Origin of the sequence: Flavobacterium sp. PL12, assembly GCF_039123485.1 — a bacterium.
Classification (GTDB): domain Bacteria; phylum Bacteroidota; class Bacteroidia; order Flavobacteriales; family Flavobacteriaceae; genus Flavobacterium; species Flavobacterium weaverense.
Genome location: NZ_JBANDI010000005.1, coordinates 115,343 through 168,097, shown reverse-complemented (window position 1 = coordinate 168,097; position 52,755 = coordinate 115,343). Strand labels below are relative to the sequence as shown.

The window sequence follows — 52,755 nt, the reverse complement described above, 5'->3', positions numbered from 1 at the left end:
TTGAATAATCTTTTTGGGTTCGCTTTAAATAGCGACTTACTTCTAGGTTTTCCATAAGGATACTTTTTTGTGTATCGCTATTTCAGGACGGGACAGTTATATATTATTAAGTCCTGTTTGCTTCGGTAAACAGGATTTTTTTTGCCATCTCGGTAAATAAGTAAAAAAGTTTCAATCATAATATAAAGTTATCGTAAAAAAGGAGTTATCTCTTTTGTAACGAATATCTTTGTATGCTACTCGAATTAAATATTTCGTGTTCACAAATATTTTAAGCAATGAAACTACATATTCAAAATAATTTCACTTCCCAACTGCCTGCTGATGCATTAGAAACTAATGTTCCTCGACAAGTTTATCAGGCATGTTTTTCGTTTGTTAATCCTATAAAACCTTCAAAGCCCTCACTAGTTCACGCTTCAACTGAAGTAGCTGAAGAAATAGGTCTTTCAAAAGAAGATTTACTATCTGATGATTTTCTAAATGTCTTTTCAGGCAATACAATTTATGCAGGTACTAAATCCTTTGCTATGTGCTACGCTGGACATCAGTTTGGAAATTGGGCTGGGCAATTAGGAGATGGTCGTGCCATAAATCTAACTGAAGTAATTAATGGAGATAAATCGTTCACGTTGCAGCTAAAGGGAGCAGGTCCAACGCCCTATTCAAGAACAGCAGATGGTTTTGCTGTCTTGCGATCCTCCATTAGAGAATATTTATGTGCAGAGGCGATGTTTCACTTAGGTGTTCCTACAACGCGTTCCCTATCACTAATGCTTTCTGGTGATCAAGTTTTGCGTGATGTGTTATATAATGGAAATCCAGCTTATGAGAAAGGAGCTATCGTTAGTAGAGTAGCGCCTACATTTATACGTTTTGGTAGTTTTGAGATTTTTGCTTCTCGAAAAGATGTAGTGAATCTTAAATTATTAACTGATTTCACAATCAAAAACCATTTTCCCAATATTAAAGAAGATGGTGTTCCTAAATATTTAAGATTTTTTGAAGAGGTTACTCAAGCTACTTTAAAAATGATTGTAGAGTGGCAACGTGTTGGCTTCGTTCATGGAGTTATGAATACTGATAACATGTCAATTCATGGTATAACTATCGATTATGGACCTTACGGGTGGTTAGAAGATTATGATTCTGGCTGGACGCCAAATACGACGGACAACCAACATAAAAGATACCGTTTTGGAAACCAACCTGAAATTGCGCTTTGGAATTTATACCAATTGGCAAATGCTCTTTATCCCTTGATTGATGATGCTAAGGCATTAGAAGCTATTTTAGAAGCATACACTTCTAATTATGAAAAGGAATATTTGAGTATGATGCAAGATAAATTAGGTTTACAAAACAAACTAGATGATGATTTGTTTCTAGTAAATCGATTGACTGAATTGCTTGAAAAAGCGGAGACAGACATGACTATTTTCTTTAGAAATTTAAGTAACATTGCAAAGCAAGATTCAGCAGTATTCGCTTTTGATAAAATCAAAGATGCTTTTTATAATGAAAAGGATTTAAATGAAGTGACATTGAAAGAGTGGCATGATTGGTTTGAAATTTATAGTTTCAGAATTAACGAACAAAACTCAACTGATCTTGAACGTCAAGAAAAAATGAATCTTGTAAATCCTAAATATGTATTGCGAAACTATATCTCGCAGTTATGCATTGACGATGCAGAGAAAGGTGATTATTCTTTGTTAAATGAATTATTCGAAATACTTAAAAATCCGTATGATGAGCAACCTGATTTTCAAAAGTGGTTTGCCAAAAGGCCTGACTGGGCACGCAACAAGGTGGGATCATCAATGTTAAGTTGCAGTTCTTAACGTCTATTTTATTTGATACCAATCGACTCGTGGCCTTTCAATATAATTTTGTTTTTGTTGTCTAAGTTTTCTTTGGTTCTACCCAAAATATTAATGATTTCATGTTTAGTGCTAGTTTCTCTTAATTTATAAAAATCTTGCGAATTTATAACTTCAACCTTTAAAATGTAATTGCGATCTAGTAGGACGGAATTTAGATTATCTTTTATTATTTCCCCATTAATCATAAAGACAACATCACTTTTTTTAATAGTTGTAAATTCAGATTTGATTTGTTCTAAATTTAAAAAATCAAATTTATGTGGATTTTTAGAAGTGATGCTAACTACGCCTGAAAAATGTTTATCATTAATTATCGTGTCATTCTTTTTGATATTTACGGATTCTATTTCGTCAGAGACGAGATGCTTTAATGTTATTTGTGATACTAAATTTGAATCAAGTAAATAAGCCGCTTCGTTGCTTTTAATATCTTGTGCATAAAATAATGATGTTGTAAACAAAAGATGGATCGTTAAGAATATTTTCATCTCTGAAGTATTTTCATTTTAGGTAAATATAACAAAAAAAATCCCGCTCGTTAGGAGCAGGATTTTGATATTCAATTATTTTCCGATTTCTTGAATCATATCTGATTCATATATTTTAAAACCTACATTACTTCTCTGTGCAATTGTAAAAAGTGCTTTTGCGACGGTTTTACCCTCAATAGGTTTGTATTTTTTTAAATTTCCAAAAAATACAAATGAAAGTACTTTCATGAAAAAACCACCTACTTTTTCTGCTAATCGAAATTCAGTTCGATCACCAAGTAGCAGCGATGGTTGCAAAACAGCTACGGTTTCGAAATCAGTTGCTTTGAGATATTCTTGAATTTCACCTTTCGTTTTTAGATAAAAATTAGAAGAACTTGCATTTGCACTTAAAGATGAAATTATTAAAAACTGAGTAACATTATTTTGCAATGCAAATGAAGCAAACTGTTTTGGATACTCAAAATCTACTTTTCGAAACTCTTTTTGACTTCCTGCTTTTTTGATGGTTGTGCCAATGGTGCAAAAGAAATCATCGCCAACTATTAATTGAGAATAGGTTTCAGGTTGATCAAAATCAATAATGTGCTGTACTAATTTCGAATTCTTAATTCCTAAATCTCTTTTAGTAAAAGCAATTACTTTACTATACTCATTACGTTCTAAAAGTATATTTAGGAGGTGTGAACCTATTAAACCTGTACTTCCTATAACTAATGCCGTCTTCAAACTTATGATTTTTTATTTTTACCAAAGTTGAATTTAACTTTCTCAACGACTTGAGGCTTAGAATTTCCCTTAGGATATTCCTTTTTTTTCGTACTTTTTGTCGCTGGTCGCGATTTAGAAGGTGCTTCATCACCTCTTGACTTTTCTTCGTCGCGTGGTTTTGCTTTAAATTCAGGTCTCTCTTTCGATCCTTCTTTCGAAGGGATTTGAGCTTTATGTTTTGCTAAAACATCATTTGGATTTTTCGGATTTTCTTTCGTTCCACGTAAATGAATTACTAAAGCATTTAGGAAATTGCGCAACACTTGGTCACCGCATTCCATATAATTTTCATGTTTCTCATCTCGGAAAAAAGCACCTAATTCTGATTTAGTGATTCTAAAATCTACCAGTTCTAATATTTCAATTATTTGATCGTCACGCAACATTAAAGCAACGCGAAGTTTTTTAAAGATATCGTTGTTAGTCATCATTTTTATTTTTTACAAATGTACGTTTAAAATGTAATTACACCACTTTATTTGAATCACAATTGGTGTGCGTTTAAAACGCTAATAATAGCATCTAGGTCCGCCTCTCTGTGGTTAGCTGTGATTACAATTCTGTTTAAATCGGAAATACCAGTTGCGTATTTAAAATTAGTTGTGATTATTTTATGACGTAATAATAGTTCTTTTAATCCTTCTATTTCAGGATAGAGTAGGGGATAATTTTTATCAAAGTCAACAGCTTTATTTTTCACTAAATGAGATTGAATGTAATCTAGATTTGCTTTCATTTTTTTGTGCTGATCTACATAAATATTTTCAGCGTCAGCTACTGTTTGTGCAAAAGCTGCATTCATTCCTGCACTAGAAATAAATGTACTTAAATTTTTAATATTATTTATAAATGCAGCATCACTTGCAATTACACCTCCAGTTAATCCCCATGCTTTTCCTAAGGATGCAATCATTATTTTTCTCTTACATTTTGGCAGTAGAGTTGTAGCATATATTCCGCAACCGTTTGTGCCTAAAATTCCCAAGGAGTTTGACTCATCTATAACTAAAGTAATTTCTTTATTTGATGGAATAGAATTAAGAATTGTAAAGTCAGTGGCAGTAGTACAAAAAGAAGGCACCGAATCTGCTAAAATCGTGATGCGTTCAATTTTTCCATCAAGTAATCGTGGATTTATTTCGAGTCCAACAAAGAATGGAAGGCTAAACGAATGCTTTAAAGCAGTGTGGGTGTTTGGAAAGTGAAAAAAACAATCCGTTTGCTCTTCTAAAGCCTCCACAACTAACTTTCCTGCAAGCATTCCTGACGAAACTGTTACTGCTGATTCTGAATGAATAAAATTCGCTAAAAATTTTTCGGCATTATCATAAGCTGATAATTTAATATTTGCATTTCTGGAACTGCCGTAAGCTGTACCCCATTTTAAAATATTCTTTATAAGCAGCTGCTGAAATTCATGATTTGTAGGTAAACCTAAGTAGGCTGTTCCTCCAAAATAGAGGTATTCTTCACCATTAATTTCTATTGTTCGATCGGGAAATTGGTCGACTTTCATTCTTCAATTAAATTAGTGTCACACCTGTTCCATTGAGTTCAGAATACGTAATTTTTCCAAAATCTATTGTTACTCCTGTGGCAATGTCTTTCGCAAGTAGTAAAGCTCCATCCATATCAACGTAATCTAATTGGGGTAACAGTTGCGCAATTGCTGATATTCCTACTGTAGATTCTGTCATGCAACCTACCATTGTTTTAAGACCTAATTTCTTAGCTTCTTGAATCATTCGTCTTCCGGGCGTAAGTCCACCACATTTTACCAATTTGACATTTACACCGTGAAAGTGATTGTGACATTTTGCTACATCTTCTTCAATAATGCAGCTCTCATCTGCAATTATTGGTAAAACTGAATGTTTAAAAACTTCTTTATGTCCATCCCAATTATCTGCTTTTAAAGGTTGTTCTAGGAACTCAACTCCTAATTTTTTTAAAGCTACAGCATTATTAATAGTCTCTTCAACACCCCAACCACAATTAGCATCTATTCTAAAAATTGCATTGGTACGCTTTCTTAGTTCCGTGACAATTGCAATATCTTCTTTTGTCCCTAATTTAATTTTATAAATAGGCCATGGAAGTTCTTCCATTTTTTCAACCATTTTTTCAATTGAAGCAATTCCAATAGTGTAATCTGTCAATGGATTTGTTTCAGTTGTATAATTCCATAGTTCATACAATTTTTTTCCTTTTTGACGAGCATATAAATCGTTATAAGCCATATCTAGTGCGCAGAGCGCAAACATATCATGTTTTAAATGTGGATGAATTTTTGACCAAAAGTCTTTTGGTGTTTCATTTATTGTACTTTCTATTGTAGTGCGAATTTTTTCTAAATCCTGCATCATTACTGGTACAGTAGTTTTATAATATGGGTTTGAAGTGGCTTCACCAAAACCTGAAAACCCGTCTTCTTGAAGTTCGACAATCAAAGAGGGCTGGAAGTCAATTGATTCTCTTGAAATTGTAAACGTATGTTTTAATTTGAGGTTGTATTCTCTAAGGATTAGTTTCATTTGATTCTAAATTTAGAGATTAAAATTAATGATTTATTGTTAATAAAGTGTTTAATTGTGTTCTTTTTGTTAAGAATTTAAATTATTAGTAGGCGGTACTTAACTTTCAGAATTAGGATTTCAATTCTAACGTTTTCTATTATGATATTAAAATGATATTTTAGCTAAAAATACAATGCAATGAATTCATTCGAAGAAAAAAGAAGTTTACTTTTAGAAATGATAGCCTTTTCTACCGTTGATGGACATTTACACAAAAGGGAATTTGAATTTCTTGAAATTGTGGCAAAGGAACTTAATTTTGATAGCGAAATTTTTAAAGATTTCTTTCATCAGGAATTACCTTCACTACCTATTAAATCAGAATTTCAGAGAATACAACAGTTTTACCGTCTTGCTTTACTAATGTATTGCGACGGAGTTCTGCATAAGAACGAAGCTATTGCAATCCAACAAATTGCGCTTGAAATGGGTCTTAGTCCACTAGCGACAAAACGTGTTTTGAAATTGATGTACGAGTCTCCTAATGCTATTATAGATCCGAAGATTTTATTAAGTATATTTCAGGAACAGCACAATTAACTTAATTGGCCTTGTAATTTTTTAATGTCATCGCGTAGTTTTGCAGCTTGTAAAAAGTCTAATTCTTTTGCAGCTTTCTCCATTGATTTCCGTTTTTCTCTAATTAGCTTTTCGAGTTCAGGTCTTGGCATATAAGCCGTATCCGGTTCTGCAGCGCTGTCTAGCGTTAAACCTAATTCATAATCAACTAATGGATTTTTAGTAAAAGCACTTTCTATTTTCTTATTAAGCGCCATCGGAACTAAATTATGTTCCGTATTGTAGTTAATTTGTTTTGTTCTCCTGTAGTCGGTTTCATCAATCGTTTTTTGCATGCTTTTAGTAATTTTATCTGCATACATGATTGCTTTTCCGTTTAAATTTCTCGCTGCACGACCAATTGTTTGCGTAAGCGATCGATGGCTTCGTAAAAACCCTTCTTTATCTGCATCTAAAATTGCAACAAGTGAAACCTCGGGTAAATCCAGCCCTTCACGAAGTAAATTGACTCCAATCAACACATCAAAAATTCCTTTTCGTAAATCTTGCATAATTTCTATTCTCTCTAGTGTATCCACTTCAGAGTGAATGTAGCGGCAGCGAATGTTAACTTTCGTCAAATATTTAGCCAACTCTTCTGCCATTCTTTTTGTCAAAGTGGTTACTAAAACGCGCTCGTCTATTTCAGCTCGAACTTGTATTTCTTCAATTAAGTCGTCAATTTGATTTAAGCTTGGGCGAATTTCGATGATTGGATCTAATAATCCCGTTGGACGAATTACTTGTTCCACAACAACACCTTCCGTTTTTTCTAATTCATAATCAGCAGGAGTTGCTGAAACATAAATCACTTGATTTTGCATTGCTTCAAATTCTTCAAACTTCAACGGACGGTTGTCCATCGCTGCAGGAAGTCGGAAGCCATATTCAACTAAATTTTCTTTTCTGCTTCTATCTCCACCATACATTGCGCTCACTTGTGAAAGTGTAACGTGGCTTTCATCGACTACCATTAAATAGTCTTTAGGAAAATAATCTAGCAAACAGAAAGGTCTAGTTCCGGGTAAACGGCCGTCTAGATAACGAGAATAGTTCTCAATCCCTGAACAGTAACCTAATTCCCGAATCATTTCTAAATCAAAATTAGTCCGCTCCTCTAGTCTCTTTGCTTCTAAATGTTTTCCTATTTCTTTAAAATAATCCACTTGTTTCACTAAATCTTGCTGAATTTCCCAAATAGCGCCTTGCAGTACATCTGGTGATGTCACAAACATATTAGCGGGATAAATCGTTAATCTTTCAAATTTCTCAAACACTTTAGAATCTTTCGTATCAAAACTTTCTATTTCTTCTATTTCATCTCCAAAAAAGTGAATGCGATATGCTTCATCAGCATAACTTGGATACACATCTACCGTGTCCCCTTTTATTCTAAAACTTCCCGGATTAAAGTCGGCTTCTGTTCTCGAATATAAACTTTGAACTAATTGATGTAGTAATTTTGTTCTAGAAATTATTTGCCCTTTTTCAATAGGAATTAAATTTTTCTGAAATTCTATAGGATTCCCAATACCGTATAAACATGACACAGAAGCCACCACTAAAATATCTCTCCGTCCAGAAAGCAAGGAAGCCGTAGTAGACATTCTCATTTTTTCTAGTTCTTCATTAATAGATAAATCCTTTTCAATAAAAACTCCTGTTACAGGCATGAAGGCTTCTGGTTGATAATAATCGTAGTAGGACACAAAATATTCTACTGCATTATTAGGGAAGAACTGCTTGAATTCTGAATACAATTGTGCAGCCAAAGTTTTGTTGTGTGCTAAAACTAAAGTTGGTCGTTGTACTTCTTGAATAACGTTAGCAACCGTAAAGGTTTTTCCAGAACCGGTAACGCCTAAGAGGGTCTGAAATTTATCACCATCAATAATTCCTTGAGCTAATTTTTCAATTGCTTGCGGTTGGTCGCCTTTTGGCTGATAATCGGATACTACTTGGAAATTCATTTAATTAAGGGGCAAAGATTTAGAGATGCAAAGGTACAAAGTTTGAATTATTTTTATACTTAAGTTTAAGCCAAAAAAAAACCATCATGCTATGCATGATGGTTTTAATAATCTATAAAATTAGTTTAGAAACTAAAGCTTAATCTAGCAAAAAGGAATCTTCCGTTCATACCAAATTGTGAAGTGTTTCTTGAATATACAAACTGATTTGCATTCGATAAATCAATTGCAGATGGAGCAGCAGTATAGTCAACAGCTCCACCAACTAATCTTGGCTTAATAGCATTTTGTGGTCCAAGATTTTCATCTGGGTAAATATCAAAAAGGTTATTAGCTCCAATAACAATTTTAGCAGCTTCAGTAAGTTTAAAACCTACAGATAAATCAGTAATTATTTTCGCTCCCCATATTGGATGTTCTACTTCAACTACTTGACCGTTTACAAGTGCTCCTTCAACTCTTCCATCTCCGTTAGCATCAGCTGTATTTGGATCTGTTACTTTTCCAAAATAAACGTTTCTTAAAAAGAAATCGAATTTTTTGTACGAAAGTGAGTTAGACAAATTAGCTTTAACTCTTGGAATTGCCTCTTGCAAATACACTCTACTAGCTTCAGAGTAATATCTGTTTACTTGACCATTCGCAACTAATGTTGGAGAACCTTTGATAGCTCCAACTCTATATGTTTCTGAAAAAGTACCTGATAAATCTGATTTTAAAGAAATATTATTTCCAAAACTTGTTTTATGACTAATCACGATATCAATTCCTTTTGACTCTGTATTAATTGCATTTGCAAAAAATGTAGCAGCGGTTGCTCCAGCAGCATCAAACTGAAGTTGAAGATCTCTTTGCGGTGTTCCTGCAGCAAATGTTCCTGCTGGACGAGCAAATTGATCAGTTAAAACAACTCTGTCATCAATTTGTACAACATAAGCATCAGCTGTTAAAGTAAGATTTGCTGTTGGAATTTTAGCGGTAAAACCAATGCTAGCACTTTTAGATTCTTCTTGCTTCAATTTAGGAATTCCTAATGCTTGTGCAGGTTGAGAGTCGTTACTAAAAGTTCCTACTTCAAACGGTACACCACCTACAAATTGCGTAGCTGTCGAGTTAAAATAGATTTGGTGTAACGATGGTGCTCTAAATCCAGTTGAAACAGCTCCACGTAAATTAACGTTTTCAGTCAACTTGTAACGAGTTGCTACTTTGAAATTTGTTGTGTTTCCAAAATCAGAATAGTTTTCAAAACGTAGTGCTCCATTAACTAACCATTTTTCGGTAACGTCATACTCTAAGTCTATATATATTGCAAAACTATTACGGCCTTTATCAATAGCATTTGAAGGTCTAAATCCTGGAAAAACTTGCGCTCCTCCTGGTCTCGCTGCATTGAAAAAATCAGTAACCTTAATGTTGTTAGGAGTTGTACCTGTCACTATTCCGCCATTGATGTCATATAAATTATACGAATCTGGCACGCCTTCATTAATCTTAAAATTTTCGTTGCGATACTCTGCTCCAAAAGCAATATTTAGCTTATCAATCTTTCTGTTAATATCAAAATTTAATGTATTTTGGGCGAAAGCCAATCCACCTGCGTCAAATACCGTTGGAGAACTTTCTCTCATCGAAGAATTGACTGTGTTTTCAATTGAATAATCTAGAGCATTTCTACCGTAAGTGTTACTCAAATCAAAATTCCAGTTTTCAAATAGCATTCCTCTAAGACCTGCGGCAATTGATACATCGTTAATTTCAGTATGGATTTCTGGTAAAAAACCGTTTGGATACAATCCAGAATAACCCCTAGATTGATTCGGTCTTCTATAAAATCCTGCAGCTTCACCGTCTCTATAACTCGTTCCACCAAAAGCGTATGCTTCTAATTTATCGTTAATAGGGTAGGCAGCATTTAAAAAGAATTGAGCGCTTTTCACCGCTGATTGTCCCACTTTCATGTTAAAATCTTTTCTTTCTAAATTTCTATACGCTAATTCTCCAGCTGTTGCATCAAAGTTTAACGCTGTTTGCATTTGCGCGATAGTCGTAGCGCCAAGAATCGCCGTTTGTTGTCCTGGTGTAAAGTAGCCTACTGCCGGAGCATAGGTTTTAATTGCAGAAAGAATTTGTAATGTATTTGGAGTGTTAGTAATGTTTCCAAAAAGTGCGTTAATATTTGTTCCTGCAGCTGCTGCTCTATCTTCTACTGCGTTGTAAGCGTTAAATAATGTACCAGTTACATCTTTTGCTCTACTTGTTGCATCTCTCAATTGAAAGCTTGCAGTAGCATTAATGAAACTTTTTTCTTTTCCAAGACCAGTTCCGTAGTTTAAGTCTAATTGGTAATTTCCTCCATCAACTCCACCTGAATGATCGTTAGCATTTTTCGAAAAATTTCCTCCTCCAAAAAGATTAACGTCTAACTTGTTTGTGTTTTTCTTTACATTAATATTGATAACACCTGCAATAGCATCAGAACCATATTGTGCAGAAGCACCATCTCTTAATACTTCGATTTTATCAATAGCAAAAGCTGGAATAGCATTTAAATCTGTACCAACAGATCCTCTACCTGGAGATCCATTAATATTTACAAGTGCAGAAGTATGTCTTCTTTTACCGTTAACTAATACTAATACTTGATCTGGACCTAATCCTCTTAATTGAGCAGGATCGATGTGGTCTGTTCCATCAGCTACCGTTGTAGTATTAGATGTAAACGACGGTGCAACCATGTTTAAGATCTGGTTTAAGTTAACTTGTGGACCTTGTGATGCAATTTCTTTCATAGAAATTACGTCAATAGGAACTGCAGATTCTGTTACTGTTCGAGTAGGATTACGCGAACCTATTACAACGACATCTTGAAGTGATTCGCCAGCGCCCATTAAGGTTACGTTTAAAGTAGATCCAGTAACTGTTACTGATTTAGTCTCTAATCCCACGTATGAAAATTGTATAACATCTCCTGTTTTTGCAGTAATTGTATACTTTCCATCACTATCTGAAGTGGTGCCTTTTTTGGTTCCTTTCACAACTATTGTTGTTCCGGGCAAGGTTGATTTGGACTCATCGGTAACAACTCCCGAAATTTTAATTTCCTGAGCGGTCAATCCCACTGAGAAAATTAAGGTTAGAATAAATAAAAGTTTTTTCATTGTTAGTTATTTAAGGTTTTGAGTGCTAAAATACTACTTAAATAACGTTAAATTATCCTTTTATTAGCAGAACATTTGTTAAATATTAAATTATTCCTTTTCTGTCGGCGTTTTCACATAATCGCAATTAATCGTTTTTTAATCAATAATATGATAATTACATTATTCATTATTAGTGAAAAAATGACTGCAAAAGGAATATTGGGAGTTTTCTAAACGAATTTCCATTGTTTTTGTTGATTGGCGCTCATGAATGTCCAAGCGACAATTCTACTAGTTTTTTGGCCTTGAGCCATGTCGATAGTTTTAATTTCTGCAGCACTAATTTTATTAAGTGTTTTATAAATACTAGAAAGATTATCTTTTTTAGAAACTAAAGTCGTGAACCATAAACATTGCAAAGGATATTTAGCACTTTCATAGGCCATTTGAGTTATAAAGGCTAGCTCACCACCATCGCACCAAAGTTCAGAATTGTGCCCACCAAAATTTAGAATTGGTTTTGTGCTCTTTTCTGCAGCATCTTTAGATTGTAAATTATTTACTTTGCGTAATGAACTTTTTGTAGCTTCCTCTTGAGAAGAATGAAATGGTGGATTACATATTGTAAATGCAAAGCGATCTTCTGGAGTAATTATATTTTTGAATATAAAACGCGCTTCTGTTTGGAGTTGGAGACTTATCGTGTCCATTAGTTTTGGGTTTGATGCTATGATTTTTTTACAATTCTGTATTGCATTTTCATCAATATCAGTTCCTACAAAACTCCAGCCATACGCTGAATTTCCAATAATGGGATAAATACAGTTTGCGCCAACACCAACATCTAGTCCTTGTACGATATCGCCTTCAGGAATTATTCCATTGTTAGAAGTTGCTAGTAAGTCAGCGATGTAATGAATATAATCAGCTCTTCCTGGAATTGGTGGACATAGATAATTTTTAGGAATATCCCAATCTTGAATATCATAATGATCGATTAGTAAAGCTTTGTTAAGCGCTTTTACAGCGTCAGGATTACTAAAGTCAATCGTTTCTATTTCATGCTCGTTGATGGAAACAAATTCTTTTAATTCTGGAGATTTTTGGACTAATTGTTCGAAATTATATCCAAATCTATCTTGATTTCTTGGATGCAAATTTGTCTTTTCGGTATTTATTTTCGCTTTCATTTTCTGTATTTCGATGTAAAGATAGGTATTCTCTTTTTATCAAAATACAAGAATTCACTAATTGAGTACGAGCATTAATCGATACACTCCATCATCAACAAATCGCCTTTATCATGTCTGATTTTCACAATACCATCTTCAAGAACACGGTTGCTACTTCCCGTTCTATATCCTATTTTCAAGCTATCATCTTGTAAAGGATAAAACAAATTATCAGAATGAATTCCAGTTACGTCACCTATTGGTATTAATGATATGGGAGTATTTGCTGTATACCATTTTTCAAATTTTTTAGGCAATAAAAAAACTTTTGAATGGTCGTCTAAAATGACAATTTTTAATGTGTCTCTGTATCTCGCAATATTAGTGATATTAGTAATGGTATGATCTGTTCTTTTCCCTGTTGCCCAAACAACGTTTACAGCTGGAATTTTTCTACCAATTAAATAATCAAATGCTTTTTCTAAATCAGTTTTATCTTGATCTGGAGTATGAATTATTTCGATAGGAAATTGAGAAGTTTTATATTGGTGAGGATCGAAACCTCTATCAAAATCACCTAACAATACATCCACTTTAATACCTAGTTCCATTACTCTTTCCATTGCTGAATCCAAGACGATAACTAGAGGCGACCATTCTAATAATTGTCCTAAAAGTTCAGGATCGCAGGATGCACCATTTGCGATAATTAAAGCGGGCTCTTGGTCGTCGCGTACAATATGATGTGAAGACATGCAGGTTTTAGATTTTAAGTTGTAATTTGATGTTGTAAAGTTACTTAAAAATATCTCAATTCCTGAACGTTTTCGCGTTGTAGCCCAGATTGAAATGGAAAGCTTCTCGCAGTGAAAAATTATTTTTCTTGTTGTTTCAAAGCAACTGTAAGGAGCTCTTGAGACAGCAATAGAAAAGTTTTTTTCAATAGAGAACTTGTAGTGTAAAGCTGGAATTAGCTCCTGAAAAAGCAACTATTATTCCACGATATAATTTTTAGTATCTACTTCGCTTAACGAAAAATAGCCTAAGGGATATTCTAAAGCGTTTGTAGTATTAATTATGTTTCCTCGCACCGTAGCTGGAGGTGATTGAAAAGGGCTACCGCCGCTATTGCTGGAGATTGTTACTAGAATATTCATGTAATTAAAATACGACTTTGAAATTCCGTAATGTGTAACTTCGATCTTATCTCCTTTTTTAAGCTCGTCATTTTGTGAAATACTGAAGAATTTATTGCCATTGAAAAATTCATCATAGTCTACATAAAAATTGGACTTAACCTGATTAGAGTAAGCATATTTATAGAGATAATAATTTGTTTCGTTAGCGGGATCAAGATAAAAAGTTTTGATTTCTACTTGATCACCGGTAAAACCTCCCTTGTCGTTTTGAATTACTTCTGTTATTGATGCGACGGTTTTTAAAGTTTCGGTAGCTGTGTATGTGTTACCGCCACTAATCACAGTTAAGGTATATGTCTCGTTTGCAACGGGAATAAAATTATTACAAAGATATTCTCCCTTAACAGACGACTCTACAAAGTTAAAAGTTATGTTGCTACTGTTTTTTATGTAAACTGTTGCTAGTGATACTTTTGGAATGTCTTTGTTGTAAAAGTCTGCTGTGGTTGACAAAGTAATTTTTTGTTGCTTTCCAGTAGTTCCTTTTTTCCAATTTATAGCTGCCGTAATGACTAACTTTGGTGGAGTGTTATTCAGGTCGACTGCTATTACATCTTCGCAGCTTGTCGCTAAAATGCTTATAAATATTACTAAAAGTAGTATGATTTTTTTCATGATAATTAAAATTTGAAATTATAACTAACGGCTGGAACGATACCGAAAATAGAGGTCTTAACAGCTTCATTATTTCCAGAGTCTACATTTTGTCTAAAATTTATAGAAGCAGCATTTTTGCGGTTGTATAAATTATAAATGCTGAAAACCCATTCTCCTTTCCAGTTTCTATCTTTGTTTTTTTCTGGTGTCAAAGTTGCCGAAATATCTAAATGATGATACGTGGGAAGTCTGTTTTCATTCCTTAAACCATAGCTAGGAACAACAATACCTAAATATTCATAACGACCGTTAGGAAATGTTGCAGGTTGCCCTGTTTGTAAAGCAAAATTAGCTCCAAAGGACCATTTGTCATTTAAGTTATAAGCGCTAGTTACTGCAACGTTGTGCAGTTTATCATATACTGAATTGTACCAAGCGCCATTGTTAATTCCTGATTCAGTAGCTGTTCGACCTGGAGTTTGCTGTTCTGATTTTGATAAAGTATAGGATATCCACCCGTTTAACCGGCCTTCATTTTTTCTTAACATTAATTCAAGTCCGTACGAACGGAGCTGGCCATTTAAAATAATTTGCTCAATGGCTTTGTTAGCTATTAAATTAGCGCCATCAATGTAGTCTAATCTGTTTTTTACTACTTTATAATACGTTTCTACTTCAAAAGAATATTCACCATCCTTGAAATTTCTAAAATAACCTAAAGCCACTTGGTCGGCAATTTGCGGTTTTATAAACTCATCACTTGGAGTCCATATATCAAGTGGAGTAGGAGATGACGTATTTGAGATCAGCTGTAAATACTGAACCATCCTATTATAGCTTGTCTTTATTGATTGATCGTCATTAATTTGGTATGCAAATGAAAAGCGAGGCTCAAAATTACTGTACGTTTTTATAGTTTTATTTTTACCGAAATACTTTGTTCCTATTGGAGTTGCTTTTTCATAAATCTGCAAATCAGAATCGAATAATACGGGATTATTATTCTCGTAAATATTTACAGTTGATTGCCCTAGACGATAGAAAAGACTATATCGAATACCGTAAGAAACAGCAATTTTATTAGATAAATCATGATCAGCATTTAAATATAATGCAGGCTCAAATGCGTATTTTTTATCTAGCTGATCAAAGTTAATTCCAGAGTCAGCATTAGATGGTTTAATAGTTCCTGGATTGAATTCGTAATAAATTGCGTTTGCACCATAATTTAATTTGAACTTATCTGAAATGTAATTTTTGAAGTCGTATTTTACGTTGTAGTTTTTAATTCCAGAATCCCACTTGAAACCTACAAAATCTAAATCTAATCCGTAATAGTAGTCACTATAGATTAGCGATAAATTTGAAAATAATTTGTCTGAAAATAAATGATTCCATCTTAAATTTAACGTCGAGTTGCCATAAATATTAGTGAAGCTTTTATTTAATGAAAAGACGTCACGTCCAAAATAACTAGATAAATAAAGGTTGTTGTTTTCATTTAACTTGTAGCTGAGCTTTGTATTTAAGTCATAGAAGTATGCAGCGTTATCTTTTTGCTTCTCTGATAATTTTAGGAATAAATGAGCGTAAGAACTTCTTCCTCCAATAAGAAATGATCCTCTGTCTTTTACTATTGGTCCTTCGGCCAAGATTCTACTTGATATCAGTCCGATACCTCCGTTGACGTGAAATCCTTTGCTACTTCCGTCTTTTTGATAGATATCCAAAACAGAAGAAGCTCTTCCGCCGTAACGGGCTGGAATTCCACCTTTGTATAATTTTAAGTCCTTTATTGCGTCGGGATTGAAAACGGAGAAAAAACCAAAAACGTGAGATGAATTAAATATTGTTGCCTCGTCTAACAATATTAAGTTTTGATCTGCTCCACCACCACGAACATTAAAACCTGAAGCACCTTCTCCAGCATTTGTAACTCCGGGAAGCAACAACAGCGATTTGATCACATCAACTTCCCCTAAAACAACTGGCATCTTCTTAATGGCTGAAATAGAGAGCTTGTTGACACTCATTTCTGGCTTTTTAATATCGATTGTTGTTTTATTACTATTTACAATTACTTCTTTCAAAGCAGTTTCGTTACTGTATAGAATAAAGTTCTTTTTACTGTTTTGGTTTAAATCAATTGATTCCTCCATGATTTTATAACCCAATGAGCTTATTTGAACAATATGTATTCCTTGTGGAAGTGTGATGGAATAAAATCCGTATTCATTTGTAGTTACGCCCACTTTTAATTGCGGAATAACAACATTTACTCCTATTAATGTTTCGTTAGTGTTTGCGTCCATTATGGTTCCACTAAGCGTGAATTTATCTTGCGCTGACGAAGTTGCAGCGTAGAAGATTAGAAATAAAAGTGTTATAATTTTCTTAGTACTCATTTTCTGGATTTTGAATTGCAAATTTCAACTAAAACGGGTTAATTCTTGTTTAACAAATGTTAATGTATTACAACTTGTAAAAAAAAAGACAACTGTTTCCAGTTGTCTTAAATCATATAGTAAAAACTAAATTTATGCTAATTTAGCATCTAGGTTTTCTTTAATAGCTCCTAGGAATGCTTCTGTAGTTAAGTAATCAGCAGCTGTTAACCCTTCTGGTTTAACTAACATAGCTAAATCTTTAGTCATTTTTCCACTTTCTACAGTATCAATGCAAACTTGCTCTAGAGCATGACAGAAATCAATTAATGCTTGATTTTCATCTAATTTACCTCTATGTTCTAATCCTCTAGTCCAAGCAAATATAGATGCAATTGGGTTAGTAGAAGTAGCTTTACCTTGTTGGTGTTGTCTGTAGTGTCTTGTTACCGTTCCGTGAGCTGCTTCAGCTTCAACAGTTTTACCATCAGGAGTAACTAGTACAGAAGTCATAAGTCCTAAAGAACCAAATCCTTGTGCAACTGTATCTGATTGTACATCACCATCGTAATTTTTACAAGCCCATACAAAACCACCACTCCATTTCATTGCAGAAGCAACCATGTCATCGATTAGACGATGCTCATAAGTAATTCCAGCTTCTTCAAATTGAGTTTTATAATTTTTTTGATACACTTCTTCAAAAATATCTTTGAAACGACCATCATAAGCCTTCAAAATTGTATTTTTTGTCGAAAGGTATAAAGGCCATTTTTTTGTTAATGCCATTTGGAATGAAGAATGTGCAAAACCGAAGATACTCTCATCAGTATTGTACATTGCCATTGCAACACCATCTCCTTTATAATCGTAAACTTCCCATGTTTGAGTTTCTCCTTCTTCAGGAACGAAAGTCATAGTTAATTTTCCTTTTCCTTTTATAACAGTATCAGTAGCTTTGTATTGATCTCCAAAAGCGTGACGACCAATAACGATTGGTTGTGTCCATCCTTGTACGTAACGAGGAACATTTTTCATAATAATTGGCTCGCGGAAAACAGTTCCACCTACAATGTTACGAATTGTTCCGTTTGGAGATTTCCACATTTTTTTTAATCCAAATTCTTTTACGCGATCTTCATCAGGCGTAATTGTAGCACATTTAATACCAACATTGTATTTTTTTATCGCTTCAGCAGAATCAATTGTGATTTGGTCATTTGTAGCATCTCTGCTTTCCATTCCTAAATCGTAATATTTAATATCTAAGTCTAAATAAGGAAGAATTAATTTTTCTTTAATAAAAGACCAAATAATTCGCGTCATTTCATCTCCATCCAATTCAACGACTGGATTGGCTACTTTAATTTTTGTCATAATGTATTGCTATATATAATTCTTATTTTCAATCTTAACTGCAAAGGTAATAAAACGATATCGTAAAAGAAAATGCGTTTTCAGTAAGTTTTTAGTAACGTAAATTGAATTATCGAAAACGTATTTTGAGACTATCAAATCAAGAATATGCGAAAGTTAGCTGCCGTTAAATAGTAATAATGGATTATCAGAATTTAATGTTGTACGGAATTTAATGGTCAAAGTCTAGGTAGACTATTCTTTTGTCTTTATTATGTATAATTTTCTGTCCTGAGGTTAATTTTTAAGCAAAAAAAATCCCCAACATTGTTGAGGATTTCTTATAGTAAAGAGACAGTAAACTATCTTCTTTTGTCTTTAATTTTAGCTTTTTTACCAGTAAGTTCTCTAAAGTAGAAAATTCTAGCTCTACGAACTGCACCTTTTTTGTTGATTTCAACTTTTTGTAAAGCTGGTAAGTTTACTGGGAAGATACGCTCAACTCCAATAGCACCTGACATTTTACGAATAGTAAAAGTTTCTGTATTAGCAGAACCTCTTCTTTGAATTACAACACCTTTGAAAAACTGTGTTCTTGTTTTTTCACCCTCTCTAATTTCGTAGTAAACAGTAATAGTATCTCCAGCTGCAAAAACAGGGAAATCTTTTTTAGCTACTAATTCGCTTTGAACGAATTTCATTAAATCTGCCATGATATCTTTAATTATGGTTTATATCAAATCAACATTCGCGGACCTCGCCAGAGGTTAATCTGAATTCGGGTGCAAATATAGAACTATTGTTTTGATTTACAAGTTTTATTTTAGTCTTTACTAGTGGATTTGCCTTCTATAAATGAGGGAAATAGTTAAAATAAAAACTAGTAATTATTCTGATTTTTTTTATCTCATTTGACATTAAAAAAGCCTCACAAATCCTGAAAATTATTCTAACAAATCAGGTCTTCTGTTTTTAGTATGTTCGTACGCAGTATCTTCCCGCCACTTGTCAATTTTTGCAAAATTACCACTTGTTAATACTTCTGGAACTTTCCATCCTTTATAATCCGCCGGTCTTGTATAAATAGGGCCAGATAATAATCCATCCTGAAAACTATCTGTCAGTGCTGAGGTTTCATCACTTAATACTCCTGGAATCAAACGTATCAAAGCATCAGATAGTACTAGCGCACCTAATTCTCCACCAGATAAAACGTAATCACCAATAGATATTTCCTTAGTAATAAAATGGTCTCTCACGCGTTGATCTACTCCTTTATAATGTCCACATAAAATAATGATATTCTCATACATTGACATGGTGTTTGCCATCTTCTGGTTTAAAGTTTCACCATCAGGAGACATATAAATAATTTCGTCGTATTCTCTTTCACTTTTTAAATGCGTAATACAAGCGTCTATGGGCTGGACGGTCATCACCATTCCTGCACCACCACCATAAGGATAGTCATCGACACTCTTTTGTCTATTAGTAGTGTAATCCCGTAAATTATGAAAGTGAACTTCTACTATCCCTTTCTCGATAGCACGTTTCATAATAGAAGCTTCAAATGGACTTCTTAATAATTCTGGTAAAACAGTAACAATATCAATACGCATAAATTCAGATGTAAGTTTTGAAAGTGTAAAGGTACAACGTTTTTTTTTCAGAAGCTTGTGCTGTATTTTCTCTGTATTTATTAATATCGTTAAAGTTGGAATCAAAAAGAAAGTCCTGCAAGATGAAAACAAGCAGGACTAAATTTTAATTTATAAGAATCAAAAATGTATTAATAAATAGATCCGTTTTCACATCAAATTACTAAAGAAAATTGCGTTCCACAGCAATTTTTCTGTCCCCAACCAAAAGGCTCTAAAGTTGGTATTGTCTGTAAAAACAATAATTTTACCGTCTCCTTTTTTGATAGACTGAAACGGCACACTTTCCTTTAATAGTTCCAAATTTGGTTTAGAAATATAACCGCTTATCAGTGGATTTTTAGTGTATTGAATTGGGTTGTTGAAACTACTTTTGTTTGGTTCAATAATAATAGAAGTATTTCTAAAAATAGGCAATGTATTTCTCGGCATACCATAATTAATAGGATGGGAAAGATCTAGTTTTGTTTCGAATATAGCACCAGAAATAAGTTGGGCACCACGGTAATCGCCCGCTTTTTCATAAGAAACGTCTTTTGCTTCAGTTTTTATATTTTTGAATGTTAAATCTATAAACTTAGAATCGTTCAACCACTTTATAGCATCTTGATAAGCGATAAGAGTACCGCCATTTTGTATCCATTGCTCTATTTTCGAAATTGCTTTCATAGAAAAACCAGAATAATTTCCATTTGCTAAAATTAGAGTGGTATATCGATTTAAGTCGGCACTTTGTAATTGTTCAATATTAATTTTTGTCAATGGCATCGCTGCTTTCTGATCTAATAAATGCCAAATCTCACCTGCATCAGACGCGTCAACACCTTGACCTACGATCATTGCAACTTTAGGTTGAGTTAAGGTAACAAAGCTTGGATTACCTAAATTAATTCCATCAGTAAAACCAGTTTCTACTCCTGTAATTTCAATAGAATAATCTGTAATAATTTTGTTTAAGTAATTGAATATCGCCTCAGCGTCCATTTCTTGATTTTGAACAGGAACAAAAAGACTTCCATAAGAGTACTTTTTTCCATTAGAATTAAAAGGTTGCTTAGTCGTCCTAACGCGTAAGTTCTTAGAAAGAATTTGGTTTAATAACTTTGGAGCATCGTAGTCAGTCCACTCGATTAAATAGCCAATGTCACTTTTTTTAGAAACTAAACCATTCTTCATTACGGGTTCATATTTAGAACCTGCTTGCGCTAGAGAGTTTGTCGTTTCAAAATTTAGATTGAAAGCCAAGTCAAAACTCCAAGTAGAAATATCATAAAACAAACTGTCCTTAAACTTTGTCTGTCTATCAAATATAGCGTTGATTAACTTTGTGTTTTGCTGTTCAACTGGAATTATATAGCTTAAGTTTTTATCGAATTTCTTTTTGTTGATTGTAACATCTTCTTTTAGTTTTAGCAATTCAATTTTATGCTGATGTAAAATTTTTGCTAACTCATTTACTCTAGTTGCATCTTTTTCGTCACCAAATATGTATGCTTTTACAGCGCTTTTTTTACTATCATTTTTAGCTTTTACATAAAAATCTCTTTGATATTCTAAGAGTTCTTTTCTCATTTCATAAGCCGCTTGAATTGATGACAAACTAGTTGTAAACTGATTTCGTATCGTAAAAGGAAAAGTCAAAATTCCATTAGCACTTTCTTGTGCGTGACCTCTCGAGCTTGCTTGCTCAAATAAAATACCAATAGAACCGTTGATATCTGGATATGAAGAGCCTTTACCATAATAAAAATCATCGTAATTCTTTTCAATAAAATAGGAACTTCCAATTTTATCCAAAGCCTTAGCATGATAACCAGCGATTTTACGAGTTAAAACTTGATTCAAGGCTGGAGTTAAAGGATTCGTTCGACTTGGTTCTCCTGGTTGAAAAAAGTAAGTTGAATTAGTTCCCATTTCGTGAAAATCACATAAAAGATTGGGAAGCCATTTTCTAAAAGTTTTTATTCTCGCTTGACTTTCTGGAAGCTGCACAGGCAACCAGTCTCTATTCATGTCAAACCAGTAGTGATTAAAACGACCTCGAGGCCACATTTCGTTAAACTCACGATCATTAGGATCAGTTACTAAGCTTTTGCTTTTACTACTGTTTACCCACGTAGAAAAGCGTTGTAAACCGTCAGGATTAAAGCACGGATCTAATAAAATAATTGTATTTTCTAATGTTTTCTCAAGCTCAGGACTGTCTGACGCTGCTAGGTAATAAGCTAAAGCGATAGCTGCTCCAGTTCCGCTAGATTCATTTCCGTGAATTGAATAACCTAAATAAACAACGATAGGCAAATCAGAAACATCATTATTATTTGTTCCCGAATCAGCTACGGCTTGATGTCTTTTAAGAATTGCGTCGATATTAGCAAGGTTTTTTGGACTAGAGATAGTAAGCAATTGCAGTGGTCTATTTTCATAAGTGTATCCTGTTGTTTCAATTGTCATTCTATCGGATGCTTTTGCAACTTCATTCATGTATAAAGCAACTTGCGTATGATCCGTGTGCATTTCTCCTAATTCAAAATGAAAAATACTTTTAGGTGTAGGGATGTTTTTATTGTAATTACTGTTTTGAGGAAGATAATAGTCTAATGTAACAGGCTGCTGTGCATTTGCAATAGCGCAAAGAAATAGAAAGTAAATCAGAAAATTTTTCATGAAATCTTGGTTTTTAATTTTGGTTTTGTAACATTATTTCGACTGCTAAAATTACTTAAGTTTTTGGAATATCAGCTATATTAAAGTGGCTTATAACTTTAATTTGCTTTTTTATTTCAATATTGCTTTGAAATTTATAATGCATCTCAGTGCCAAATATATATTAGCACTTAGATAAAGATTTTTTTTGTAAAATAAGAAAATGTGACATCACTCGTAAATGTGAGGAAGTGGTATTTAAGTAATTTTTAACTGATGCATGAAAAAAATAACCTATTCTTTATCACTATATTTATGCAAAAAATTTAAAATATAACTTATGCGATTTATTTCTAAAATAGTGCTGACAAGTGCTGCTGTTTTTGTGGCATCTTTATCATTATCATCAATTTATGCACAAAAACAGTCAGTGAAAATGACAAATCCTCTTTTGCAACGTAGCACACTGCAATATCAAGCGCCACGCTTTAATCTTATTAAAGATGAACATTTCAAACCTGCATTTGTTTATGCTTTGAAAGTCCACGATCAAGAAATTACAAAAATTGCGACAAACAAAGCGAAACCAACTTTTGCCAATACTGTTGTAGCTTTAGAGACAAGTGGAGTAGATCTAAATCGTTCAACTAGTGCTTTTTATAATCTTACGGGTTCTAATACGAATCCAACTTTACAATCTGTGGAAGCGGAATATGCTCCAATATTCTCAGCTCATAATGATAAAATTTACCTAAACAGTCAATTGTATAGTCGCTTTAAGGCTATTGATCTAAAATCACTAAAAGGTGAAGATAAAAAACTAACGGAATATTATTTACAGAAATTTGAATTGGCTGGAGCCAATTTATCTCCTGCAAATAAAGAGAAAATGAAACAGATCAACGGAGAATTAGCAAGTCTCAGCACTCTTTATGGAAATAAGCTTTTGATTGCTAGAAAAAATGGTGCTGTAGTTTTTGATAGTGCAAAAGATCTTGACGGAATGAGTGCTGCAGAAATCGCTGCTGCAAAATTAAATGCAACTGAAGCTGGCCAAGACGGTAAGTACTTAATTGCATTACTAAACACAACACAGCAACCAGTATTAGCAAGTTTAACAAATCGTGTCAGTAGAGAGAAAATATTCAAATCTTCATGGATGCGTGCTGAAAAAAATGACGATGGTGATACTCGTGAAGTACTAGAGAAAATAGCAAAATTGCGTTTGCAAAAAGCTAAATTAATGGGTAAAAAGAGCTTTGCTGAATGGAAATTGCAAGATCAAATGGCGCAAACTCCTGCTCCAGCAATGGAACTGCTAGCAAAAATTGCTGCTCCAGCTGTGGCAAAATCAAAAATTGAAGCTAAAGAAATTCAAGATTTAATTAATACTCAAAAAGGCGGTTTTAAATTAGAGCCTTGGGATTGGGGCTTTTATTCTGAGCAAGTTCGAAAAGCAAAATATGACTTAGATGAAAGTGAGATCAAACCTTACTTCGAAATCTCAACTGTCCTAGAAAAAGGAGTGTTTTTTGCTGCAAAGCAGATGTATGGCATAACATTTAAGGAAAGAAATGATTTACCAGTTTATCATCCTGATGTAAAAGTTTATGAAGTATTTGATAATGATGGTTCTTCAATCGCGATTTATTATTTAGATTTTTATACTAGAGATAATAAAAATGGTGGAGCATGGATGAATACTTTTGTTAATCAATCTCATTACTTGAAACAAAAGCCGGTAATTGTAAACGTTTATAACTTTTCTAAACCTATCGACGGTAATCCATCATTAATAAGTTTTGATGATGTTACTACGATGTTCCATGAATTTGGTCATACTTTACATGGATTATTTGCAAACCAGCAATATGAATCTCTTTCTGGAACATCAGTGCCAAGAGATTACGTTGAATTCCCTTCACAAATTAATGAACATGCTGCCTTAGATCCAACAGTTTTAAAAAACTATGCGATTCATTATAAAACTAAAGAAGTAATTCCACAAGCGCTTATTGACAAAATTAAGAAAGCAGACACTTTCAATAAAGGCTATGTAGTAACAGAACTTTTAGCTGCTGCGACGCTTGACATGGCTTGGCATAGTGTAGAAAAAGAGTCGGATTTTAAACCAACATTAGAATTCGAAAAAGAAGCACTTGCTAAATACGGTCTTTTGGTTAACGAAGTTCCAACTAGATATCATACACCTTATTTTGCTCACATTTGGGGTGGCGGATACTCAGCAGGATATTATGCGTATACATGGTCTAAAACTTTAGATTATACAGTATACGACTGGATGGAAGCAAATGGTGGAATGACAAGAGAAAATTGCGAACGTTTTAGAAAATATATTTTATCTGTTGGTAATAGTGTAGATCTTAATAAAGCATTCAAAGATTTCATCGGTAAAGAGATGCAGGTAGACTCGTATTTGAATAATGCGGGACTAAATACTAAATAATTAAATAGTATATTTTCTAAAAGTGGCATTCCGTAAGGGATGCCACTTTTTTTTTGAGTTCTTCGATTTCACCTTATTGTGAATTGTTTGCTTAAAAATCATCTATTAATTCAGACTCTCTGTGCTTATAAAAAAGAACTTAATAATAAATATTTGCTCGAGTTAGAAAATCTATACGTTTTTTAAATTGCTCTAATTCGTAAGCTGCTTAATATTCCTTATAATTAATAAACAATTGGGCTATGTAGTAATGTTTAATACAATGAGCTTTGATAAATAATAGCTAAAGTTAACTTTTGGTAATTCTATAATTAAATTCGTAAATTTGCATTTCAATAAAAATTATACAAAAATGGAAAATGGAATATATGCTAAATTTAACACCACTAAAGGTGCTATTTTAGTAAAACTAACACACGATTTAACTCCAGGTACCGTAGGTAACTTCGTAGGATTAGCTGAAGGAAAATTAGAAAATAAAGTTAAGCCACAAGGAGTTAATTTTTATGATGGATTAAAATTCCACAGAGTTATTCCTGATTTTATGATTCAAGGTGGTTGTCCACAAGGAACGGGTACTGGAGATCCAGGTTATAAATTTGATGATGAATTTCACCCAAGTTTAAAACACAATCGTCCGGGAGTTTTAGCAATGGCTAATTCTGGACCTGGAACTAATGGTTCACAGTTTTATATCACTCATATCCCAACAGACTGGTTAGATAATAAACATACTGTTTTTGGTCATGTAATCGAAGGTCAAGATATTGTTGATGCAGTAGAGCAAGGTGATACGTTAGAGTCTATTGAAATCATTAGAGAAGGAGAAGAAGCTAAAAACTTTAATGCAATTGAAGCTTTTATTTCTTTTAAAGGAGCACGTAACAAACGTGATATTGCTTTAAAAGAAGAAGCAGAAGCTGCAATGGAAAAATTAGCTGCAGGTTTTGAGAAAACAGAAAGTGGTTTGCGCTACCAATTCATTCAAAGAGGTGAAGGTAAAAGAGCAGAAAGCGGAAAAACAGTAGCAGTTCACTATGAGGGATCATTAGAGAACGGTAAAGTTTTTGACTCATCATATCCTAGAAAAAAACCAATCGAATTTAGATTAGGTCAAGGTCAAGTAATCGAAGGATGGGATGAAGGTATTGCATTGTTACAAGTTGGTGACAAAGCTCGTTTCGTTATTCCATCGCATTTAGGATACGGATCTCGTGGTGCTGGAGGAGCAATTCCACCAAATGCTACGTTGATTTTTGACGTTGAATTAATGGAAGTAAAATAAAGATTTATTTGAGTCGAATTTAAAATTTTTAAGTTCGAAAAAGAAATAGAGTCTTACTATATTAAAAATGCCTTCAATAAGCGATTTGCTTTATGAAGGTATTTTTTTTTGAAAAAAAAACAAAAGTATTTTCAGTATACCATCGTTTTTACGTTCGTGAAAATTTGATATAATTATTGTGATTTCCATAAACAAAAAAAAAGCACCTTCATGTAGAAGATGCTTTAAATAGAGATTATAAAAAACGGTTTTAAGCGTTTGTTACAGTAATTATTTTTAAGGTTTTAATTCCTGAAGGCAATTGCCATTCTACTTCAGCATTCTCTTGAAAACCAATTATGGCTACGCATAAAGGTGCAAGTATAGAAACTTTTCCTTCTTTCAAGTTTGCTTGTGAAGGCAGTACTATCTGAACTTTCATTTGTTGCTTAGTTTTTACATCCTCAATTGTTACTTGAGAATTCATGCGAACAATTGTATCGTCAACAACACCATCTTTATTGATGATTGCACGATCTAACTCTTGAGTCAGCAACGCAATTTCTCTAATATTAGTGCTGTCTTTTGCGCTTTTAGTTAATTCTCTCAGAGTGTTATAATCAGTACTTGTTAAAACAGGTGTTGGTTTCATGATGATTTAATTTAAGTTTATTTTTTCTTTTTTTGCTATATTTTCAACATCGTTAAAAAATAATGACGCAAAACTCTCATTCGTTTTGTGATCAATCCTTCTGTAAAATACATTTGGAGTAATCGCTTTTGGACTGTCAAAACCACAAGCTCCAATGAATTCTGCGAAAGCTTTCAAAGTATTGTTGTGGAAATGTGCAACACGTACACTTTTATCAGTAATGTCTAATCCTTTGTATAGTTTTTGGTCTTGAGTTGCAATTCCTACTGGACATTTTCCGCTATCACATTGTAACGCTTGGATGCATCCTAAAGCAAACATCATTCCTCTTGCACTATAGCAAGCATCAGCTCCTAAAGAAATCGCTTTTGCGATATCAAAGCCAGTGATGATTTTTCCAGAAGCCATAATTTTTATTTGATCTCTAAGACCGTATTCTTTTAGAACTTTACTAGCAAATATAACTCCATCTGCCATTGCCATTCCCATATAATCAATAAATTCGAGAGGTGCAGCTCCTGTTCCTCCCTCAGCACCATCAATGGTGATAAAGTCTGGGACAATTCCTGTGTTCTTCATTGCTTTAATTATATCGATAAACTCATCTTGTCTACCAATACAAATTTTAAATCCAACAGGTTTTCCTTTAGAAAGTGTTCTCATTTTTTGCAAAAATTGCAGTAATTCTACGCTATTTGTAAACGCTGTATGTCCTGCTGGAGAATGCACTGCAATATGGGGCTTTATATTTCTAATTTTCGCTATTTCAGGAGTATTTTTTTCACCTGGCAATAATCCACCATGTCCGGGCTTGGCTCCTTGAGATAATTTCAATTCTATCATTTTGACTTGAGGATAATTTGCTTTCTCAGCATATAATTCATCTGAGAACGAACCATCGTCATTTCGACAGCCAAAATATCCTGTTCCAATTTGCCAAATTAAATCACCGCCTTCTAAGTGAAAATCACTAATTCCACCTTCACCAGTGTTGTGTGCAAATTCTCCTATTTGAGCTCCTTTGTTTAAAGAAGAAATAGCAGTTTTACTTAGAGCACCATAACTCATCGCACTAATATTGTAAATACTTGCGCTGTATGGTTGTAAACATTGCTCGTTTCCAACAGTTGTTCTAAAGAATTGTTTGTCAGCTCTTTTAGGGTAAATTGAGTGGGCTGCCCATTCGTATCCAATTCGATTTGGATCATCTTGCATACCAAACGAAATTGTTTGCTTCACGTTCTTTGCTCTTTGATATACAATAGAACGCTGTCTGCGATTAAAAGGCTTTCCGTCTAATTCTCCTTCAAAAAAGTACTGACGAATTTCTGGTCTAAATGACTCCAGTAAATATCTAAATCTACCTACAATCGGATAGTTCTTTTTAATAGTATGACTAGCTTGGAAAGTATCCTGAACTAGAAATAGCATTAAAAATAATGGAATAATTAAAAAGAAGTAATTAAGATCACCTAAGTAAGCCAATAAACAACTTATAATTAAAAACGAAATGGTAGCTACCCAAATTATTTGGTGTACTGCTAATTTTTTTAAAAACATGTTTTTAAATTTTTTAAATTAGATTTGGATTTTAAAAATGGTGTTTTTTAAAACCGAGGAGTAAGTAAGTAAATGATGTATTGTAAAACCTTCGTCTGGAAGTATATTGTTTTATTTAGACGAAGGTCTAATTGACAAAGGCTTTTGAATGTGAAAATTTAGCGACAAGCATGATAGCCTCTTTGAAGAAAGAGGTACAAGTAGACGGCACGTTAGGAAAAGTTTTCATAAACATTAAATTACACAGTGCAAAAATACATTCATTTTTTGTTATAAATAACTTTTTTTTCTATTTATGTTAAATTTAGCATTCGTTATACCTCTATTCTTGCTTAGTTCTCAAAAAAAGGTGTCATAATTTATATATTTAATGTTTTGAAATAATTTCACTATGAAAATAATAGAACCAGAATTGACGTTGAGTTGGACAGAATTTGATAAAGTAGCGATGCACGTCGGGACCATTATAACTGCTAACGATTTTCCATCTGCTAGAAATCCATCGTATCAAATGACAATTGATTTTGGTGAAACAATTGGAATTAGAAAAACTTCTGCTCAAATTACACAAAGGTATAGTGTCGATGAATTAGTAGGTCGACAGATTATTGCAGTTATAAATTTTCCTAAAAAACAGATAGGCAAGTTTATGAGTGAATGTCTCGTTCTTGGTGCAGTAGGTGATGGTGGGGACGTCATACTTATTGCGCCTGATAGTAAGATTGAAAACGGACTTAGAGTAGGCTAATTAAAAGCATTTTGTAGAGGTAAAAATATACCCATATATGATTGTCTATTTGGTATCATAAAAAAAGTCCAAAAACACGTGGCTTTTGGACTTTTTTAATTGTAAGTAAAGTAATTAAAAACTAAATATCATCAAATTCTATATTTGTAAAGCTTGATGTTTGTGGTATGATATCATCATCTGATTTATCAGAGATGTATTCTTTTTTAAAATCTTTCTGATGTCTTTCTGAAATCACTTCTTCTCCTTTATGATTTAAAACATATGAAGTCATATCTCCTAAAATTTCTGCAAATGAAGTAAAATCTTCTTTGTATAAATAAATTTTATGTTTTTTAAAATGAAATGAACCATCCTCTTCAGTAAATTTCTTGCTTTCAGTAATTGTAATGTAATAATCATCTGCTTTTGTCGCTCTTACATCAAAGAAATACGTTCTTCTTCCAGCTCTTAAAACTTTAGAAAATATCTCTTCTTTTTCTAACATGTCATGTTCTCTCATAATCCTTTCTGTCAATTTATGGTTGTTAACTAGCGCCCAAAAATCTATAAAAAATATGTATTACACAACAATTAGAGCATTTCTTTTTCTGAAAGTTGCTTCAAATATAGAGCCGCATAATAGCCTCCTTGATTTATCAATTGATTATGAGAACCTTGTTCGATTATTTCTCCATTGTCCATAATCATAATTTTATCTGCATTTTTAGCAGACGATACACGATGGCTTACTATAATGGTTGTTTTGTCTTTACAAATCTCATTTAAGTTGTTTAATATCGTTTCTTCGGTTTGAGTATCAACAGCAGATAGACAGTCATCAAATAATAAAATAGGTGGATTTTTGATAATTGCTCGAGCAATCGATACTCTTTGTTTTTGACCCCCAGACAGTGTAATTCCGCGTTCGCCTAGAACCGTTTCATATTTCTTGTTAAAGGTCATGATGTTATCGTGAACTACAGCGCTTTTAGCCGCAGCGATAACTTGTGCTTCAGTTGCATCTGCTTTACCAAACATTATATTATTCTTAATACTATCTGAGAATAAGAACGCATCTTGCGGAACAATTCCAATACTATTTCTTAAGTCGAATAAGTTGATAGTACTGATTTCGTTTTTATCAATTTTAATAGCGCCTTCGGTTACGTCATACATGCGGGAAATTAAAGATAGAATAGTTGATTTTCCAGATCCAGTTTTTCCTAAAATTGCTAAAGTTTCCCCTTTTTGTACTGTAAAAGAAATATTTTTTAATGCCGTGATATTTGTGTCCTCATAAGTGTAACTCACATTTTCGAATGATATAGAACCTTCGATAACTGATTTATTCTCGTTTTTGTTTTTAATCTCTGGTTCTATTTTCAAGAATTCATTTAAGCGTTTCTGTGAAGCTTCTGCTTCTTGAACCATTGATGAAACCCAACCTAGAGATGCAACAGGCCAAGTTAACATATTCACATATAAAATAAACTCAGCAATCGTTCCAATATTTTTTATCGTTCCATCGATATACATTAAACCACCAAAGTAAATTACAACAAGATTACTGATTCCTATAAGCGCTAGCATTAATGGTCCGAACAAGGATTGCACTTTAGCTAGGTTTAAACTTTTACTTTTGCTTTCGTTTGCCAAGTTAATCATGTTGTTTTGATGCTGCTCTTCCATCGAATACGCCTTAATCACGCGGATTCCTGAAAAAATTTCCTGTGAAAAACTAGAAACCTTTGATAAGTATTGTTGGAAAATAGTACTTCGTATATTAATTTCAGAGCTCAACTTAAATATTGCATATGATAAAATAGGTAGGGGTAAAATAGTGTATAATGTTAATCGCGGTGAAACATTATACATATATACAATAACTATGGTAAAACGAATTGCGGTGTTGATGGTATACATAACGGCGGGACCAACATACATTCTCACTTTAGAAACATCCTCGCTTATTCTATTCATTAAATCTCCGGTGCGATTTTGCTTGTAAAAATTTTGCGATAAATTTTCATACTGACGAAAAACTTCATTTTTCAAGTCAAATTCAATATGTCTTGACATTACAATTAAAGTCTGTCTCATTAAAAAAGTAAGAAAACCTGCAATTATTGTGGTTGCAATAATCAGTAATATGTTCGAAATTAATTCGTCGTAAATAACTTCTTTAGCCACTGTTTTATCTTTGGCGAAAGCCTCAATAACTTTAAAGGATTTACTAATCAGCTTCGGAGTAAAAAGCATGAATATCTGCGCAATTATTGTAAAAACGATTCCCAGTAAAAAACTGTATTTATATTTAACGAAGTATTTATTTAGATAACGTAACTCTTTCATTATTTTAAAGTATTCTATGTTAAAATTATTTTATTTTAAGGATAAAATTTTTATTTTAGTAAATTCAATGATTAACGCAGGATTAATTTAATTATTGAATAAATGATTTTTAGACAAAAGAGCAACGCATCTTTAATTTTTTGTGTAAATTTGAATTGTCTTTTTGACTAATTCGTAATTTTATCAATATAAAAATATACACTATGAGTACAGCTTTCACAACAGGAAAGGAGCTTCAAAAAATGGATCCCGTTTTTGGTCAATTGTCATTTAATGATCATGAGCAAATTGTATTTTGCAACGACAAAGATACGGGTTTAAAAGCAATTATTGGCATTCATAATTCAGTTATGGGTCCAGCTTTAGGAGGTACAAGAATGTACAATTATGCAACAGAGTGGGAAGCGTTGAATGATGTTTTACGACTTTCTCGTGGAATGACATATAAAGCAGCGATTACTGGATTAAACTTAGGTGGCGGAAAAGCAGTTATTATTGGTGATCCAAAAACTCAAAAGACTCCTGAATTAATGCGCAAATTTGGTGAATTTGTACATTCTTTAAGCGGAAGATATATTACTGCTGAAGATATGGGAATGGAAACCAGCGATATGGACATCGTGAGAGATGTAACTCCTTATGTAACTGGAATCTCTGAATCAAGAGGTGGTTCTGGAAACCCGTCACCAATTACGGCTTATGGTGTTTATTTAGGAATGAAAGCAGCTGCAAAACAGCAATATGGTTCAGATGTTTTATCTGGTAAGAAAGTTTTAGTGCAAGGAATTGGTCACGTAGGCGAGACGCTAGTAGATTATTTAACTAAAGAAGGTGCAATAGTTACTATCGCTGATATCAATGAAGAAAGATTAGCTGAGGTAGGAGCAAAGTATAATGCTGAAATTTACAGAGGAGATGATTTATACAGCGCAGACGTTGATATTTATGCGCCTTGTGCAATGGGAGCAACATTAAATGACGCAACTGTTCATAAGATCAAAGCAAAAGTAATAGCAGGTGCAGCTAACAATCAATTAGCTGATGAGAACTTTCATGGTAAAATTTTACAAGAAAGAGGAATTGTTTATGCTCCGGATTTCTTGATCAATGCTGGTGGAATCATAAATGTGTACGCTGAGTTAGAACATTATGGTAAAGAAGAAATCATGCGTAAAACAGAAAACATCTATAACACAACTTTAGAGATTTTTGATTTTGCTATTGCTAACAAAATGACCACTCATAAAGCGGCTTTGACAATTGCTCAAAATCGTATTGATCAGAGAAAATTAGAGAATAGTAAAAAATAGTTTTCATTATATATTGAACCCTTTCTGATTTCCATTACTATGATGGAACAGAGAGGGTTTTTTTAATACTTTTAAAATAAGCGATTATATATTTTATTTTGAAAAAGGAAATACTTATTTTTGCACGCTAATTAATAAAAGTTCTTACAAGGTGGTAAATAGAAGACACATTCGCGTTAAAGTTATGCAGTCCATTTATGCGATGCATCAAAGCGGTTCAGATAATCTAGAGAAAGAAGAAAAGTTCCTTTTTTACAGTATCGATAATATTCAAGATTTATACCTTATAATGCTTTCTTCGCTAATTGAAATTTGTAAAACAGAAACTGTCTTTTTACATAAATCAAGTCTAAAGCATCTTGCTACTCCAGAAGAGCGTAATCCAAATGAAAAATTCATCAAAAACGAAATTTTTCAAATTCTTTCAGAAAATAACTCATTAAGTATCGCACTTGAAAATCGCAAGATCAACAATTGGTCTTTGAACGATGATTATATCTTATTGCTTTTAAGTGATATTAAAGCAAGTAAGATATATGCTGACTACATGAGTAATACTGTAAATAAGTTTGAAGAAGACCGACAGTTTATTGTTGACTTATTTATGGAAGTTATCGTTCCTAATGAAAAGCTGTATGAGTATCTAGAGGATGATAAATTAACTTGGGTTGATGATATTCCATTAGTAAATACGCACATCATCAAGCAGTTGAAAACAATAAAATCTGGTGAGAATGATAATTTCAGAGTTCCGAAATTATATAAAGATAATGAGGATAAGGATTTTGTTAAAGATTTGTTTAGAAAAACAGTCCTAAACGAAAAAGAATTAGCAAAGGAATATTTAGATAAGACTCCTAACTGGGATAGTGATAGAATCGCTGAAATCGATACTATTATTCTTAAAATGGCAATTTGTGAATTTTTGAAATTCCCATCAATTCCAGTTAAAGTAACACTTAATGAATATTTAGAAGTTGCAAAAGAATATTCTACTCCAAAAAGCAGTATTTTTATCAACGGAATTTTAGATAATTTAGTAAAAGAACTTGAAAAAAGTAAAAGAATCATTAAAGCTGGTCGCGGTTTAATGTAGTAATTAACAAATAAAAAGAGAATTAAAATTATGGAACAATTAACTCAATTTGCACCCTTTATATTAATGTTTGTGGTGATCTATTTCTTCATGATCAGACCACAGCAAAAAAGAGCAAAAAATGAAAAAGAATTTGAAAGCGCTTTAAAAGTAGGTGATAAAATCATTACTAAAAGTGGTCTTCACGGTAAGGTTTCTGAGTTAGCAGATACAACAGTTGTTGTAGAAACAATGTCAGGAAAATTAAAGATGGAGCGTTCTGCTATTTCAATGGAAATGAGTGCTGCATTAAGTAAAAAATAGTATTACTGAATAAATTAAAAATCCCAAATTCTTATCATTAGAATTTGGGATTTTTTTTGCTTTACTTCGAAGGTTGTATTGCAGTTAGTTCAGCAATTTTGACAATTACTTCTACTGCTTTTTGCATACTTTCTGCTGGAACATATTCATATTTCCCATGGAAGCTATGCCCACCTGCAAAAATATTAGGACAAGGCAATCCTTTATATGACAATTGGCAACCATCTGTCCCACCTCTAATAGGTTTGATTAACGGTTTTATTCCAATTTCTTTCATTGCTTTTTCAGCAATATCTACAATGTGCTTGACAGGAAGTACTTTTTCCTTCATATTATAATACTGGTCGTTGATTTGTGCAATCGCTATATCTTCACCAAATTGCTTAGCAAATTTCTTGTTTATTTTGCGAGTGATTTTTTCGATCAACTCCTTGCGTTTTTCAAACTTTTTCTTACTATGATCACGAATAATTAATTCTAAAGTAGTTTCTTCAATACTTCCTGTTAAATGATGAACGTGGAAAAAACCTTCATATCCTTTTGTAGTTTCCGGTGTTTCTTCTGGCGGTAATTTGCTGATAAAAGTATTAGCGATTAACATAGAGTTGATCATTTTTCCTTTAGCATAACCCGGATGTACACTTTTACCTTTAAAGGTGATTTTAGCACTAGCTGCATTAAAGTTTTCATACTCTAATTCTCCCACTTGACTTCCATCCATAGTGTAAGCCCAATCAGCTCCAAATTTATCTACATCAAAATGATGTGCTCCGCGACCAATTTCTTCATCAGGAGTAAACCCAATTCTGATTTTTCCGTGCTTGATTTCAGGATTATTGATCAGGTATTCCATTGCTGTAACAATTTCTGTGATACCTGCTTTGTCATCTGCTCCTAATAATGTCGTTCCGTCAGTAGTAATTAGCGTTTGTCCTTTATAAAGCAATAAATCTTTAAAGTAGCTTGGTGATAAGACAATATTTTTCTCAGCATTTAGAATAATATCTTTTCCATCATAATTAGGTACAATCTGAGGTTTGATATTCGCTCCAGAAAAGTCAGGCGAAGTATCAAAGTGAGAAATGAAACCAATCGTTGGTACTTCATGATCTACATTGCTGGGTAAAGTAGCCATGATGTATGACTTATCATCTATTGTAACGTCTTGCATTCCAATAGTCTTTAATTCCTCGACCAGTTTATTAGCTAAATCCCATTGTTTTTTTGTGCTTGGAGTAGTTTCTGAACTTGCATCAGATTCCGTATCTATAATAACGTAACTGATGAAACGATCTATAATATGTTGCATGTTTTTATGTTTTATGCAAATATAATCATTTTTTCAGGAGCATTATTTAGGGTTAAGAAAATGATTTAGTAAAATGTTTTGTAAATATTTATTTATCACCTATATAATTCTATTTTTGCACAACACAACAATTATCTCATGTACAAACTACTACTTCGTCCACTTTTTTTCTGTTTTGATCCAGAAAAAGTTCACTATTTTACTTTTTCATTGATTCGTTCGCTTTCTAAAATACCTGGTTTTGCATCAATCTCAAGATCTCTATATTTAGTTGATGATAAGCGATTAGAGACTGAAGTTTTTGGACTTAAATTTAAAAACCCAGTAGGATTAGCAGCTGGTTTTGATAAGGATGCTAAGTTGTATGATGAATTGTCAAATTTTGGTTTTGGTTTTATCGAAATAGGAACTCTTACGCCAGTTGGACAAGAGGGAAATCCGAAAAAGCGATTGTTTAGACTAAAAGAAGATTCCGCGATAATCAACAGAATGGGTTTCAATAACGGCGGTGTTAAGGAAGCGGTGGAACGATTAAAGAAAAATAAAGGAGTTTTAATTGGTGGAAACATTGGTAAAAATAAATTAACGCCAAATGAAGACGCTACTTCAGATTACGAAATATGTTTTGAAGCACTTTTTGACTATGTTGATTATTTTGTAGTGAATGTGAGCTCACCAAACACACCAAATTTAAGAGAATTACAAGAAAAAGAACCATTGAAGCAATTATTGAATACGCTTCAAAACAAGAATTTGGCTAAGCCAAAGCAGAAACCCATCTTATTAAAAATTGCTCCAGATTTAACTGATTCTCAATTATTAGATATTATTGAAATTGTAAAAGAAACTAAAATTGCGGGAGTAATAGCTACTAATACGACACTTTCACGTGAAGGATTACAATCAGAGAATAAAGGAGAAATGGGCGGATTGTCAGGTAAACCTTTAACTAGTCGTTCCACTGAAGTGATTCGTTTTTTATCTGAAAAAAGTAATAAATCCTTTCCTATAATTGGAGTAGGTGGAATTCACACAGCAAAAGATGCTTTAGAAAAATTAGATGCGGGTGCAAGTTTAGTACAATTGTACACTGGTTTCATTTATGAAGGTCCTGCTTTAACTAGATCAATTAATAAAGCAATTTTAAAAAGAAAATCCCAAGCTAATTTGAACTAAAAATCCAATTACCATAGCAATTCCAAAACTTATTAAAGTTCCTATTAGCACATATTCAGTTAGCATTCTGTCTTTTGCTTCTTTTAAATCACCAAATCGAAAGATTGATTTTGCTGCTAATAAAAATCCTATTGCTTCAAAATGTCCTGTTACAATAAAGCAGAATACAAAAAGTCTCTCTAATATTCCAATGTAATTTCCAGCATTTTGAAGTGATTTTGTTTTGTTTTTCTCTGGTGTCCAAATCGAAATTATGTTCTTTATAATTATCGAGCTAGGCTTAGTAAGAAAAATGAAAGACGTTACTACAATCCAGAATTGATTTCCTATCGCACTAAAGTCAAGCGTTGTATTGTTGTATGATAAAGCAATGGTAATAATAACTAATAAATTAAAAATATGTTTTACAGAAAACCAATTTCGTTTAGTTCTTGTTGTTTGAAAGTTCAATTGTAATAAATCAATTATTCCGTGTGATAGCATTAGAAGTGCTGCCATCCAAATAAAATTTATATCACAAATCAAAATTAATATTAAGGCAAAATATACTATTGCGTTGCTATAGAAATAGATGCTTTTATATTTTTTACTTTCTTTATCTCTTACCCATGATGCAGGTTGCAATAAAAAATCACTTAATAAGTAGGCTAAAATAAGTTTTACAAAAAGAATCATTCTACTATTGTTTTAATTTTTTTTCTAAAATGACGTTCCAGTTCAATTATTAGTTCATAGTTTGAACGCTTTTGTCTTCTACTTACAGCAGCTTGATTTATACCTATTTTCAAACCAATTTCTTCTTGTGAAAGTGTTGGATTTTGTAATGCAATTAGTATAAATTCAGCCGACTGTTGTAGCCAATTATCCATGAAAGATAAACTTAATTTTAGCATCAAATTTATTTCTTGATCAAATTCTTGATTAGAAGAGTGTATAGCTAAGTTTAGTTTTTGCTTTTTTAGAGTCTCAAATGTTTCTCCTGAACGAATAAAAGCCGTTCCATTACTCTCCGCTATTTTTCGTGTTTTAAATGTTTTTTCACCAAATCCGATGCTGATTCTAGCATCTAATTTGATTGATTTGAAAAATGCTTTAATTTGGAACGCAACAAATAAGGCATTTTCAGGATTTTTTATTTCGAGTTGAAACTCATCTCCGCGATATATTTCCCAATTATTTGGAGTTTTGCCAAAGGTGTTTAGCAGAGCTTTTAAGTCATCCATCCAATTTGAGGACGTTAACTTTCTAGAATTGATTATATCGGCTGTGAGTATTGCAGTCATATTTCAAAAGTAACTTAATATTTGATAAAAAACAATTATATTACCATAATGTGTAATATATTGTTTTATTACATAAAAGTGTAATATTTAATTATATTACGATAAAGTGTAATATTTACTGTTTTATATTAATTAGAAAACGATTTCGTAAAAAGAATTTCTTTAGTATCTTTGGCTACCTATGGAGCCAATAAAAATTATAGAATGTCCGCGCGACGCAATGCAAGGCATTAAGCCCTTTATTCCTACTGAGAAAAAAGTAGCTTATATTCAAGCTTTGTTAAGAGTGGGTTTTGATAGTATCGACTTTGGGAGTTTTGTTTCACCTAAGGCGATTCCGCAAATGCAAGACACTGCTGAAGTTTTATCACAGCTAGATTTGTCTCAAACAAATAGCAAGTTATTAGCGATTATTGCTAATACACAAGGTGCAAAATTAGCTTCGGTACATTCTGAAATACAATATTTGGGTTTCCCTTTTTCAATATCTGAGAATTTCCAAATGCGAAATACACATAAGACGATTGCAGAGTCATTAGTCACTTTACAAGAGATTCTTGAAATTGCAGATCATACTAACAAAGAAGTAGTAGCTTATTTATCGATGGGTTTTGGTAATCCTTATGGTGATCCCTGGAATGTAGAAATTGTTGGTGAGTGGACGAGCAAGCTTGCTGATATGGGTGTTAAAATTCTATCGCTTTCTGATACAGTGGGAAGTTCTGCGCCAGATGTTATATCCTATTTATTCTCAAATCTAATTTCTGCCTATCCTAATGTGGAATTTGGAGCTCATTTGCACACCACTCCTGATAAATGGTTTGAAAAAATTGACGCTGCTTACAAAGCTGGTTGTCGTCGTTTTGATGGTGCTATTCAAGGTTTTGGTGGTTGTCCAATGGCAACTGATAATCTAACAGGTAATATGCCAACAGAGAAATTACTATCCTACTTCACTGCTGAAAAAGCAACTACTAATTTAAGTCCGACGAGTTTTGAAAGCGCTTATAACGAAGCTTCAAAATTATTTGGCGAATACCATTAAAATTTTTCTATTGTAAAAAAAGATTTTTTTAGTATTAAAAGCGTAATTTAGAATCGACGTATTTAATATTTTGCTTGCAACTCCTCTTTTAATTAGAATAGTATGATAGTAAGAAGTTCAAATCTATTTTTAGTAGCATTGCTTTCCTTCTTTGCTTATTCGTGCTCTAGTGATTTAGATTTCAGTCAGGCTAACGATTTAAAGATAGAACCTGTTATTATTACAAACTTAGGCTCTTTTGAAATCGATTCAAAAGATTTCGCAGGCAGTGGAATACAACAAACTAGTTTTAGTGAAGAAACAACAATTGAATTATTCAATGATTCTTTTTTTAGACGTCGATTAAAAAAAGTGGAGCTTTACTTCGAACTTTCAAACACTATCAATCGTGCATATGTTGTTGGTCTTTCTTTTTTAAATAAGAATGATGATATTGTCTACTCACAAAGTCTATCGATTCCAGCATATATCTTTGGAGAAAATAAAATCCCAATAACTGATATCATAGTTGGCTCTTCACTTGAATAGTTAAAAGAAACTACTAAAATTATTTTTAATCTCAATCAATCCCTTCAATCTACGAGTATTTCTGTCAATCAAGGTACGCTTAAAATGAAATCAGGGCTCACAGCTTATTTAGTAGTAGAATGAGAAAGTCTATAGTAATTTTAGCATTGTTACTTGCTCTCAATTGCTTTTCGCAGAATAAGCAAATCTTATATAATTTCACTTCAGTTCCGCAGTCGTTACTCACTAACCCAGGATCTGATTTTAAATATGACTGGTATTTTGGTATCCCACTAATTTCTGGTATTTCTGCTAATGCGGCATCAAGCGGCTTCTCTGCTTACGATTTATTCGCCGATAATGGAATCGACTTTGATAAGAAGTTAAAAGCTGTAGTATTTTCCGCCAGCAGAAATGATAAACTGTCGGTAAATCAACAATTAGAGATTTTTAATGGTGGTTTTAAAATTGCTGGAGAAAAGGGCGATTCTCATATTTCCTTTGGTATGTATCAGGAATTGGACGCATTGAGTTATGTCCCAAAAGACTTTGCTATTTTAGCATTAGATGGAAATAGAGATTACTTAGGTAAAGTTTTTAATTTGGAAGATTTAAATGTTAAGGCAGAAATGTTATCTGTATTTCATATTGGCTTTCATAAAAATATCAATGAAAAACTTATTGCAGGTTTTAGAGGAAAGATCTATTCAAGTATTTACAATGCTACTTCTACTTCTAACTCTGGCTATATTTACACGATTCCATCATCTCTAGGAGTTTATGAGCAAGTAATGTATTCTCAATTACAGCTAAACACTTCGGGAATTGCTAAATATGATGATAAAAATGATGATTCTAATGTTGTCAAAGACATAACTAAAAGAGCCTTTTTAAGCGGTAATTTAGGACTCGGGTTTGACGCTGGTTTTACTTATTATCCAAAGAAAAACATACAACTTACTGCTAGCGTTTTGGACATTGGTTTTATAAGACATTCGAAAGAAGTTGAGAGTTTATCTTTAAAAGGTATTTACAATTATAAAGGAGTGATTCCAAAATTCAGTTCCGGCGAATCGATTGAAAACGCTTATGAAGAATTTAAAGAAGCTATACCTTTAGATACTTTATATAATAACTACACAACATGGCGTCCTATTAAGTTTAATGGTTCAGTTCAGTTTTCTTTTAACGAAGAAAGACCTGAGGATTGCGATTGTTTGGATTATAATTCTGAAACGACTTTTAAAAGCGCAGTAGGAGCACAGTTGTTTATGATGACAACACCGAGAACTCCTCTAGTAGCTTTTACGACTTATTATAGAAGAAAATTGTTTAAGTCTTTACAACTGAAAGCAACCTACACTCTAGATTCGTATTCTTATAAAAATATTGGATTAGGATTATCAAGTCACTTTGGACCTGTAAATTTATATGTTCTTGCTGATAATCTTTTGGAATATCATGATGCAAGTAAAGCAAATAGTCTTTCCTTTCAATTAGGACTTAATGTCATAATACGGAAAACAAAAAAATAAAAATTATTTATTATAATGTACTTTTCTTCTTTTAAATGCTTTATATATTTCTATCCATAAAACAGAAATAAAACCAACTAAAACGCTCAAAACTATTTGGGAAGCAGAAACTCTTTCGAACTCAAAAAAGCTTGCAAATAAAGGTACGAACAATAAAGCTGCGGTAAGTAAAACTGTTGCGCTTATAATAATGAAGACTAAATTGTTTTTGTATTTCAAAGTAGTCAGTACAGAATAATAGAAGGAACGATTTGTCAACGTTAGAAAGATATTTGAAGAAATCAATGTTAAGAAAACTAAAGTTCTAGTAGTACTTTCAGAAGAGTTGCTGTAAAGGCAGTATTGATAAACAAATAATAGTCCTATTGTAATAACTATTCCTTGAACTATGCTGATTGTAATTTCTTTTAATTTAAAAAAAGTATTTGTAAAAGGGCGTGGTTGTACTTGCATTAAATTTCGTTCCATAGGTTCGTTTTCGTAAATAATGGAACACGTTGGCCCCATAATTATCTCAAGAAATATTACATGTACCGGAGAAAATATATTAGGATAAATCCATCCTAAGGCGAGCGGAATGAACACAATCAATATGATGGGAATATGTATTGAAATGATATACTGTATCGCTTTTTTTAAGTTGCTGTAAATTTTTCTTCCCATGGCGATAGCGTCGATCATTTTAGAAAAATCATCATCGACAAGGATTAGATTAGCCGCTTGTTTAGCAATTTCAGTTCCCTTTTTTCCCATTGCAATTCCTATGTGTGCTGATTTCAAAGCGGGTCCATCATTCACACCATCACCAGTCATAGCAACGATTTGATTATTATCTTTTAAAGCTTTAATAATTTTTAGTTTGGCTTCAGGAAACATTCTTGTAAAAATGGCAGTTTCCATGACGCGTGCTTTAAGAGTTTCCTCATCCATTGCCATTAATTCATCTCCATTCAATGTTTTGTCTGCGTTTCTAAAACCTATTTGCTTCGCAATTGTTGCAGTAGTTTCGGCATTATCACCGGTTACAATTTTTAATTGAATTCCAGCATCGTACAAGGTTTCAAAAGTAGCTTTTATATTCGCTTTTGGAGGATCATAAAAAGCTACTAATCCTTTAAATTCAAATGAAAAGTCTTGCTGTTTTACAGGATAAGTATTACCTGAAAATGGAGTAAGTCCAACACCTAGAACGCGATAACCTTGTAACGCCATTTTTTTCATTGCAGATAAAACCTGCACTTTCTCTTCTGAGGACAAATTTGAAGTCGCTATCAATGCTTCGGTTGCACCTTTAGCAGCTATAATTCGTTTTCCATTTTTATTTTCGAAAACGTGAGTCATCATCGGCGGTTTTCCTGATAATGGGTATTCGTGAACTAATTTAAAGTTAGGACGTTCATCTGCAATATTCAATTTTGAATAGGCATCATGTAAAGCAATTTCCATAGGGTCGAAAGGAATTGGCTCACTTGCCCACATTGCGATTGTCAATAGTTCAATAGTACTATTCTCAGAAAAATTATCATTTATACTGTTGTCAGATAAAGTGTAACATTGCGCTAAACTCATTTTGTTCTCAGTAATAGTTCCTGTTTTGTCTGTACAAATAACCGTGGCACTACCTAAAGTTTCAACAGTCTTTGTTTGCTTTACAATAATTCCCATTTTCAATAATCGCCAAGAACCAAGCGCCATGAAAGTGGTAAAAGCCACGGGGATTTCTTCTGGAATAATACTCATGGCAAGAGTCAATGCTTTTAGCAGGCTGTCTAAAACTTCATTTGAATTGTAATAATTTATTGCCCACACAAATGCAAAAATCACTAAACCAACTAATGACATTTTTTTTACGAAGTTCCCCATTTGTACTTGTAAAGGAGTTTTTTCCTCTACAATGCTTTCTAAGCTTTTCCCTATTTTTCCAAGCTCAGTTTTGTTTCCAACAGCGGTTACTTTACAAATTGCTAAGCCACTTGTTACAATAGTTCCAAGAAAAACAGTTTTTATAGTTGACGACTCACTTTTAAGTATCGCCATTGATTCTCCCGTTAATACGGATTCATTTACAGCAAAGTCGTTGGATTTGATAATTATTCCATCAGCAGGAATAAAGGTTCCTTCTTCACATTGTAGTAAATCTCCAACTACTATCTCTTCGCTTACTATATTTAAGGTCTCGCCGTTACGAATCACTTTACTTTTAGGTTGCGATAGCTTTTTTAAAGCGTTGACAGCTGATCTACTTTTTGACTCTTGGTAAAGTGATATAGCAGAGACTAATAGAATTGCGGCAGCCATGAAAATACCATTTCCATAATCACCAGTTATAAAGTAAATACTTGTCGCTGTTAACAGTAGTAAGAACATAGGTTCAACCACCATTTCTTTAACTGAATTTAGAAAGATATTTTTTTTCGCGTGATCTATAGTATTGGCACCAAATGATGTTCTAGATTGTAATACATCTTCAGTAGAAAGACCTTTCAAATCAGTTTCAGATTCTATCATACGTAAATAATTATGGATTATTTAAAGGAAACTAATTAATGCTTTTACCTCAAAGAATTGAGTTTGAACCGCAATTTAATTATTTATTCTGCAAGAACTCTGTTTTTTTACTTAAGATTATGTATATTTGCACGCAATTAAACTCCAACTACAATTGCAATGATCGCACACAACTCTAAAATTATCGGTGAAGGATTAACTTACGATGATGTTTTATTAGTTCCAAATTACTCAAATGTGCTTCCACGCGAAGTGAGTATCAAATCAAAATTTTCAAGAAATATAACGCTTAATGTTCCTATAGTATCCGCTGCTATGGACACAGTGACTCAAAGTTCTATGGCAATAGCTATGGCGCAAGAGGGAGGAATTGGTGTTTTGCATAAAAATATGACTATTGAGCAGCAGGCTGCTAAAGTTAGAAAAGTAAAACGTGCTGAGTCAGGAATGATTATCGATCCTGTAACTTTACCGTTGACTTCTACAGTTGCAGATGCTAAAAATGCTATGAAGGAATATGGTATTGGCGGTATTCCAATTGTAGATGAAAATAAAATTCTAAAAGGTATTGTAACTAATAGAGATTTGCGTTTTGAAAAAAATGGCGCAAGAGCTATTGTTGAGGTTATGACTACTGAAAATTTAGTGACCGTTCCAGAAGGTACTTCTCTAGAGCAAGCAGAAATTGTTTTACAAGGACATAAAATTGAAAAATTACCAGTTGTAAATGACAAGTATGAATTGGTTGGTTTAATTACATTCAGAGATATTACTAAATTGACTCAAAAACCAAACGCAAATAAAGATAAATTTGGACGTTTAAGAGTAGCTGCTGCCTTAGGTGTTACTGCTGATGCGGTAGAAAGAGCAACTGCTTTAGTAAACGCTGGAGTTGATGCTGTAATCATTGATACAGCTCACGGACATACAAAAGGTGTTGTAGATGTATTAAAAGCGGTAAAAGCTAAATTTCCAGAATTAGATGTTATAGTAGGTAATATTGCTACTCCAGAAGCGGCTAAATATTTAGTTGAAAATGGTGCTGATGGTGTAAAAGTAGGTATTGGTCCAGGCTCAATATGTACAACTCGTATTGTCGCTGGTGTAGGATTTCCACAATTTTCTGCTGTACTTGAAGTAGCTGCGGCTATAAGAGGAACAGGTGTTCCCGTAATTGCTGATGGTGGAATACGTTACACAGGTGACATTCCTAAAGCAATTGCAGCGGGTGCTGACTGTGTTATGCTAGGATCATTGCTTGCAGGTACAATGGAATCTCCTGGAGAGACTATTATATTCGAAGGAAGAAAATTCAAGTCTTATCGAGGAATGGGTTCTGTTGAAGCGATGCAAGAAGGTTCGAAGGATCGCTACTTTCAAGATGTTGAAGATGATGTTAAGAAATTAGTTCCAGAAGGAATTGTAGGTCGTGTGCCATACAAAGGCGAATTAAACGAGAGTATGCAACAGTTTATTGGTGGTCTTCGTGCAGGAATGGGTTATTGTGGTTCAAAAGACATTCCAACTTTGCAAGAGACTGGACGTTTTGTTAGAATTACTGCCAGTGGAATTAATGAAAGTCATCCTCATAATGTGACTATTACAAAAGAAGCTCCAAATTATTCAAGATAAATTTCTTTTTGAAATCTAAAAAAGGCTATTAAAATAATTTTAATAGCCTTTTTTTTATTCGTACCTAATCTCTTTTTGGTGCGTTTTTCTTATCTCTTTTTTCTTCTTTCTTTTCCTTTGCTGTTTTTAAAGGCTCTTTTTTCGCAACTTTCTTTGCGTCTTGACTTTTTGCCATGATCTAGATATTTAAAATTAGGTTTAATTATTGTAAGTAAATATATGTAATTTTTTTTGATTTCGAATCAATAAAAAGTTTAAAAAAATCCCCAACTACTTTAGTAATTGAGGATGTATATTTAAAATTTCGAATTAGATAGTTTTAAATTTTATTTACTTTTATTTCTTCTTTAGAATTTTGTATTCTTCGTAACATCCGCTTATCGCATCCATTATCTGCAAGTCATTTGCCGTTTGAATAAATGATTCAGAATAGTTACAACGTTGTAAAATTTCAGCTATTTCATTTTTTTCAACTCCTAATAGAACAGCAATCATCTCTCTATCAAATTTAGATTCTAAAAGATTTCTAACGGTGTCATCCTTTTTCATCTCCTTTAATTTCTTCAATTCTTTAGGGTTTTTACCAAAGAAATTGTAGAGAACGTCTGCAGGATTAAAAATTGATCCTAGGACTCTTCCAAATGCGTTAGGAGAATATTCACCAGCTTCATAACCTTGAGTAAGTCCAGAAATACTATATCTAAAGTTTTCTTTGATAGGAATGATTTTAGTGTCAACTTCTAGATAACCAGTTAAGTTGAATGGTCGAATTACAACTTCTTCAAGTGCAATTGCTTTTTCTGTTAGTTGGATTTTTGTGCTTTTGTTTTTTATCCAGTCATTAGTAACGCGCACGCGTAACGATTGGAATCCTAAGCTAGTTATGTGTAGCGTGTCATTTACTTGAACATCTAGTTCAAAGTAACCTCCTAAATCAGTAGTGGCACCTCTTACTTTGTTGACATTAATTATATTAACGCCTACTAAGGGTTCCCGGGTAGTATTACTAATAATTATACCATTAACTTTCTGTGAAGGCTCTTTAACTTGCGCAATTGCAGTTATAGATAGGACTAAAAAAAAGAAAACTACAAAATGTTTCATATGTTAATTTAAAACTTTAAAAGTAATAAATCAAGATTGAATATTTTGTAGTTTCCTTATATAATTATAAGAAGATTAACAATGAATGTTAGTCTCTTCTTGGTCTTCTTGGTCTTGGTGAATCACCAAAGCTTTCAGAGCGTCTAGGTGCTCTATCAGATGAACCTTCAGTTCTAGGTCTGTCAGATGTAAATCCACCTTCTCTTCTAGGACCGAAACCACCTTCTCTTGGAGCTGAATTTCTATCGCTTCTAAATCCGCCACCTGAAGAACCTTCTCTTCTTGGAGCAAAACTTCCTTCTCTTCTTGGAGCAGAACTTCTTCCACCACCAAAACTTCCACCTGAGCTTCTTCCATTATGGTCACGTCTTCCGCCACCATCATTTTTAGAAATTTCAACATTGATTCTACGTCCTTCTAATTGAACGTTATTCAAAACTTCCATTACTTTATCAGTATGTTCAGGATCTGTATTAAAGAAAGAGAATCCTTCTTTTACATCCACTTTGAAAACGTCATCACGACCTAAGTCTAATGTTTCTTTCAAGTAATCTTTTAATGACATCCAATCGAAGTTATCTCTAGAACCTATGTTCACGAAATATCTTGTTGCACCACCATTGTTGTTTTCTCTTGGAGCACCATCTCTATCATCACGCTCGCGTCTTTCGCCAGATTGAGTAGAAATATCTCTTGTTTTCTTATAATAATTGATAAAACGGTTAAATTCAACTGAAACCATTTTCTTAATCAATTCTTCTTTTGACAAGTCTTCAAGAACGCTATTAATAGCAGGTAAGTAGTTGTCGATTTCGTGATCAACTTCTGTATCTTTAATTTTAGTAGCTAAGTGCAATAATTGAATTTCGCAGATTTCAATTCCAGAAGGAATTGTTTTTTCTTCGAATTTTTGCTTGATGATTCTTTCAATAGAAGAAATCTTGCGCAATTCACTTTTAGTAACGATTACAATAGAAGTTCCTAATTTACCAGCACGACCAGTACGACCTGAGCGGTGATTGTAAGTTTCGATTTCGTCAGGTAATTGGTAGTTTACAACGTGAGTAATGCTATCAACGTCAATTCCACGTGCAGCAACGTCAGTAGCTACAAGCATTTGGATTTGGTGACCTCTAAAAGATTTCATTACACCGTCACGTTGCGCTTGAGATAAATCTCCGTGCAATGCAGCAGCACTATATCCGTCTTCTACTAATTTTTCAGCAACAGCTTGTGTATCACGTTTTGTTCTACAAAAAACTACTGAGAAAATGTCTGGATTAGCATCAGCTAAACGTTTCAACGCTTCGTAACGATCACGTGCATTCACTAAGTAATACTCGTGAGAAACTGTAGCTGAACCTGAATTTTTAGCTCCAACTGTAATTTCAATTGGATCTTTCATGAATTGTTTTCCAATACGTGCTACTTCAGCAGGCATTGTTGCAGAGAATAACCATGTGTTTTTGTCGTCTGGCGTAGTAGAAAGGATGTTTACGATATCTTCGTAGAAACCCATGTTCAACATTTCGTCAGCTTCGTCAAGAATACAATAGTTGATTTGAGAAATGTTAACCAATCCTCTATTAATCATATCTTGCATTCTTCCTGGAGTTGCCACAATAATTTGTGCACCTCTCTTTATGTCTCTCGCTTGATCTGTAATGCTAGCTCCACCGTAAACTGCTACCACATTAATACCTTTTTCGTATTTAGAGTAGTTTTTAATTTCGTTGGTAATCTGCAAACAAAGTTCGCGTGTTGGAGATAAAATTAATGCTTGTGTGTTTCTGTTGTTAGCATCAATTTTTTGGATAACTGGAAAACCAAATGCTGCCGTTTTCCCTGTCCCTGTCTGAGCCAACGCAACCATATCTGTATCTTTTTCCAATAATAGGGGAATCGCTTTCTCCTGTACTTCGGTCGGACTTTCAAATCCTAGATCTAAAATCGCCTTCAGTAACGATTCACTCAATCCTAATTGTTCAAATTTATTCATATGTATTTTTAAAATAGGGTGCAAAATTACTGTTAATTATTCATATATGCTAATGCTATTTTAAGAATTATTAATTTATTGTGATTTGATTATCAGATTGTTATCTTTCTATTTATGAATTACGGAATTTTATTTAGATTGAAAAATGCTAAATATTCATTTTTAGACTATAATATAAATCTAAAAACTACTATTTTGGTGTTATTACTGCGTAGCCTGTAAAAATTTAATTAATTCGTGAGTTGCTTTTCCTCTATGACTGATTTCATTTTTTATTTCAGCGCTAATTTCAGCAAAAGTTTCATTGTAACCAGCAGGTTTGAAAATTGGATCATAACCAAAGCCTCCAGTTCCGGTCTTTTCTAAAGTGATTTCACCATCGGCAATACCAGTAAATAGTTTTTGTTTTCCCCCTAAATTTAAGGCAACTACAGTTTTAAATCGTGCAGTTCTATCATTTTTAAGAGATAATGCTTGTAATAGTTTATTCATGTTGTCATCGGGATTACATTGCAGTCCAGCATATCGCGCTGAAAAAACACCTGGAGCTCCGTCTAAACTATTTACTTCGAGACCGGTATCATCAGCAAAGCAATCATGACCGTAATTTTTAGTCACATAATCTGCTTTTAAAATTGCATTTCCTTCTATAGTATCAGCTGTTTCTGGAATTTCTTCAAAACATCCGATGTCCTCTAAACTTAGAATTTTTATGGTTTCAGGAAGCATACTTTGAACTTCTCTTATTTTATTTTTGTTATTTGATGCGAAAACCAGTTGCATGATATGTTTTTTAGGATTGACTTTTCAAATATACATTTTTTAAATAAATGATAGAAGTAAGGCAGTAATAGCAGAATGATGAGATATTCTACAATCATGATTTTAATACCTCGTCACACTTTTTAAATTATCTGGGAAATAAAGGTCTGCTAAATGTGTGAACTCATCACCACGCATGAATATATTGATATCCACGTCAGCAAAACTACTCTTTCCTGCTGCAGCTAAGAGTTCGTTTGCCGCATGTAAAGTATTGCGATGAAAATGAAAAACACGTTCTGATTTATCACTTACTACTAAACCTTTCATTAACATCTTATCTTGTGTTGCAACTCCCGTTGGACAAGTATTAGTATTGCATCGAAGTGCTTGTATACAACCTAAAGAAAACATGAATCCACGAGCACTATTACACATGTCTGCACCTAATGCTACTGCTTTTAAAATGGAATATCCAGAAATTATTTTACCGCTACATATAACACGTATTTTATCTCTAATACCATAAAACACTAAAGTTTTATTTACAAATATAAGTGCAGGTTCATATGGCATACCAACTCCATCACTAAATTCTAATGGAGCAGCACCAGTTCCACCTTCTGCACCGTCAACTGTTATAAAATCTGGGTAGCAATTCTGTGCCACCATTGCTTCACAAATAGCTTCAAATTCGGTTGTTTTACCAATGCATAATTTAAAACCAATTGGTTTTCCGTTAGAAAGTCTGCGAAGTTCAGAAATGAATGTTATCAAACCATTAGTATCTGAAAAAGCAGAATGCCCGGGAGGTGATAGAATAGTTGTGTGCGGTTCTACACCTCTTATTTTTGCAATTTCTTCCGTATTTTTTGTGGCAGGTAAAACACCTCCATGCCCAGGTTTAGCACCTTGGGATAATTTGATTTCTATCATTTTTACTTCGGGAAGATTTGCTTTTTGTTCAAATTTTTCAGCATCAAATCCTCCTTCTGCGTTACGACAACCAAAATAACCAGTGCCTATTTGCCATGTTACGTCACCGCCTTGTTGATGAAATTGCGTTAAACCTCCTTCCCCAGTGTTGTGGTAAAAATTTCCTTTTTGTGCTCCTTTATTTAAAGCTACGATTGCATTTTCACTTAAAGAACCAAAACTCATTGCTGAAATATTTAATAAGGAAGCGGAGTACGGTTGTTTACAATCCGGTCCACCAACTAAAACGCGCGGAAGTTCTTCATTTACTGTTGCCGGAAATATGGAATGCTTGATTCCTTCATAACAAGATTGATTAATGTCTAACTGAGTTCCAAAAGGAGTTGTAGCATCAATATTTTTGGAACGCTGATACGCTAAACTACGTTGACTGCGAGAGAATGGCTTACCATCAGTGTTTCGCTCAATGAAATATTGCTGAATTTCTGGAGCGATCATTTCAAAAAGATATCTAAAGTAACCCAGCACTGGGAAGTTTCTTAAAATCGCATGTTTATGTTGAACGCTGTTCGCATAACCAACTAACAATAAAATTACCAAAACCGCCATAAATATAAGACCTACATCAAATAAAAGATAAATCGCGAAAGTGATAATTAGTAAAGCTATCCCGAATATAAAAAAGTTTTTTCTCATTTCTAAAATTGTTTAACCTCTAAAATAGAAAGAATATTAATTATTTCAAGTCTTTGCGCTGTTTATTTAAAAATAATAGCTTTTATTTAACAAATATTAAAGTTTGTATTACCTAACGCAAACAGCATTTTATAAGAATACCTATTAATATTTGCCTAATTATAATTCGCCCCAATGAATCAAAAAAGACGCAAACAGATTTCTTCAGTTTTAAAATTGCTGTTTTTTATTTTGTTCTACTCCAATACGCACTCCCAATACGTATTTAATAGCGATGAAGTTCCTGATAGGATTTCGTTACACAACCATACAATCATGGTTATTGTCGCTAATCGCGATTTGAATATCAATTATATAGTTACAAACTTTAACTCCTTAAATCCTTCGAAGCTTAAAACTGAAAATGATGATTTAGGCTTTACGCAAAATAATTTCTGGTTAAAAACAGTCTTAAGAAACAATACCAACAATAAGTTATCATATTATCTAGAGACAGCTAGGCCTTTGACAGATCTTGTCGAATTATACACTATTGATGAAGCTACAGTAATAATTACAAAAAGAATAAGTGGCGACTTAATCCCGTATTCCAAACGTAGTTTTGATAATCGAAAAATTATTTTTAAGATCGAAATTGCTCCGCAATCGAGTCAACAGCTGTTTATACACCTAAGAAGTGATGGCGAAGCAATAAAAATTCCGATGATTTTATATTCATCAGAAAGTTTTATAAAAATGATTGCTAACGAGCAGTTATTCTTTGGAATATTTTATGGGATTCTGCTTCTAGCTGCAATTGTCTATTTCTTCTTCTTTTTGGCCTTGAGCGAGAAAGTATTCTTGTATTATAGTTTATATGTGTTTTTCATGGGCCTGCTGCAATTTGCGTTAGATGGATTTTTCTTTAAATTCGTTACGCCAAATGGAGGATGGTTTTCAAATCATGCCGTGCTATTTATTGCGATAGTAGCAGTTTTTCTATCAGGGAAGTACAGTGAATTGTTTTTGAAGATTAAGGATAACAGTAAAAATATCTATACTTTATTTAATGTTGCTTACGTATTATTGTTCACTCTTTTATTGATAACCATTCTATTCCCATCGCTTCTTCTAGCATCTTATATCTTTGTAAATGTTCTAACTTTAATATTTCTACTTTTAATAATATTCTCGATCGGTCACCTTTATTATACTAAAAAATCGATTGATCCTTTTTTTACCACTGGAATTTCATTCTTAATAATTGGTTTTACCATTTTTATATTATACAATTTCGGAATTCTGCCTGATAATTTTTTCACGAAGTATAGCGCTAAAATAGGTTCGGGATTAGAAGTAATTTTCTTATCTCTTTCGATGTCTAACTTAATTAGAAATCTAAAAAATGAGAAAAATGAATTGAATCGTTTGGCATTAATTCGATCTGAAGAAATGAATGATTTAAAATCATACTTTTTGTCTAATATCAGTCACGAACTGAGAACACCACTTAACGCTATTATGAATTTAATTGATTCGATAAGCACTGAAGTCGAAGATGAAAAGATTCTTAAAAAATGTCAGATTATTAAATATTCATCTAATAGTTTACTGAGTTCAGTAAACGATATCTTAGATTTCTCAAAAATTGAAAAGGATGAATTGAAGTTAGAAATGATGCCATTTGATTTTTTGAAAGTTATGGAGAATCTGAATTTTAATGCCAGTAATATTGCTGCTGAGAAAGGCCTTAGCTTCGATTTTAGTAAGTCGAATTCTGTTCCAAATTTTCTCATTGGAGATGAAGCGCGATTGACACAAATTATCAATAACGTTTTAAACAATGCTATTAAGTTTACATCAGAAGGTGGAGTGAAATTCACTGTTGATAGTGTAATGAAGGCGCAAAATAGAGCAAGTTTGAAATTTACAGTTGTTGACTCTGGAATTGGTATACCAAAAAATAAAATTGATAGTATTTTTGATTCTTTTTCGCAAAATAATATTGATAACAAAAGGAAATTTGGCGGATTAGGATTAGGCCTTTATATCGTAAAGACATTAGTCGATATGCAAAATGGAACAATAAAAATGACCAGCGAAATCAATAAAGGAACCGCATTTGAAATAATGTTAGATTTTG

General features: G+C 33.1%; 41 protein-coding genes (1 of these 41 running past the window's edge). 14 read left to right on the top strand and 27 right to left on the bottom strand.

Annotated elements, in window-relative coordinates; translation table 11 throughout:
• The first annotated feature begins 278 nt into the window (after positions 1-278).
• A complete protein-coding gene (locus tag RCH19_RS04280) occupies positions 279-1,844 on the top strand; it encodes a YdiU family protein (protein WP_343022181.1) in 1,566 nt (521 codons plus the stop codon).
• A gap of 8 nt (positions 1,845-1,852) precedes the next feature.
• Here RCH19_RS04280 and RCH19_RS04275 read toward each other — a convergent pair whose 3' ends face one another.
• The 5 genes from RCH19_RS04275 to RCH19_RS04255 form a co-directional block, all read right to left on the bottom strand.
• On the bottom strand, positions 1,853-2,374 hold the full coding sequence (locus RCH19_RS04275) for a hypothetical protein (protein WP_343022180.1): 522 nt from the start codon (positions 2,372-2,374) through the stop codon (positions 1,853-1,855).
• 75 nt (positions 2,375-2,449) lie between these two features.
• A complete protein-coding gene (locus tag RCH19_RS04270; protein WP_343022179.1) occupies positions 2,450-3,106 on the bottom strand; it encodes an NAD(P)H-binding protein in 657 nt (218 codons plus the stop codon).
• 2 nt (positions 3,107-3,108) lie between these two features.
• Positions 3,109-3,576, bottom strand: coding sequence for a DUF1456 family protein (locus RCH19_RS04265; RefSeq protein ID WP_121925655.1), 468 nt, complete (start codon positions 3,574-3,576; stop codon positions 3,109-3,111).
• A 56-nt stretch (positions 3,577-3,632) separates the two neighbouring features.
• A complete protein-coding gene (locus RCH19_RS04260; protein WP_343022178.1) occupies positions 3,633-4,664 on the bottom strand; it encodes an aminotransferase class I/II-fold pyridoxal phosphate-dependent enzyme in 1,032 nt (343 codons plus the stop codon).
• 7 nt (positions 4,665-4,671) lie between these two features.
• Positions 4,672-5,682, bottom strand: a complete 1,011-nt coding sequence (locus tag RCH19_RS04255) for a dipeptide epimerase (protein ID WP_343022177.1) — start codon at positions 5,680-5,682, stop codon at positions 4,672-4,674.
• 180 nt (positions 5,683-5,862) lie between these two features.
• Here RCH19_RS04255 and RCH19_RS04250 point away from each other — a divergent pair, with 180 nt between their 5' ends.
• Complete coding sequence (locus tag RCH19_RS04250) at positions 5,863-6,264, top strand: excinuclease ABC subunit B (protein ID WP_343022176.1); 402 nt, start codon at positions 5,863-5,865, stop codon at positions 6,262-6,264.
• Here the strand turns inward: RCH19_RS04250 and uvrB are convergent.
• The 10 genes from uvrB to RCH19_RS04200 form a co-directional block, all read right to left on the bottom strand.
• On the bottom strand, positions 6,261-8,252 hold the full coding sequence (gene uvrB / locus RCH19_RS04245) for an excinuclease ABC subunit UvrB (RefSeq protein ID WP_343022175.1): 1,992 nt from the start codon (positions 8,250-8,252) through the stop codon (positions 6,261-6,263). The two genes, RCH19_RS04250 and uvrB, sit on opposite strands and share 4 nt — an antisense overlap.
• Positions 8,253-8,377: 125 nt before the next feature.
• On the bottom strand, positions 8,378-11,413 hold the full coding sequence (locus RCH19_RS04240; RefSeq protein ID WP_343022174.1) for a TonB-dependent receptor: 3,036 nt from the start codon (positions 11,411-11,413) through the stop codon (positions 8,378-8,380).
• A gap of 212 nt (positions 11,414-11,625) precedes the next feature.
• Entirely contained in the window at positions 11,626-12,585 is a 960-nt protein-coding gene (rlmF, locus tag RCH19_RS04235) for a 23S rRNA (adenine(1618)-N(6))-methyltransferase RlmF (RefSeq protein WP_343022173.1), read from the bottom strand.
• Between the two features lie 74 nt (positions 12,586-12,659).
• A complete protein-coding gene (locus RCH19_RS04230) occupies positions 12,660-13,322 on the bottom strand; it encodes a thiamine diphosphokinase (RefSeq protein WP_343022172.1) in 663 nt (220 codons plus the stop codon).
• A gap of 237 nt (positions 13,323-13,559) precedes the next feature.
• Positions 13,560-14,381, bottom strand: coding sequence for a DUF4249 domain-containing protein (locus RCH19_RS04225; RefSeq protein ID WP_343022171.1), 822 nt, complete (start codon positions 14,379-14,381; stop codon positions 13,560-13,562).
• A gap of 5 nt (positions 14,382-14,386) precedes the next feature.
• Positions 14,387-16,768: a TonB-dependent receptor gene (locus RCH19_RS04220; RefSeq protein ID WP_343022170.1), complete on the bottom strand. Its 2,382-nt coding sequence runs from the start codon at positions 16,766-16,768 to the stop codon at positions 14,387-14,389.
• Between the two features lie 132 nt (positions 16,769-16,900).
• Entirely contained in the window at positions 16,901-18,124 is a 1,224-nt protein-coding gene (locus tag RCH19_RS04215; protein WP_121925645.1) for an isocitrate dehydrogenase (NADP(+)), read from the bottom strand.
• A gap of 341 nt (positions 18,125-18,465) precedes the next feature.
• Positions 18,466-18,816 (bottom strand): 50S ribosomal protein L19, encoded by a 351-nt coding sequence (gene rplS, locus RCH19_RS04210; protein ID WP_121925644.1) that lies wholly within the window; start codon positions 18,814-18,816, stop codon positions 18,466-18,468.
• Between the two features lie 231 nt (positions 18,817-19,047).
• A complete protein-coding gene (gene trmD / locus RCH19_RS04205) occupies positions 19,048-19,722 on the bottom strand; it encodes a tRNA (guanosine(37)-N1)-methyltransferase TrmD (RefSeq protein ID WP_343022169.1) in 675 nt (224 codons plus the stop codon).
• A 189-nt stretch (positions 19,723-19,911) separates the two neighbouring features.
• Positions 19,912-22,428: a M14 family zinc carboxypeptidase gene (locus tag RCH19_RS04200; protein ID WP_343022168.1), complete on the bottom strand. Its 2,517-nt coding sequence runs from the start codon at positions 22,426-22,428 to the stop codon at positions 19,912-19,914.
• Between the two features lie 319 nt (positions 22,429-22,747).
• On the opposite strand from RCH19_RS04200, the gene RCH19_RS04195 reads away from it, so the two are divergent.
• Both RCH19_RS04195 and RCH19_RS04190 read left to right on the top strand, forming a co-directional pair.
• Entirely contained in the window at positions 22,748-24,874 is a 2,127-nt protein-coding gene (locus RCH19_RS04195) for a M3 family metallopeptidase (RefSeq protein ID WP_343022167.1), read from the top strand.
• A gap of 352 nt (positions 24,875-25,226) precedes the next feature.
• Complete coding sequence (locus tag RCH19_RS04190) at positions 25,227-26,159, top strand: peptidylprolyl isomerase (RefSeq protein ID WP_121925640.1); 933 nt, start codon at positions 25,227-25,229, stop codon at positions 26,157-26,159.
• Between the two features lie 250 nt (positions 26,160-26,409).
• Here RCH19_RS04190 and RCH19_RS04185 read toward each other — a convergent pair whose 3' ends face one another.
• Complete coding sequence (locus RCH19_RS04185) at positions 26,410-26,790, bottom strand: GreA/GreB family elongation factor (RefSeq protein WP_121925639.1); 381 nt, start codon at positions 26,788-26,790, stop codon at positions 26,410-26,412.
• Positions 26,791-26,796: 6 nt separating this feature from the next.
• Positions 26,797-28,350 carry an FMN-binding glutamate synthase family protein gene (locus RCH19_RS04180; RefSeq protein WP_343022166.1) on the bottom strand — a complete coding sequence of 518 codons (1,554 nt, stop codon included), beginning with the start codon at positions 28,348-28,350 and terminating at the stop codon, positions 26,797-26,799.
• Between the two features lie 391 nt (positions 28,351-28,741).
• Here RCH19_RS04180 and RCH19_RS04175 point away from each other — a divergent pair, with 391 nt between their 5' ends.
• A complete protein-coding gene (locus tag RCH19_RS04175; RefSeq protein WP_343022165.1) occupies positions 28,742-29,098 on the top strand; it encodes a tRNA-binding protein in 357 nt (118 codons plus the stop codon).
• A gap of 121 nt (positions 29,099-29,219) precedes the next feature.
• Here the strand turns inward: RCH19_RS04175 and RCH19_RS04170 are convergent, their stop codons facing one another.
• Positions 29,220-29,600, bottom strand: coding sequence for a PUR family DNA/RNA-binding protein (locus RCH19_RS04170; RefSeq protein ID WP_343022182.1), 381 nt, complete (start codon positions 29,598-29,600; stop codon positions 29,220-29,222).
• A gap of 71 nt (positions 29,601-29,671) precedes the next feature.
• Positions 29,672-31,432, bottom strand: a complete 1,761-nt coding sequence (locus RCH19_RS04165; RefSeq protein ID WP_343022164.1) for an ABC transporter ATP-binding protein — start codon at positions 31,430-31,432, stop codon at positions 29,672-29,674.
• Positions 31,433-31,635: 203 nt separating this feature from the next.
• On the opposite strand from RCH19_RS04165, the gene RCH19_RS04160 reads away from it, so the two are divergent.
• The 3 genes from RCH19_RS04160 (at position 31,636) to yajC (ending at position 34,141) form a co-directional block, all read left to right on the top strand.
• Positions 31,636-32,742: a Glu/Leu/Phe/Val dehydrogenase gene (locus RCH19_RS04160; RefSeq protein ID WP_343022163.1), complete on the top strand. Its 1,107-nt coding sequence runs from the start codon at positions 31,636-31,638 to the stop codon at positions 32,740-32,742.
• A 184-nt stretch (positions 32,743-32,926) separates the two neighbouring features.
• Complete coding sequence (gene nusB / locus RCH19_RS04155; RefSeq protein ID WP_121925710.1) at positions 32,927-33,838, top strand: transcription antitermination factor NusB; 912 nt, start codon at positions 32,927-32,929, stop codon at positions 33,836-33,838.
• A gap of 30 nt (positions 33,839-33,868) precedes the next feature.
• Entirely contained in the window at positions 33,869-34,141 is a 273-nt protein-coding gene (yajC, locus tag RCH19_RS04150) for a preprotein translocase subunit YajC (protein ID WP_121925633.1), read from the top strand.
• A 61-nt stretch (positions 34,142-34,202) separates the two neighbouring features.
• On the opposite strand, the gene pepT is transcribed toward yajC, so the two are convergent.
• The gene (gene pepT, locus RCH19_RS04145) at positions 34,203-35,450 is read right to left on the bottom strand and encodes a peptidase T (protein WP_343022162.1); all 1,248 of its coding nucleotides are present in this window, start codon (positions 35,448-35,450) and stop codon (positions 34,203-34,205) included.
• Positions 35,451-35,588: 138 nt separating this feature from the next.
• Between pepT and RCH19_RS04140 the strand changes: the two genes are divergently transcribed.
• Positions 35,589-36,626 carry a quinone-dependent dihydroorotate dehydrogenase gene (locus tag RCH19_RS04140; RefSeq protein ID WP_343022161.1) on the top strand — a complete coding sequence of 346 codons (1,038 nt, stop codon included), beginning with the start codon at positions 35,589-35,591 and terminating at the stop codon, positions 36,624-36,626.
• On the opposite strand, the gene RCH19_RS04135 is transcribed toward RCH19_RS04140, so the two are convergent.
• Positions 36,594-37,301: a DUF3307 domain-containing protein gene (locus RCH19_RS04135; protein ID WP_343022160.1), complete on the bottom strand. Its 708-nt coding sequence runs from the start codon at positions 37,299-37,301 to the stop codon at positions 36,594-36,596. The two genes, RCH19_RS04140 and RCH19_RS04135, sit on opposite strands and share 33 nt — an antisense overlap.
• Complete coding sequence (locus tag RCH19_RS04130) at positions 37,298-37,909, bottom strand: SatD family protein (RefSeq protein WP_343022159.1); 612 nt, start codon at positions 37,907-37,909, stop codon at positions 37,298-37,300. Before RCH19_RS04130 ends, RCH19_RS04135 begins: the two co-directional genes overlap by 4 nt.
• A 181-nt stretch (positions 37,910-38,090) precedes the next feature.
• Here RCH19_RS04130 and RCH19_RS04125 point away from each other — a divergent pair, with 181 nt between their 5' ends.
• From RCH19_RS04125 to RCH19_RS04115, 3 genes are all read left to right on the top strand, one after another.
• Entirely contained in the window at positions 38,091-38,954 is an 864-nt protein-coding gene (locus tag RCH19_RS04125) for a hydroxymethylglutaryl-CoA lyase (RefSeq protein WP_343022158.1), read from the top strand.
• 102 nt (positions 38,955-39,056) lie between these two features.
• The gene (locus tag RCH19_RS04120) at positions 39,057-39,482 is read left to right on the top strand and encodes a hypothetical protein (protein WP_343022157.1); all 426 of its coding nucleotides are present in this window, start codon (positions 39,057-39,059) and stop codon (positions 39,480-39,482) included.
• Between the two features lie 119 nt (positions 39,483-39,601).
• Complete coding sequence (locus RCH19_RS04115) at positions 39,602-40,996, top strand: DUF5723 family protein (protein WP_343022156.1); 1,395 nt, start codon at positions 39,602-39,604, stop codon at positions 40,994-40,996.
• 3 nt (positions 40,997-40,999) lie between these two features.
• On the opposite strand, the gene RCH19_RS04110 is transcribed toward RCH19_RS04115, so the two are convergent.
• Positions 41,000-43,504 carry a cation-translocating P-type ATPase gene (locus tag RCH19_RS04110; protein ID WP_343022155.1) on the bottom strand — a complete coding sequence of 835 codons (2,505 nt, stop codon included), beginning with the start codon at positions 43,502-43,504 and terminating at the stop codon, positions 41,000-41,002.
• Positions 43,505-43,663: 159 nt separating this feature from the next.
• On the opposite strand from RCH19_RS04110, the gene guaB reads away from it, so the two are divergent.
• Entirely contained in the window at positions 43,664-45,136 is a 1,473-nt protein-coding gene (guaB, locus tag RCH19_RS04105) for an IMP dehydrogenase (protein ID WP_121925624.1), read from the top strand.
• 336 nt (positions 45,137-45,472) lie between these two features.
• Here the strand turns inward: guaB and RCH19_RS04100 are convergent, their stop codons facing one another.
• The 4 genes from RCH19_RS04100 to RCH19_RS04085 form a co-directional block, all read right to left on the bottom strand.
• The gene (locus RCH19_RS04100; RefSeq protein ID WP_343022154.1) at positions 45,473-46,240 is read right to left on the bottom strand and encodes a carboxypeptidase-like regulatory domain-containing protein; all 768 of its coding nucleotides are present in this window, start codon (positions 46,238-46,240) and stop codon (positions 45,473-45,475) included.
• Between the two features lie 88 nt (positions 46,241-46,328).
• The gene (locus RCH19_RS04095; protein ID WP_343022153.1) at positions 46,329-48,239 is read right to left on the bottom strand and encodes a DEAD/DEAH box helicase; all 1,911 of its coding nucleotides are present in this window, start codon (positions 48,237-48,239) and stop codon (positions 46,329-46,331) included.
• A 204-nt stretch (positions 48,240-48,443) separates the two neighbouring features.
• On the bottom strand, positions 48,444-49,022 hold the full coding sequence (locus RCH19_RS04090) for a non-canonical purine NTP diphosphatase (RefSeq protein WP_343022152.1): 579 nt from the start codon (positions 49,020-49,022) through the stop codon (positions 48,444-48,446).
• A gap of 102 nt (positions 49,023-49,124) precedes the next feature.
• Positions 49,125-50,633, bottom strand: a complete 1,509-nt coding sequence (locus RCH19_RS04085; RefSeq protein WP_343022151.1) for an FMN-binding glutamate synthase family protein — start codon at positions 50,631-50,633, stop codon at positions 49,125-49,127.
• 174 nt (positions 50,634-50,807) lie between these two features.
• Here RCH19_RS04085 and RCH19_RS04080 point away from each other — a divergent pair, with 174 nt between their 5' ends.
• On the top strand, positions 50,808-52,755 hold the 5' portion of the coding sequence (locus RCH19_RS04080) for a 7TM diverse intracellular signaling domain-containing protein (RefSeq protein ID WP_343022150.1). Its footprint extends 434 nt past the window's final position; the window shows 1,948 of its 2,382 coding nt (coding positions 1-1,948); its start codon is at positions 50,808-50,810; the stop codon falls past the right edge of the window.

Bases quoted from the DNA above. Each gene is read 5' to 3' on its own strand.
- RCH19_RS04165 (WP_343022164.1), bottom strand. From the start codon at position 31,432: ATGAAAGAGTTACGTTATCTAAATAAATACTTCGTTAAATATAAATAC.
- RCH19_RS04260 (WP_343022178.1), bottom strand. From the start codon at position 4,664: ATGAAAGTCGACCAATTTCCCGATCGAACAATAGAAATTAATGGTGAA.
- RCH19_RS04125 (WP_343022158.1), top strand. From the start codon at position 38,091: ATGGAGCCAATAAAAATTATAGAATGTCCGCGCGACGCAATGCAAGGC.
- RCH19_RS04255 (WP_343022177.1), bottom strand. From the start codon at position 5,682: ATGAAACTAATCCTTAGAGAATACAACCTCAAATTAAAACATACGTTT.
- RCH19_RS04220 (WP_343022170.1), bottom strand. From the start codon at position 16,768: ATGAGTACTAAGAAAATTATAACACTTTTATTTCTAATCTTCTACGCT.
- RCH19_RS04185 (WP_121925639.1), bottom strand. From the start codon at position 26,790: ATGAAACCAACACCTGTTTTAACAAGTACTGATTATAACACTCTGAGA.
- RCH19_RS04195 (WP_343022167.1), top strand. From the start codon at position 22,748: ATGCGATTTATTTCTAAAATAGTGCTGACAAGTGCTGCTGTTTTTGTG.
- RCH19_RS04175 (WP_343022165.1), top strand. From the start codon at position 28,742: ATGAAAATAATAGAACCAGAATTGACGTTGAGTTGGACAGAATTTGAT.
- RCH19_RS04230 (WP_343022172.1), bottom strand. From the start codon at position 13,322: ATGTCTTCACATCATATTGTACGCGACGACCAAGAGCCCGCTTTAATT.
- RCH19_RS04170 (WP_343022182.1), bottom strand. From the start codon at position 29,600: ATGAGAGAACATGACATGTTAGAAAAAGAAGAGATATTTTCTAAAGTT.
- RCH19_RS04200 (WP_343022168.1), bottom strand. From the start codon at position 22,428: ATGAAAAATTTTCTGATTTACTTTCTATTTCTTTGCGCTATTGCAAAT.
- RCH19_RS04120 (WP_343022157.1), top strand. From the start codon at position 39,057: ATGATAGTAAGAAGTTCAAATCTATTTTTAGTAGCATTGCTTTCCTTC.
- RCH19_RS04250 (WP_343022176.1), top strand. From the start codon at position 5,863: ATGAATTCATTCGAAGAAAAAAGAAGTTTACTTTTAGAAATGATAGCC.
- RCH19_RS04095 (WP_343022153.1), bottom strand. From the start codon at position 48,239: ATGAATAAATTTGAACAATTAGGATTGAGTGAATCGTTACTGAAGGCG.
- RCH19_RS04215 (WP_121925645.1), bottom strand. From the start codon at position 18,124: ATGACAAAAATTAAAGTAGCCAATCCAGTCGTTGAATTGGATGGAGAT.
- RCH19_RS04265 (WP_121925655.1), bottom strand. From the start codon at position 3,576: ATGACTAACAACGATATCTTTAAAAAACTTCGCGTTGCTTTAATGTTG.
- RCH19_RS04180 (WP_343022166.1), bottom strand. From the start codon at position 28,350: ATGTTTTTAAAAAAATTAGCAGTACACCAAATAATTTGGGTAGCTACC.
- RCH19_RS04160 (WP_343022163.1), top strand. From the start codon at position 31,636: ATGAGTACAGCTTTCACAACAGGAAAGGAGCTTCAAAAAATGGATCCC.
- RCH19_RS04275 (WP_343022180.1), bottom strand. From the start codon at position 2,374: ATGAAAATATTCTTAACGATCCATCTTTTGTTTACAACATCATTATTT.
- RCH19_RS04130 (WP_343022159.1), bottom strand. From the start codon at position 37,909: ATGACTGCAATACTCACAGCCGATATAATCAATTCTAGAAAGTTAACG.
- rplS (WP_121925644.1), bottom strand. From the start codon at position 18,816: ATGGCAGATTTAATGAAATTCGTTCAAAGCGAATTAGTAGCTAAAAAA.
- uvrB (WP_343022175.1), bottom strand. From the start codon at position 8,252: ATGAATTTCCAAGTAGTATCCGATTATCAGCCAAAAGGCGACCAACCG.
- RCH19_RS04090 (WP_343022152.1), bottom strand. From the start codon at position 49,022: ATGCAACTGGTTTTCGCATCAAATAACAAAAATAAAATAAGAGAAGTT.
- RCH19_RS04240 (WP_343022174.1), bottom strand. From the start codon at position 11,413: ATGAAAAAACTTTTATTTATTCTAACCTTAATTTTCTCAGTGGGATTG.
- rlmF (WP_343022173.1), bottom strand. From the start codon at position 12,585: ATGAAAGCGAAAATAAATACCGAAAAGACAAATTTGCATCCAAGAAAT.
- yajC (WP_121925633.1), top strand. From the start codon at position 33,869: ATGGAACAATTAACTCAATTTGCACCCTTTATATTAATGTTTGTGGTG.
- RCH19_RS04085 (WP_343022151.1), bottom strand. From the start codon at position 50,633: ATGAGAAAAAACTTTTTTATATTCGGGATAGCTTTACTAATTATCACT.
- RCH19_RS04100 (WP_343022154.1), bottom strand. From the start codon at position 46,240: ATGAAACATTTTGTAGTTTTCTTTTTTTTAGTCCTATCTATAACTGCA.
- RCH19_RS04280 (WP_343022181.1), top strand. From the start codon at position 279: ATGAAACTACATATTCAAAATAATTTCACTTCCCAACTGCCTGCTGAT.
- RCH19_RS04225 (WP_343022171.1), bottom strand. From the start codon at position 14,381: ATGAAAAAAATCATACTACTTTTAGTAATATTTATAAGCATTTTAGCG.
- RCH19_RS04135 (WP_343022160.1), bottom strand. From the start codon at position 37,301: ATGATTCTTTTTGTAAAACTTATTTTAGCCTACTTATTAAGTGATTTT.
- RCH19_RS04110 (WP_343022155.1), bottom strand. From the start codon at position 43,504: ATGATAGAATCTGAAACTGATTTGAAAGGTCTTTCTACTGAAGATGTA.
- trmD (WP_343022169.1), bottom strand. From the start codon at position 19,722: ATGCGTATTGATATTGTTACTGTTTTACCAGAATTATTAAGAAGTCCA.
- pepT (WP_343022162.1), bottom strand. From the start codon at position 35,450: ATGCAACATATTATAGATCGTTTCATCAGTTACGTTATTATAGATACG.
- RCH19_RS04190 (WP_121925640.1), top strand. From the start codon at position 25,227: ATGGAAAATGGAATATATGCTAAATTTAACACCACTAAAGGTGCTATT.
- RCH19_RS04115 (WP_343022156.1), top strand. From the start codon at position 39,602: ATGAGAAAGTCTATAGTAATTTTAGCATTGTTACTTGCTCTCAATTGC.
- nusB (WP_121925710.1), top strand. From the start codon at position 32,927: ATGCAGTCCATTTATGCGATGCATCAAAGCGGTTCAGATAATCTAGAG.
- guaB (WP_121925624.1), top strand. From the start codon at position 43,664: ATGATCGCACACAACTCTAAAATTATCGGTGAAGGATTAACTTACGAT.
- RCH19_RS04140 (WP_343022161.1), top strand. From the start codon at position 35,589: ATGTACAAACTACTACTTCGTCCACTTTTTTTCTGTTTTGATCCAGAA.